The sequence below is a fragment of the Brotaphodocola sp. genome (genome assembly GCF_050873065.1).
Taxonomy (GTDB): Bacteria; Bacillota; Clostridia; order Lachnospirales; family Lachnospiraceae; genus Brotaphodocola.
Genome location: NZ_JBNMIC010000011.1, coordinates 1 through 56,716, shown reverse-complemented (window position 1 = coordinate 56,716; position 56,716 = coordinate 1). Strand labels below are relative to the sequence as shown.

Below are 56,716 nucleotides of genomic sequence, written 5' to 3'. Positions count from 1 at the left end.
GCCCTCCACGCTTGCCACTGCCGGTTTGCTACTCTTCCACGTTACGGTCTTATCTGTCGCATTGCTCGGTGTGATCACCGGCACAAGAGTCAGGCTTTTGCCGATCTCCAAACTTCCGGATGTCTGCGCGAAGCTCACAGACTGCACTGCCACGGTCGCTTCTGCAATCGTGATCTTGCAGGTTGCGCTTTTCTCTCCGGCTGTCGCCGTAATCTCCGCCGATCCCACAGAGACTGCCTTAACTGTGCCGTCAGAGACTGTTGCTACCGAACTACTGCTTGTCCACTTCACAGTCTTGTCGGTTGCATCTGCCGGCAGTACGGTTGCCTTTAACGTAAGGCTTCCACCAACTATGAGGGAAGCTGTCTGCTTATCCAGAGTAACACTCTGCACAGCCACGTTCTGTGACTTCTTCATCGCCGTTGCAGTGATCACAATATTCCCAGTAACCGCGCTGATCCGGATCGCTCCACTGGATGCCGTGTACGCAGTGGACGTGATATCCTCATCGCCCATCGTAATCTTGACAGATCCCATCGTATAGCCTTCCACCGGTGTCAGAACTGCGCCGTAAACACTTCCCTCTCTCACCGAAGTCGCTGAACTAGAGTTGATCACATTGCTCAGAGCATTCGTCACTGTGTAATACACCTTTTCTGCCGGCTTCGCGTTCCAGATGTCCTTCAATGCATTGTAAGCGCCTTCCATCTCATCTGAAGTGTATGCCGCGCTCTTCAGGAGAGTCAGAAGCAGATCCTTCTCTTCTTTGGAAAGTCCGGACGTCTCCTCGTCATCATCCGATGGGTTTACAGTGCCTTTCTTGTAGACTGCTTCCGGAGCACGGAGATAGAAAATCTGCGATCGAATGTCTCCATCCTGTGAGTAGATGCACAACTGCGCCGCCTGCTTTCCGGCACAGGCGCAGGCTTCCGGCAGGAGTGTTACGAGTACGGAGTTACCGCCCTCCTTCTCCACTGTTCCATCGCAGACAACTGTTTTCTTGTCTGTCCTGCTTACACACAGCTGTACAGATGCACCCGGCGGAATTGCGAACTCCGCATCGCCAAAGGTTTTGAGGTAGAAGCGCACTGTTCTGGAACTTGTGTCTCCCTGCTGTACCTCTACATAGCGCCCCTCAGATGGGGCACCGTACATATTAAGCGTTATTTCCTGTGTAGTTCCCTGAAATGACATAGGTCTTCCTCCTATTACTCGTGCTTGCACTCCTTGTGTCCCGGACCGCCTGCGACATGATCCGGATGCAGTCCGTTGGTCGTGCCCGGAGTGGAATCACCGGTGTATTCATGCTCCTTGCCCTTGCTCAGGACCTCATTCTTCGGCTCCGGAGTCTGAACACCAGTCGCCGGTCCGTATGCTACGTTTACTCCGCTGTATTTTTTGCTTCTCTTCATAATCATTTTCTTCCTTTCCTGTTTTTTATTTCATCTTCCTCTTTGGGAAGTGATTAACTCAGCCATACTCGATCAATAAGCATCTGTGCATCACCATTACTATTTCCTGAAATACATCCAAAAGAAATGTAGCAATTCGCATTTATACTTGAAATATCAAGCGATGCGGTAACTGCCTGATTATTTGCTCCGCTTGTTGCTACGGATGCAGCAACGTTATTTGACGCTCCGTACAGACAACCCGGTTTATTATAGGTTGCCTGCATACGGAAATTATTTGTTCCCTTGTTCCATCTGAAGGTCACATTCAACTTACTATATGCGGATAAATTAACAGCCTGATTGGAAGTCAGGCAGACCGTGCATCCATCCACTCGCATTTGCGCAGCATCATAGGAAAGCGCACCTGCCCCCTTCATATAGCCTGCTGCACCAGACTCCGAATCGCCGTAATATGGAATGGCTGTAAATCCACCGCCCAGCCCCAGCGCACCCTTGTTGTAGAGATCTCCATTTCCGGCTACATATCCCTCCCATGTGCCGGTAATTCCGCAGATGGTAGTACCTTTCTTGATCTTGTTTGCGGTAATCCCAAGCGCACTCGCCACATCTGCTTGCTTCGTCCATACTTCTGCGTATGTTGCTGTGCCTCCAGATGTAGGCTGCCACGCACTGTACCATCCGGCCAGAAGCCAGTTAACGAGATAGGTAACTCCATCTGTGTGCTTGTATGTATAGCACTTCGCAGATTTCTGGCTCTGCCCGCGCTGGTTCGGGATCGCTCCCACAACAACTTTTTCCAGCACACCACCAGAATCTGGATACGCTGTCTGCTGCGCCGTTGATGGCGTAACTGTCTTCGTTGTCGCCGGTGCTGCCACATAAGTATCTCCATTCCAGTATCCCTTGTCTGGCCGCACCGCGAACAACCTTTCCGATCCCCCTGTCGGCGTGCAGAACTGCCCATAAGTACCTTTGTGAATTGGCACGTTCGGATAAGTGGAATTAATCCCGCCCAGCGAATCCTTCGCACTGTGATCCGGCATTGTTCCGGCCAGTTCGACACCACCGCTGTTTGTGAAGGTCTTGCCCTTCAGGACGTCTGCTGCCGTTGCATTTCCGGAGCCGAGAACGATCTGCCCGATCTTCTCCGCCAGCGTCGCAAAACTGTCCGATGCCGTAGCCGCAACTTTCTTTGCCGTGATGGCTGCGGCTACAAGCGTCTTTCCATCACTCACAGATTTTCCCAGCGTTGTCATCTTGTCGAGCAAATCATTCACAGCCTTATTCGTGGCATTGATATCCTTTGCTCCAAAACTGTCTCCGGAAACTGTATAGCTCGTCACATCCTCGATCGTGCTTTTTCCGCTTCCCGCATCCGTGATCTTGTACAGCCTATCGCCAGACCACGCAGCATCTTTATAATCTGTCTTTAATGCCAATTAGAATTCACTCCTTCCTGTTCCCAACCGAAATGCCAATTTATAGCGTCCCGTGAGATATTGATTCATCATGCAATTCCACAAATCCAAACAGCATTTCTCAATTCTGTTAAGTTCAGTAAAATCAATAGTTGCCGTATTTTCGTAGTAACTTTTTTTCTTGCCTGCTAAACTTGGAATTGTATTTTTGCAGAGTGTATCAAGATTATTTTCCAGAAGATTTATCTCATCCGCATAGATGTAGTCGCCAACATTCTTATCTTCCCCCATATCTTGTATTGAAAATTCGGGATACATCTGTACTGCAAGATTTCTAATCACCACAATATAATTTTTTATCCAGTTGTAATCCTCTGCATTAAAATAATCCCCTATATAATTTCCGGCTGAATCATAACCTCCTGCCCAGTCCGTTTTTGCTTGCGTCCGTGCCATCTATCGCCCTCCTTGCTTTCACATCTCCAGATAACTTTCCAGAAGAAAAAGATAGGTTATTCTCCTCCAAAAACACCTGCATTCGATCTGTCTTGTGCCCCTGAAGGAAGATAATATCTCCGGCATCCGGACGGAAATCTCCCCGATATGGCACCTCATATTCGATATTGTTATTCAGGTAATTCCCGATCCATTCTGCCACCGTCCCTGCATGCTCCTGATCGCTGATCAGCGCATTGCTCCACGTCTTCGTCTCTCCGGTTGTGTTGAGCGGAAGATCGTAGGTGCTTTCGTTTTGCAGATATTCCTTTCCTGTTACGATAAGCTCCACGCTTCCGGAAATCCCAGATAAGTCCACTCGCACTGCATATGCAGAAGATCTCGTGATCTTTCCATAATTTACAGAGAATCCATATGATGCCGTATTGAGATAACAGTCCACTACCTGTCCACCTACCGCAGTATCCTTATAGAGTTCCTTTTCCGCTTCCGATGATTCTGAGTATTTGGTCATTGTCACTTTCAGATTCTTGTAGAGCGTCGTTCTGGCTCCGGTTGGGGTATCCGTCATTGTCTTGTATGTAATCGAAAAGTCTGTGACATCTCCGAATCCCACATGCCGGACGATCACGCCATTCCCCGCCTTGCCCTCCGGAAAGAGAAATTCAATTTGATCGAACAGAGGAAAATCGTGCTGCACATTCGTGATCTTCTGGATCGCTGTGTGCGTATACGTCTCCTGCACTTCTCCATCCAGATACGTCCGGATCTGCATCTTCGTCGGCGGATTTCCGCCAAACTCGATCGATAGTCCGTAATATTTAAACGATGCTTCCAGATCTACGGTAAAGCTCGGCGGAGTTGCGAATTTTCCAGAAGAATCTGCAATGTCTGCACTTACATATCCCTCATTTAGGTAGTTACTTCCCCGTGGCAAGAAATACATTCCACCGTCTACACGAAAATAATCCGTCCAGAGTATGCCATAAGCATACTTCGGATCTGCCAGTACAACGCTTTGCGGATTCGACCACCTTGCAACATTCTTTCCGGTCACTACCATCTTTTCCGGAGAAATTACGGTCGTAAATCCGGCTTTCAAATGGATCGTGCCGGTACGATCCACGACAAGAATCGCTCGCCCAGCATTGGCAATGATCTGAAGACACTCTGCATGCGTCGCCACAGGAAGCGGATTGCACACTTCCACATTCCGCAAATAACTGTCTATGCTGTACTCGCGCTCATCCAGTCCCGCATCCTCAAACACCGCCACAGCAAGGTCATACAAATTCGTAGTCCCATATGTTCCCCAGTAATAGGTATCATTCAGAGAAGCGACCACATCCTTTGCCACAAAGCTCACTTCGTCATCGCTCGCCTTCCATGAATCCAGTAGCAACGTTGTTCCGGAGAAATGCTCGATCTCTCCATTTGGCAGTGTGGCGCCATAGCTTACTTCTACCTTTTGCCCGATCTCCAAGAAATTCAGCGTAGAATCTTCGTTTTCTACATCAAAACGGCGATCTTCATTTTTTACAGTAAGATTCAGATCGGTCGTTGGAAGCTCCGCCGATACCCATGACAGGAACTCTTTTTTTGTGCTGGTCTTGATCTGTCGGTTCGTAAAGTTTATTCCAACTCCCATGCTCATTTTCAAGATCCGGAGTCGTCCCTGCCCGTTGACCATTTTTGTCGGGCGGATCGTGATGTAAGTTGCTTTCTCGAAAACTTTATCCGTCACAAAATGCCCGCTTGTATTCCCTGATACAGACACGCTCTGGTTGTCCGACATAATCAGAAAGTTTTCCGGATACGCTTCTCCAAACTCGATGGTCAATCCTTTTATGTCATATGGCCCTTCCTTAAATAAGATTGAAATGCTGCCCTGATTTTTCTCTGTCACGATACCCTGATTGAAATACGGTCCATTTCGCGGAAGAAACAGCATTTTTCCATCCAACCGGAAGAAGTTTTCTTCCAGAGTGGCGTAGGTGTATTCTCGATCGTAGTTCTGGAATGGCTTTTCCAGATTCGACATTGCGGAATATCTTCCCCGCGGTGATGCATAAGCCTTATTCTGCGCAATCTGATTGATAACACCGATGGTCACATACATATAAAATTGATCTCGACACTGCTGTGTCATGGCTTGCTTGTATGCTTCACTCGCCTCCTGCATTATCCAATCACCCCACAATCAATAATATTGACCTTGCATAACTTATATAGAATGGGCCTCTGATCTGCGTCATTGATTCCTCCGGAAGCGCTTCGATCTCCCGGATAAATCTGAATGCTCATCCAGTCATTGTGAACCTGATCCCAAATTGTGGCTGTTACCACAAAAGCCGAAAACGCCTGACACATCTGCGCCCACGTCTCTGCTGGAAGCCATGACCACTGCAAGTTATTTACCTTGTACTGATCTCGTCCAACCCTGTCTCCGATGAACTCGCCCTGCGCATTTCGTCCGGAAGTTACATTGGTGTATGTAATCAGCTCCCATTCATTATCAGGGGCAGGGAATTCCTGCCCGTTGATCGTTATAAATGCCATCTCCCCGCCTCCTTTTTTAGTCAAACTGTATTCCTGAACGTTTCTCCAAATCTTTCAACTTCTTCCGAAGCTCTCTGGTGTCGATATTGACAACCAAATCGAAATTTTCCAGTAGCTCGATTATCTTCCTCAACAGTTCGATCACAATCGCAAGCTGATCACCACTCGCAGAACCTGAAGCCATAAGAACGCGATCCAGCATGCCCTGCAATCTGTAGTCTTCCTGCCGATATGCCGACGCAGGCGATCCCATCGTTGCCAGTTGCGGAGTTGCATTCTGCGCTATGGTGGACATTGTTGCCACCAGCGGAGCCATGCAAGAGCGCATGCCAGTCTGTACCGCCTGCGTGATTCCCTGCGTGATCTGCTGATTATTCGCAACCGCCGCGCGACCGCCCCAGCGACCAATCATCTCCGGAGTGCCATTTTCTCGTGCAACGAACATCTCTCCGGATGCCGGAAAGCCACCCGATGCACGACCCGTTACACCCGGACCACCGGATGACGAACCACGTCCAGACGTTATCGTTCCTGTGGACTGTACGCCCTCATCATCATCGGCTTCCGCTTCCTCCTTCGATCTCTTGAATGTACTCTTCGCCTTGTCGATCACGGAATTAAATGTATTACTTATCTTATCTGCAATGCCATCCAGCCATCCGGTAATACTCTCCCAGATTTCCTTCATGCCACTCCAGAGCTTATTCATAATATTTTTTCCGATCTCCAGCATCTCGTCGGGCTTAAACACATCTTTGATCTTCTGCCAGATTTCATCGAACCATGATTTGATCGCATTCCACTTTTCTTCGATTGTGGATTTTACAGTGTCCCAGATCTCGGATAATTTGTCGCGGATTGCCTCGAACTTCTCAGAAGCTAAATTTCTTATTGTTTCCCAAAGCGTAGAAATAAATTCTTTAATTGCATTCCACTTCTGTATCCAATCTTGTGAAATTGAAATTAAAATTGAAAAAATACGTTCCTTGATTGCATCAAAAATAGTACTTACAATGGCTTTCATTATATCCCAAATGCCACGCAATATCTCTTTAATACCATTCCAAGCAGTACTCCAATCTCCTGTAAAAACTCCAACCACAAAATCTATTAATCCGCTTAATACCTCTAATGCACCGCTTATTACATCAGTGACCCCGTTCAAGAAAATAAAGAAATAATCAATAGCCTTTTGAAGCCCTTGTGCAATACCTGGAAAAATATTCTGAATAAACCATGCAATAAAGGGTTGTAAAACACCTTCCCATAATTTTTTTATGGCATCTATCGCTTTGCTGGAAAATTCCAAAAACTTATCAATGCATGGCTGTAAATGTTGCTGCGCAAAAATCGCAAATTTTTCTCCAGCATCTTCAAGTACTGGCAAAATATAAGTTTCAAAACATTCCAACCATATTTTTCGTAATTCAGAAATTCCATCTGTAAATGATTGCATCAACGGATGAACATGCTCATCATAAAGTTTTAAAATACCATCAATTGCATGCTCAAAAGTTTGAGAAAATGTGTTTAAAACATTTTCAAAAATCTCCAAAAGTCCGTTGAGGACATTTTTAATTTGTTCAGAATTATTTACTATCGGCGCTGTAAATAATTCCAGAATATCTCGTCCAAACTTCGCTCCGAGTTCTGTTATTCCCATCGTGGCATCAGTAAATATTTTTATAATATCTGCCGTTGCCTGCTTTGCTGAATCGCTCCGGAACACAGAGAAGATCTCTGCAACCGCAACAGAAAACTTTCCGATGATCGTAGATATGTCGCTTCCAATATCGAACATATCCGTGATGTATTTCTTGATCCGCCCTGTATTCTGCTGTAAATACAGATCCATTCCGCCAAGAAGATTGTCTGCGATCGTGAGTCCAATCGACGCTACCGATCCCGCAACTTCTCCAAGGCTGCGCATGAATGTATTTCCAAAACGATCTGCTGCCTGAAGGACCTCGGAGTCTGTAAAAATCTCTCCTAAACTCTTCTGGATTCCGGCGATGTGGTTCTGGATGTCATCGAAAACAGAAGTATCTCCCAAACCTTCCCAGAATCCCTGCGCAAATGACTCTTTCAGTTCTGCAATTTTATCGGCAATCGCCTGAAGCCGACTATCGATTTCAGATACGCCATCATCGAGCGATCCCATATCAAAGTCATCGGCTTCATATCCTCCACCGCCACCATCTCCGCCACTTCCCGAGCCACCACTTCCAGAAGAAGACTGATCGATGATGTGTAACTCGTCCAGACTGCTCGTGACACTCTTCATGTCCTTCGCAGCTTTCTTCGCGCTGTTGCCTGCACCACTCGCTGATGAACCGGCTTTGTCTGCTGACTTCGCAACAGATTCCAGTCCGGCAGAAGCGGACGACGATGCTCCTTTGCCCTTTGAGAGCAGAGAAGCAAGTGCCTTGATTGCATTTGCCAGACTCAGAATCTTTCCAATAACTGCATTGATAACATGGATCACCGGCGAAAGTGCTGCGATGAGTCCTTGTCCGATCGTTGCCTTCAGGCTATCAAATTGTAACTGAAGAATACGAACCTGATTCGCCCAACCGTCCGAAGTTCGAGAGAAATCGCCTGCTGCCGTTGTGAGCTGACTCTGAACGAACTGGTATCGCAGGGCGACCTTTTCCATTTCGGACATTTTCGCCGTGGTCTTGCCAAATCCGTTCGCCAAAGCATAACTATCAAGCGCAGTCTGCGTCATGACAATACCGAGATCTTTCAAGCTCTCCGTCTCACCGGTGAACACAGATTTCAACTTTGTGTATGCTTCGTCCTGGCTGATGTTGTAGAAAGATGCCACATCACCTGCCAGACCGGTCAGGGTCGTAGACATCTCGTAAGCAGATTTTTCGTTGAAGCCGAATGCCTTCGCCATTGCACCGAAGGTTCCGGCAAACTGCTTCGCCATCGTCTCCGACAATCCGAATTGCGTCGCGGCATTCTGGGCGAACTGATCCACCTGCTTGCTCATGTGCGTGAACGTAACGTCCACCACATTCTGCACTTCCGCAAGATCAGAACCTAACTCAATACAGCTTGCACCAAAATCTAAAATCTTTTTTGTCGTAAATGCTGCTGCAAGTGCTGCGCCCGCCTTTTTGGCTATCCCTTGGATATTTGCCATCTGGCTGTCAAAACTATTCCGATTTACAACCAGATCCAACCCGATCTGACCAACACTATCTGCCATATAAATGTCACCTGCCTTTTTAAGACAGGCACATCGGCACAGCGTCTTAAATCTTTAACTCAAACACACGTTTGCACTCTCTGTTTTTGCACTTAAAAAAGATGCCCTGACACTTGGCATCTTCTGATTGATAGGCATTTACCGGATGCCCGCAATATGGGCATCTAACCTTTTCCTGTTTTACTTTTCCAATCTCAACCACCTCCAAAACAGTCCGCCATGAACTGTTCCAGATTTTTCATCGCTGTCTCATACTGTTTTTCTGGCATGTTCTTGGCTTTCCTATTCCGCCAGGTATCATAGATTCGCTTCTGATCCGGAGTAAAATGCTCGATCACCTTCGGATCGGATTCTGACCGGATTGCAACTACCCGCCCCAGCGCGGTATCCGGAGAGAGTCCGGCCAGAAGAGACCGGAACTCATCCCACGTTACTGTCTCGAATTCTTTTGTTCGGATGCGTAGCCCGTACTGCGACAAAAAACTGGAAATGATAAGATCCCAGTCCTCAAAAAGATCATAGTACGGGTCTACGCTTCCCCCTGCGTCTCTGAGGCCGGCCCGGTAATCAGCTCCATTGCTGCCTGCACGACGATCATCCAGTCGTTGATGCTCAGCTTCATTTCCTCGATCGCTTTCTGCGACTTCTCCGGAAATACCAGATTATAGGCCTCTACTACCTGCTCATTTCCAACACCACCGTCCTGCATGAAGCTCATTACCTTCAGCATGGTCGGCGCATCGGCATTCACCTCCAGCACCTTGTCACGAATTTTCAGAGACGGATTGCCGTCAAATGTAAGTCTGTCTGTAATATCAAGTACTCTTGCCATGTCTTATCCTCCTACTCTCCTCAGCTAAGCGCCGGTGTAAAAGTCGGCTTTCCATACAGTGTAAGGGTGAACTCCAATGCATCCAGCGCGGTTGTATCTCCACCGCCCGGAGTCGTGACGTTGATTGTTGCCAGACCCTCAAGTTTCGCACCGGAAACCATCTCCCATGAGAATTTGGTCATCACATCATTTCCCATCTTCATCGCAAGCCCTGCGATGTAATCATTTCCCGGATCACCAACCGAACGTTTGCCTTTAAAGTCGATCGAGAACTTCTTGCCGGTAACCATGTTCTTCGCCCAACCCTCGGCATCCATCGCAAACCACTCTACGGTCTGCCCATCAATCGCCGGTGAGAAATTCTCCAGATCTGCCGGCATAACCATCTGATCGGTTGTGCTTTCCGTGCCATTTGTTCCAATTTTAAACTTATTGGTATGTACCGGATATGCTACTCCTGCCATTTCTTTTCCTCACTTTCTTTTCTTAAACAAATCAGATCCAGCCAGATCACGTATTCATAGACACCAGAATCATCCGTACCAACATCCTGCGGTTCTGGAACCATCAAACGAAGGTATGGCACCGGTGTATTTCCTATGGTAAGGCTGGATGTACTTCTAAGTTTCTCCCACAGATAAAAGGCAACCTCCTCGCTCTCGCTCTTTCCCTTGCTCCAATGGATTAGGATGGAAAGCCGGCGAGTTTCGTAGCTGGTGCAGTCCAAACCGCCCAGAGCAATCTCCGGAGAGCCGGATGCAGAGCGAGAATAAATGCCAATAGATTTCTGTTTCTTGTTGTCCAGTTTCCCGATGTAAACATGTGAATCTTCTGCAATACCAAGATCCACAATCCACTTTCGGATCTCTTTCATTTTCAGCATCACACACCACTCGCTCTCTTATAGAATCTCTTAAATGCCCTCTGCGCGAAATCCTGATTCAGTCCGCCCGGTAACCACGGCTCATACCACGCTCCACCAGCGAACGGATTCTCATCCGTCTGGAAGTGATATTCCGGATGGTAATAGAGCCGACGTGCATACGGTGTACTGGACACCAGTGCCACCTGCCCTTGCGCTGACTTGCTGTAATCCACAAAGGTATTTTCGTTTTGCAGACATCCTGTCTCGAACGGCATCACCTGTGCCTGCACCACTTCGGTATGCAGTGCCTCCGCCGTCTGCTCCAGCGCAGTAACTGCTGCCTGCGTAAGCTGGTGGATTCGCCCCCAGTTCAGCTTCACACTCGAAGTCACCTGCATTAGACCACCTCCAGACTACAATAATTCACAGATCCGTCCGGATTCCGGTTCTTACATCCCTGCTCGATCCGGCGCTCCTGCCCGAAGATTGTCACCGTGCCACCGCTCAGAGACGGCAGATCCGGCGCAATATCGCCCGGAAACAGCGCGGTTCCCGTGATCTGCACCAGCTTCTTTTCTGCCGTCAGGATGGTTTTTGCCCGATCCTGAAAATTGCATTTCAGATCAAGATCCACCACAAATTCCGGATCTCCCTCGCAGGTCGTCCCCTCTGCTTCCAGATGGACATGTATCGGTGTTTTGCAGAGCCTTTTCGACACCAAACACGGATATTTCATGCAATCACCTCGCCAACCTGCAGCACAATCCCGTCTGGCACAGCAAAGCGTATATATCTTTCTTCATCGCCACACCCTTGTCCGTAAAAACATTCCAAGAACTGCCAAACTGTGCCGATACACCGTTTATGCTGTAACTGGAAAGAATTGTGTTAATCTCGTCTTCATTCTCGCACTCGAAGTCCGCCTGCAAGCAGACCACTTCGCGAATTACTTCCTGCTGGAACTTGCTTAAACCAGAAAATCCCTGACCCACAATGCGATTGTAAGTCAGGGAATCCACATGCCGAGATGCCTTCCTCAGAGCTGTTGCAAGTTTCTCCTCTGGCACCGTGCCACCACCATATTCTTCTGTGTAATACTCTGGAGTTACATACGGCTCATATGCCATATCACTGCCCTGCTTTCTTCCGTGCGGTCTTTGCAACCTCTTCCTCGGGTTCTTTTTCCTCTTCAGAGGAAATCTGCTTTTTCAGCTCCTCATTCTCTTTCAGGAGCTTGACATAATCGCTGTACGGAACTGCCTTGTTTGCTCCATACTCGATCAGATTTCCTTCATCATCACGAATATCGAAACCTGCAGTCTGATATGTCGCCATCTGGCTCTGATCGATCGTATAGACCTTATTATCTTTCTCTGCTGTCATATTCTCACCTCAGCCTTCTTAACCTTCTGATTCTGCATTGATCGCGATACCGCAGGACTTTCTTTCGATCAAGAAAGTGTCTGTATAATATCTGTTCTGGTACACATACTTGTCGGCTGTACGGGAATCTGTGCCCGGAGTGAACAGCTTCATGTATGCATACTTGTCACGAGAGATTACACAGGACGGATGCACAAGCATTATGTTGATCTGTTTTGCACTCGATGCCGGCACACAGCCATCTGTAAATTCATACTTAGTCTTAAATCTCGCAGACGGTACTGTCTGGATCTTTACATCATCCAAACCATGAACGCGACGATCAATCACCCCCGCAGCACCGGCACTGATCATTCTGCTCACCCCATCGGCACTCTTCAGCAGTTTGTTCATTGCAGAGGTCACATAAAGAATACGTCCCTCCTGCGGTACGGACTGATCGTCCATGATTGCCATCTGCTCATCGAACCAGTCAAGAATATTGGCAGTGGTAAGAGCAGTATTGTCAATCACCGCGCCTTTGCTCTTGTTGGTCTTTGCTTCTGCATAAAGCTTGGAGAAGCGATAACTGTCTTTCTCCGGGATCGCCTGCTCCTCCTCGAACGTGTTCTGAATATTCGCAATCTCCACGACAAGATTAGTCTCATCGATATCCATCGGATCGATTGCAAACTCGATATCGCGATCGTGAGTCAGTTTCTTCGGCTCCCAGTCGTTCTGGATTGTTCCAGAGTTGAATCCCATATTACCACGGTTGTGATCCTTGTAACCGCTCACGGTCAGTCTCGGAATCTTGATTGTCTGCGCATTCAGGAACTTAATTCCCGGATTTGAGAGTGTAAGGTCGTTGGAGACCATCTCTCTCGAATACTTCTGTGCCAGCTCGCGCATAAAAGTTTCTGCATAATCGTATACTGCCATAATTTACTTCACCCTTTCTATTATTTCTTGTTTCCAAAGATCGAGGAAAGCTGATCCGCCTGATTGGTCTGCTGTCCTAATCCACCGTTACTTGATGCCCCCACCTGCACGAACCCGGTTGTTCCGGATGCCTGCGGTTTCAGTGCCGGCACATCTTCAAGTACTTTGTTCAGCGCCGATTTCAGAGTTTCCTCGTTGATCTTGCCATCCTGTCCGACTGCGTTGCTGAGATCCGCCATCTTGAGCACATACGGAATCGACTTTGCGCTGATTCCAAGCGTAACCGCTATCATCGTTGCTGCGCTCTGAACCTGCGCCTCCTGTGCCACTGTCTGCGCCTGAGTAACCTGCGCCTGCATGGCACCAACATCCGGAGTATTTTTCGCTTTCTGCTGTTTGAAGGTTGCAATCGCCTGCTCTGCCTCCTGCTGAGATAATCCCTGCTGTTTAAAATAGGCTTTCAGAGCTGTGTCCTCCCGCGCTGCCAGTGCTCCATCGAGCATCTGCTGGATCTTGTCGTAATCGACCGCCGGAGCTGACTGCTGTCCGTTCGGATTCTGCTGTGTCTGCGCCTGTGCGCCGTCTCCTGCGGTACCAGCGCCCTGCTGTGTCTGGTTCTCTGCCATTTCTGTATCTCCTTTCGCTTTAAGAGTATCGCGCAGAGTTTTACGTCTTCTCGCGTTTGGACATAAAAATAACACGCATCTCTGCGTGCCTATGACTTATTCTATAACTATTCCATTGCTATTCTATGACTATCTCGCTCCGGCTATCGCGGTGCGATCTTCCCGCACTTCGTACAGCGTTTCACATATCCGCCGTATGGACCAGAACCCCTGCTCCAATGCTTCTGGCTGTTGTGGTGACAGAAATGTCTATGAAGCCATGTCAATACGTCCATCTGCTTACTCCTCCACATGGCAAGTATTTTTCACCTTACGATAAATATCTTCATACAACTCCTGCTTGTCACCGTTGTAGGTATACTCTGCATAGATTCCGTCACCCGAAACTGTGGTAGAAACAAGGCACTTGTAATTCTGTAAAGTCTTGCAACTCCACACAACAAAGACGTTGCTCAGATCAATTTTCTCATTCTGACTCTGGGAATTGTACCACTCAACAAGTTTCTTTTTGCACACGCTCTGGAAGTGCGCCATTCCTGTAATAATCATGTTCTTATTCCTTTCTTTCTGAAAAATGGGTACAAAAATACCACCAGCCTATTGACTGATGGTATTAGCTATTTTTCTTTACATATTCAACCAAAAAATCAAGTTCTTCCATCGTTAAAACATCCAATGGATTTGTGTAATTATCATCTTCTGTATGAAATTGTAATTTATTATATTTGTCTGAATTAATCGGATCAAATCCAAGTTTCTTACATACAGCATCATACGTTATCAATTACAACACCTCCATTTCAACGCCTGCATCTCCTACCTCAATGCAGAATTCTTTTAAACTCCTCTCAGTATATCCCGTTTTATCCAATTTTGCAACGGCAGCATCATAAAATATTCTATTAATTTTTCCTATAATTTTATACTTAAAAATCGTTCCATCATGTGCAGCTATTAAACCATATTTGTACCTTCTCATTGATGCCACCTCTATGTCTGACCAACTTGGTACAGAACTTCCGGGATGGTTGTGTATTCCTATGATCGAATACTCTTTTGCGGATTTTAGCATTTTCTTCATTTTATTTGTTGGAGCAACAGCTTTACGTAAATTCATTTCTAAAGAACGCTTTACTTCTTTTGTTTCGGTATTGATGAATACCAAACTTTCATATTCTGTTCCGCTTCGCTGTTTGATAATATTTATCATTTCAGACGCTATTGTTCTGCACATTGACTTATCTTCTGGAAGAGTATAGACCTTCCTTCTGTATCGATTAGATGTAATTTCTTTACGATTCATTACAGTTGACTTGTTACGCCCTCTATGTCCACACTCTCTTACAATTTGACTCCACTCCTTTTCCCTTTCCGTATACTTCAATTTATTTTTTGCATCTAAAGAGTACTCAGATAGCCGTTTATATTTTTCTTCCTGCCTCTCGGCATATTGTTGCTGTGCTTCCTGCTGGTTCTGCAATCCAATGTCTTCCAGCTCCGTCTGCGTCCACGTATCGTCTGCTGAGGAAATTCCCGGAAAGTATGTAGTGTGACTATCTTTACATCGGGGATGATACAGACCCTTACTGATCGCATAGCTCATCAGCGGATACTTCTTCCCTGTCTCTGGATCGATTCCCTTGTTTCCACTACCACTTCCATTACTCCAGACATCATCGATCAGGACTTTTCCCACAAATGGCAAGCACTTCGGGCACGGATTTCCACGCTTCGCCATAATAACTGTGTGGATATCCCACTCCTGCCGTTTCTCGCCTTCCCCTTGCAGGTACGCTCTCTTGTTGGCTGTTCGGATTGCCATATCTGCATAGTCCGGAAGCGTGTGCCTCGCTCCATTGGAGTACTCCACGCAATTAAGTCCCCGAGAGAGCATGTCCTTCGTAGCCATGTCCACTGCTTTCTTGTATGTGCCGGCGCCAGAATTGGCATACACCTGCGCGTCAAAGATCGCTTTCCGGTAATCGTCGTTTGCTTTTCGGAGTATCGCAGTCTCGGCTTTCTCCATATCTTTCACCGTGGCTTCGATCAGCGCCTCCAACTTCCTGTTATTCAGACGGAAGAACTCTCCCGTCATCTTCTGTCGCGGTGGTGCTTCCCAACCCTTTTTTATTGCTTCAAGGATCTGTATCTCCTGATCCATCCCGCCCTTGCGCCTCGCTTCTCGGATAAGATCTTCGATCTGGGTATTTAGATTCCGAAACTGCTTCTGGTACTTCTTCTGGTTGTCTCTCTTGTACTTTTCCAGCGCCTTGAGCTGTTCGGTCTGCCACATAGACCACTCGTATCCCTCTGCTGTCTCCTCTGCCCGGTGTCGATCCATGTTGCGGATCATCGACGCGATCAATTCGTCCTCGATTCGCTGGAAGGCAGTGGTGATGTCATACTCATTTCTCGCCATTTGTCCTTACCTTAAAGCCCTGACTCTTAAAACCACGGATCAAAGCCTTCAGCTGTGTTTTACTCTCGCACCGGTCACACCGAAGCTCTGCATAGCTATTCTTTTCGATCGCGTACACCCCGAGCGGAACCTGTTCGCTCGCCACTTCCAGAAGCCCCTGATACTCCTTTTGGTTCATCCGGTACATTCGATTCATCACCTTCACCTGCATCCTGCTCACCTCCCAGATTTACAGAAAAAGAACCGGCAGTCATATTGACTCCCGGCTCCTCTACCTCTGCAATGCCCTGCTCTGCCTTCAGGCGGGCGATTTCTTCCTGTTTCCATTCGTCGTCTCGCGAATCTCCGTACAACTCTTCTACCTGCGCCTCCACGCTCATAAGTGCCACTCCCGGACGCGCCTTTGCCATTGTCTCAACTTGGCTCTCGAAAGATGGATTTGCATACTCCCCGAATGGAATATCTACCTTAACCTCCTCGATCGGCTTGTGTAACAGAATGTTATACGCATTAATGGTAGCCGATACAAGTTCCGGAAGCGTCTCCTGCAAGGCTTCCACGATCGCATTTCGCGTGTACAGCGTCGTTTTCTCTTTCTCGCGCTGTGCCTCTGCATTGTCCAGCTTCTTCGTGTCGATGCCGAGGGTGCTCGGGCTGATGATTCCCTGCAAGCAGAGATCCAGTGCCGTCACATAGGATGCCAGATAACTATCGTGCGGAATTGTCGGCTGATCCGTCTGCACCTTGTTCTCTGCCTTCTCGCCCATGTCATTATCCGAAGCGAAATACCGGCAGTCGAACGGATTCGGTCGGAGTGTCATACCGGTCTCTGGATCTTTCGGCACCAGACAATCCGGAATATAGGTTTTCGCCCTACCTGCCCGAAGTGCGTCCATCCACTGAGACCACACCTCATCAAACGCATCGAAGCTGTCCAGCTTGCCGTCAAAAATCGATCCACCGCGTCCCTCGTATTTTGCCGACTCGTACACGCGAATCGGTACTGCAAGAATCGTACTCTTATCAAAGGCATAATCTCGCAGATTCTTGGTTTCTTCCAAGACGCTCAGATCCACCAGCTTTTCATTCAGATACAACTCGTTTAGGATGTACCCGTGTCCATATCGCTCATTCAAGACGTACTGTTTTCCCTGCGCTACGATCGGAGTCTTAAAAATCACCTCGCTGACACGGTCCCTCCGGCGGATGATCTCAATCCGCTCTCCTGGATACCATTCCAAGATCGGATATTCACTTACCTCAGTATCGATCGTGACCTTGAACGCGCCGTCTCCGATGTATAAAATCTCTTTCAGAGCCTTTTCCATTTTCTTCCGGAACTTATTCTGCTTTTCGATCTCCGCCCATGTCTGTTCCTGCTGGTCCTGATCGAACTTAAAATCTCCCATGTCTGCTAAGGTGATCGAAGACAGGATACGAACGATTAAACCTGGCAGTCCGGTATGGATCTTGCGCATCTCCATGCCTGGAGTACAACTGGAAGCCCAGAACTTATGCTTGTCTGCATACTCTGTAAGATTGCCGTACAGCTGTTCCAGCTCATTGCTGTCTCCCCGGTACCAGATTCGATTGCGGATCGCATTAGTCTCAAAATCCGCCATCTCTCTGATCTGAATATTGTAGGGATTCGCCGGCTGAATCTGCAACCAGCTCCGTACTCCCCGGCGAATGTTCTCGTTCATCTTTTCCCACCACCTCATTCTTTCTTATCCTCCTCGAATCCGATCAGATTTCTGTATGGAATCCATGCGTACTGATTTGCATTGATCGTATGGTCGTTCCGGTCTTCCGGCTCGTCCTTATCTTCCTTCCAACTGTACTTTTCAAGCTCTGCCAGATGCTCCGAGCACTCATTCACGACCAAATAACAGCCCTGCTGAATCCAGCCAAGTTGTAATTTAATTCGATCCAGAATCTCCAATTTCTTGTAGGCATCCCAGAAGTTATACAAACAGCCATGCAGTCTCTTATACTTCCGAAGCTCCGTGATCGTCGCCTGATCCGCACTATCTATATAAACATCCTTGGCATAGCCCCACTCTTTCCGACATCGCTCCAAGAACTCTACAAATCTCACTGCTGTGTCGCTGGGTGCGATCGGTGTTTCAAGATCTGCATTGTTGTAGACTTTTTCTGCCAGTGTGATTAAGCGCCGATCTTCCGTAATGCCCTGAAAGATCATCGAAATCGTGTCGGGCGACTTGGTAGAGTACGCGGTATCCAGTCCGCAGGTGAATTTCTTCCACCGGATTCGTCCAGCTTTCTCCTCTGCATGCACCCACTCGGCAGTTACTACATGCTTCTTACGCTCGAAGTTCGGAAAGACCAGTCCCGTCGCCTTTCCACGAAGTCCCAGAATCTTATTCTTCCAGATCTTTGTACCCTTCGGTGTGTTCGCCAGAATCTTCTCCAGCTTTTCTTTCGGAAGTCCCAAATTATGCGCAAAAGAAAAGAACCAATGCACCCAGCCGGGTTTTGGTTCTTCTTTCAGTTCGTCTTTAATTTCCTGTGGGGTTTCCGCTTCCCATTCTGGTAGCGGGCGCGCACAATTAATATATTCTCGGTACACATCCAGCGAAGGATCATCTGGATTCAGCGTCGCCATAAGGTAATCGCATCGCATGGCAGCCTCTCGCACAAAATCAATGTCTGCCGTGTTAATCTCGTCGATATACAGGCACCCGTACTGACCGCCCAGCGCTTTCTGCCACTTCTGCCGGTCTCCATATCCCATCACATAGACAACTTTGTCCCCGCCGGTCGTATGAAATAGGATATGTGGGATCTTATCATCCTTGGTTCCGTTGCCCTTATACTCTGCCAACTCACCGAAGTCATCGATGACCCCCAAATCCTTGTTGATAATATTTTTCTCTGCCGTTCCGGTGTCTTTCGCGGCGATGATATGCAACTTCTTCGGACTCTCTGCCACCTTGAGCATGAACTTGAACAGTCCTACTGTCGTTTTTCCTGCCGCCGTAGTCCCTTCCAGAAACTCCACCGGCGCATCACAACGCAGAAAAGCCTTATACTTCTCCGATAACAGCAAGCGCTCATTACTCACTATCCGTCACCGCCCCGCATCTGCTGGATCAGATCATCCAGCTTCGTCTTCTCTGCCTCCAAAGAACCGGATACCTGCACATCCTGCTTATCTCTCCACTTATCCGGTCGACGATTCTTGAGCCAGAAGATCTGCGCCGTGGTATCCGGAATAACTTCCTTCTCCACTACTTTCGTTACCTGCATCCCGCCTTCGATCAATTCGTGCGTAGTTTCCTTATAAGAATATCCAAGCGCACGCTTGAGAAGAGCGTTCTCAACCTGAATGTCCACTACTTCCTTGCCCCTTTTTAGGGTGTCGGAAATGTCGGAATACTTCTTTTTCCATTCAATCAAAGTATCTCTATGGATTCCCATATTCTCGGCGATCTGTTCATCTGTCAGCCCATCTCTTGCCCACCCTTCCAGCTTCAGTAAGCCTTCTGGTGTCAGCCAATATTCATATTTACCTTTTGCCATCAAGCTCACCTCGCTTTTTTCTCCCCATACAAAAAAGCCCCTGCCCGAAGGCAAGGACTCTCAAAGGAGGTCAATCACGCAATGTTTTATCTAACTGAATCGGAACGGAAGGATTTGCACCTCCGACACGCTGGATATAAGCCAGTTGCTCTGCTCGCTGAGCTACGTTCCATAATGGGGTGCGACCAGTGCATGCACGAAACTGGTCGCCGTTTACAAAGGAGTAATAATTGATTATTTCCGCCCATCCGTCTGCCCTTCTGAGCTATTATTATTATAAACCGAAATTACCGAAAAAACCGAAAAATCTCATTTGATGCCACAGTTTTTCAGATACGTATCTCGAATACAGATTCTCGGATAATCCTCTGCGTGATCCCCTGCGATCTTCATTTTCTGTGCAATCTTGATCCATGACATTCCTTCTTGATAAAACATTCGGAAGACATAACGCGTCTGCCCGTCCTCAATACCCGCGATCCACTCCTCAACCGCCTTGCAAGTTGCTTCCTTCTCCGTCAGAACCTTCTTCCGATGCGCATAGAGTTCGTCGTTGAATCCTACAAGTCCGCACGGCTGTGCATATCCCTTCCGGTAGTCCAGAATCACGCTGCTGCCAAATCCATTGTCTCCCTGAAACATCTCCGAAAGTTCCAGCTCCAACACCGGAATCTCTCGCTTTGTCTTCCGGTAATTATCCAACATCTTTCTTGTTATCCTCATCACACGTTCCTCCCTTGCCACTTCTCCACATTTTTGTTATAATAATACACACGCATTTTGGACCGTCTGATGAGGATGGTCTTTTTTAATTCAGTAACTCGATTTTAATTCGACTATACATTTTCTTAATTCAATGATTCCGTTTTAATTGAATTAAACGAGTTAAATGCTGTCTGCAAGATCAACAGTAAGCCTATATCCTGGCATATCGCGTTCATAACGCTGAACTTTGCGTGAAAGTATATCTTGGCTTAATGTCTTTTTCGCGCAATCTACCGTGCCAACAAACACAAACATTCGTTCATTGTTCTCATAGATTTCCGCATCAATCTCACAAGGCATTCTGTTCAGCAAATCCCATAAAGTCATTCCCAATCCTCCCAATAATCCTTATTCATCGGGCACTCCGGACACCGGCATACCAGCTCACCCTCATCATTTTCATAGTAGTCGTCACCGTAGCCAGAGCACTCATCACAATAATCAACGTTCATCATCGTCCTCCCGATATACCTCCGGCAGCGGCATCCACGCAATCACTTCTGTCATGGGATAGCCCAAACGCTCCACACTGCAGTCATCTGTAAGACTCGTCCACACGCTTTCATCACCCGCTTCGAGAACCGCATATTCCCATGTTGTCCGACTCAAGCATCTGCCGAGTGTGCAGTAGATGCGTTCCGGATGGTCGATTTTTTCTTCGTCCGGCAATTCTTCGTTGTCAAATTCACTGATCCACCGATGCTGCTTCACAGTCACCTGCACCCAACGATCGTACTTCGGTAACCTCTCAGATGCCAGAATCCATCTATGTTTCTCCTGCTCTTCATGCAATTTCTCCATCAGGCGCATCGCCTGACTCTCGCTGAAGTTGTTCACCCGCTCAACGTCTTCTGGACTTAGCCCCGTATTCTCGTAATCTCTCAGCTTACACAGCGCACCATGGAGCGTCTGTCTCAGTTCCCCCGTGATTACCTTTCCAGCGCACAGCTCTTCATGCTGAACTCCTTTCAGCGTCCACTCACCATTTTTCTTTACATCGATCAATCTCATTCGTCCCACTCTTTCTGTAACCATCTTGTCTTGCACTCCGTGCAGCGCGTTCCATCCTGACCGTCATAATCACAGTCTTTCTCACTCGGTCAATCGATATAGTCTGCCACACAAGCCAGACCGTCGTATCTCCCTTTAGATGCCAGCAACGCCGTCGCAAGGAACTCATAGTTCTTCATCACTTCTTTTTCTCCTCTCTGTCTGCCACCGCCAGCAGCGTCACAAGCGCCACCAGAATTCCAACTCCTACGCCAACCACAACACCGCAACCAAATAAGATCATGCTTTCTCCTCCACTTCTCTCTGTACTCTCCTCTGCGTCACCAGATCCGTCCACAGGATGCACTCTTTTGCGTGGTTCGACAGTTCCACGATGCAGAATCTCCGGTTGCTGGTGCTCACCACTGTTCCTGTCGTCTTGCGTCCATTTACTGGCTCCGCACCATTTTTCGCCCTTGCAATCTTGAGGCTCTGGAGTGGGATTCTGTCTCCCACTCGAGTCTCCCTGCGGATCCGCGCAATCGCACGCGCCGTGTCTACCGCCCCTTGCAACATTTCAGTCTCTTCCTTCGCCGGAGTGGGCTTCCATCCCTCTGGCAACTTGTCCTCATCCTCATCCGGATGTTCCTCGCGGTAGATTGCACGGTATTTCCGCACGGTATATTTGCTCACGGCACACAAATCCACAATCTGCTCAGTCGTCTTTCCTTTCTCAATTAGATCCAGAATCATCTTTCCAAGCTCCGTCATGCCACCCACCTCACATTGCCATACGCATCTGAGCGTTCATGTTTGCAATATCGTTCGCCAAGACGTAAGGGGGGGCATATTTTGCAACGATCTGAAGCGCAACGTCCACCTTTCCGCGCTTGATCTGCTTGTAAGACGCTACCCCGAACTCACGTCTGATCTGATGATAGATGTCCGAGTACACCTTCCCGCGCAGGCTACTATCGTGATAGGCATCCGACTCCTTTCCGCCGAGCACTTCCACGCCCTTGCGCTTCACCGCTGAGGTGATCTGGTCCATCTCTGCCCCCAGCAACGGAAGATCATCGCGGAAAGAACGGAACTCGTCTTTGACCTCTCCCACACTGTTCTCGACTGCATCCATTCTGTTGCTCAGATCAGAGTTGCACTCTACCAGCAGTCTCAGCTTGTCAGCGGTGGTCATCGGCACAGCATACGCGCCCGTCTTGCGGATCGCTGGAATAACATCATCGAATACCCAGCTTTCAAAACGCTCTGCCGATTCTAATTTGCTATGCGTAATCAAACGATACATATCTCCCTCTGGAATCAACGAAACAGTCTGACCGCCATCCTTAAAGGTGTCGTGTTTCACGACACCTTTGCAATGTCTTGAAATCGCGTCTCTCGGATTAGCATATCCCAACGCCACTGCCACATCCCTTCCCACGAAATACAGTTTTCCATCGATCTCAATTGTTCTCACCTGTCCGAATTCCGGACTTTTGAAAATTCTCAACTCATTCATCCTGCATCCTCCTCATTTTTCAACCATGCCAGCGTCTGCCCCATGACCATTGAATCATAATCCGTATTCCGCTCCTCGAAGTTGTGGAAGCGGTTCGGCGCGCTATTCTTCTGCACCTCCAGCTTTTTCTGCTCTGGGCGATCCTTATACTTGCCCTCAAGCACCTTTGCCATGTTCTGATCGTTTATCAACCAGTCAAAATTCGCTGACCAGTTCCGATCATTTTTGCCACGAAGGAACTTGGATTTCTCCGCCAGCTCAAACACCTTCACGAAGTCTTCAACCGTGTAACCGGTATTCAATCGTGCTCTGATCGCCTGTTTTCTCTTCTCCGTAATCTTTACCAGGCGAGGATACGACTCACAAATGCGATTGTATTCTTCGCAAATCGTGGCAATGGCGCTAGAGAAAAGCTCCGGCTTTTCTGATAACTCGTTAGAGTTATTCTTTTTATGTTTAAGTTTATGTTTATTTATGTGTCCCGTTTGTGGTTCCGTTTCTGGTTCCATTTGTAGTTTCATTTCTGGTTCCATTTTCGGTTCAAAATTTGAACCTTTTTTTTCTTCCGGAAAGAATGGAATGATCCGATACTGATTCGGAGAACCTTTCTTTCCCTTCCGGACCTCCACTCTCCCAGCTTCTACCAGAGCGTCACGGGCACGAAGAAATGTATTCTTGCTGTCAATACGCACGTCGCTCATCAAGCGCAGGTTATCTACTTGGACCCACTCAGTCCACCCCAGCCTATTGCACCGGTACATCAGCTTGTACCAGAGCAACTGTGACGATGCAGACAAGTAGCCTCGTTCGAGCCATTCCTCGAAGGCGATAATTTCTTTTAAGTAGTTCATATTCAGTTTTCCTTTTGCTCCCCCTCCACTTCGTCAGCGGAAGGGGGCAATCCCTCCGGCATTCATTGTCGTGACACAATATTTCGCCGAACAAACAAGTTACCTATGCCCCGCGGTCATCTTCCCGCCTATTGTTCGCTGCTCTGGCACATCCTCACAGGTATATGGTCCGCGGTATCGGGCGCTTTCGGCATCTCCCGGCATACATTTCTCTACGCCACTGTCTTATCTGGCGTCTTTCTGAATCCTTCCATTGCAACTTTATACTGTTCTACGGTCAATTCTGCCAGCGTTGTTCCTCCGATCGCTTCCAAGATCGATGATTTCGTCTTCCCGATCCTCGCACACTCTGAAATAAACTTCCGTCTCATCTCATCCGTTGCATATTCGATCTTCTCGCTCTCCTCATGCGTATCTGCGTCAGGGTCTTTCATTTCCTCGGTCGGAATGCAGAAAACTTGAAAACACGCATACTTGAATGCTGCCGCCAGCGCCTTATTGCTGGACTTATCTCCAGAATCCATACCTTCACCCGGTACAATCGCCTCCACGCAGCTTCCATCTTCTGCGTAAAACGTATATTTCACACGAAGAACGGTATAGATCATGTTGGCACCTTTTGCTGTCTTGCGCTCCTCACGGGTACGCTCCAACACCTGAGGAACAATGAATACCTTATTCTTTACGAGCGCCGGATTCAAAGCGTTCATGACCGCATCAATTCCGCGGTACTTAAAGCGTTGCTGTTCGTTGGTAGAATCCTTTTCTACTGCACCGATATCTTCCATCACTTTTGCAATAGACTCAAAGATGTTTTTCTTCTCTGTCTTCTTCTCTTCCATGGCTTGCCCCCCTACTTGATCTGAATATTGTTGTGCGTCACAAGTTTCGCGCCCGGGATTTCTGCTCCTGCCTTCAGGAGCTTCTTCAGCTCCGTCTTATTCACTTCTGGCAGCGCGTAACGGATGCACTCTTCCGGAAGATCTTCGATCGAGCCAGTGAACTCCGCTACCTGACTCTTGCGCCAAGTGATCTTTACTCTCGCCGTTTCAAATTTCTCACCCTCTAAGAGAGTCGCAACATATCTTTCTGCACTTTCTGCTTCTCTCTCTGCTGCTGCCTGACGCTCGGCAAAAGCCTGCTTCTCTGCTTTTAATGCCGCTGCTTCAGCCCGTTTGTTCTTTGCGTGAAGAGACACTTCTTCAACAACCATCTCTTTCTGCTTTCTCAGCAGTTCTTCAAAAGCCTCATGCGCTTCTTCATTCACGATCTCGCCGGTTTCAGGATCAACAGCCTCCCATCCCTCACGGATCACATCATCAATCTTGTACAGCATACTCTTCTCCCTCTCTATATCCAGATTTCTTTCTTCTCTCCGCTTCTTTATGGCATCTGGAGCAATCCTCCGCGCCACAGTTATCGCATCTGCTATTCACCACGCACCTCCGCCCAGTTTCCAGAAAAGAACCGCTCTACAAACTCCTCTTTCTCTTTTTCGGTCGCCATCGCGCAACGCTCAAGCGCGTATGCATAAGCCTCTTCCGCCGGAATGAATGTGCCATTCTCCGGTCCGACTCCAATAAAACCTTTCAATTCCATCTTGTACTTTTCCTCGTCTTCCCTTATAATAAAAGGGAGTTCAATATTAAAATCCTTTCTGCCCCGCGTAGCGCCAACTACGTCGGGGCTTTTTCTTTACATCAACGAAATCGCCAGCCATGCCCCGATCGCCATCAGCGCCGCGCTGCCAGCCATGCCGATCAGCAGGTTCTGGAACAGCGCCAGCAGATCGACACGCTCTCTCGGTGCGCTCTGGACTGCCACATAGGACAGTCCCTCCTCTTTGTTGCTCTCGATGTTCTTCATCTGTGTTCTCATTTCGTCTTTTCCTCCTTAATTCTTATTCCAAATGCTTCCGCCAACCGGCGGTGGATCTTGTCGGATGCTTCTTTTTGTTTCTCCGGAGACATTTCATCCCAGAGATATTCTTTTCCCTCTTCTACATCGTAGAAATAGTTCACGATTTTCCACTCCATCTCACCGCCCCCTTCCGTAATTTATGCGGTCTTACCTGTCTGATGTTCCGGATTACTACCGGCACTATTTCTTCTCTGATTCAGAAACAACCCGCTCTGTTGCAACCAACATTTTTACCAACAGCTCCGCCGTACCACCATTATCGGCGGAGTATTTCAAACAATAATCTGTTACACCCGGGATTTCTTCGCCATCCAAGAATAACCGCCCAGCTGAATCGATGATCACTCTTTTCAGTGCCATTCTTCCTCGCCTCCCTTCGTTGCTCAACAAGGAAATTTAGCTTTTCCATAATTCAATCAACTCATGAGCCAGTGCCGGAAGTACCTCGACTTCCTTTTCGGACACTGGCTCTTTTGCTGTCCTTTCGATAAAAGTCAGCAATGCACTCTCTAAACGTTTCTTTTCTTCCGCTTTCTCACCTCCTTTTTTTGCAATTTCGATTTTCAAAACAAAATTCTTGCTTTTCCAATTAACTCTCGGTAAAATATAAAGGTAACTTTTAACCATTACCGAGGAGATCTTATGTGCAAAAGAAATGATTTACAGTTCGCTCTTGAGCAATTCAATAAACAACTCAGCCAGCTTGAAACTCTTCTCATAAGTCCTATTTATGATGCACTTGATTCATATTCAGAAGCACAAGCAATTGCTATCAACGAGACACTTCAGCTTGTCAATGATCGAATAGAAAAAATTTTTTTATCTCTTGTGGATTCGCTGAAAAACCAAAATAATCTCCTTTGTTCTCAGTTGCTGGAAACACTTGATCCTTTGTTGCTGTCGATTGGTTCCATCCGAATAACTCCTGAACATGTCGAAATCCCTGCAACTTTGATCCCTGATAATTTTGATCGTGATGAAGAGTTAAATTCAGCACCACATCAAGATTCTGTCGTTAAATTGCCATCTGAAAAAGCCTTATCGTTGATCGGTATGCTGATATCGATTCTTATCTATATCGCTTCGTATATTCAAAGCCAATCTCCTACGACATGGCAAGAGCAATACCATCAAGAAGAGATTGATCTTCAGCGCAAGCAATACGATGCTATTACAGAAGAAGTCGAATATCTAAAAGCTATTTACGATCAGCTGAGTGCTCGTTCAGAAGACTATACAGAATATCCCACTTCAGATGATCGCCCAAACTCTCAGCCAACCGAGTCATATCCCGCTCCTGCTGAATCACCGCATTCCACAAACTCTGATTTGCCTGGCGAATCTGAACCGCAGTCAGAACCTGACTAATTGTGATCGAAACGAGAATCCACATTTTCCACTTTGGGAAAGGTGGATTCTTTTTCTTGTTTCCCTCATCCATTACATCACCTCCTCATCTGGTAATCTGGGCTTTAAGAAGAAATCGGTATTTACTTTGAGTGCACCGCAGATCAATGCATATTCTTCTAATGTGAGTTTGCGATTTTCGTTTAAAGCAAGATTCAGTTTTGCCAAATTAAGTCCCGCTCTCTTTCCGACATATGCTTGCGAAATACCATTTTCATCCAAATACGCTTTAATTCTTAATCCCACTCCCATTTTGTTTCTCCACCTCCTTCCTACTCCTCTGAGAAGCCTCTGCTTATTCGATCACTTTTCGTGTTCTTTTTCGTTAAAAAAAATGTAGGCGATACTTTTGCCATAATATTTAGAAATTCTTGCCTTGAGCGGATCTCTCGGCACTCTTTTCCCTAATTCATACATAGAAAGCGCCGATTTGCTGATATTCAGCTCTTCAGCGACCTTTTCCTGTGTCTTTTTACCTCTGAGCTTAACCAGCTTTTCCGCCATAGCCATTACATCTATATCCACGGTAGTTCCTCCTTTCGATCACGTTTTGTGTTCTCTTGTATAATACACGAATCGTGATCGCTTGTCAACCACATTTTGTGGATTTTTCAATTGATTTATGTTCACGAATTGTGTATAATATTTTTATAGGAGGTATCACAGAATGGCTTCTTTTAATGAAATATTGAAACAACTACGCAACAGAGATAACTTATCACAAGCAGAACTTGCTCAAAAACTCGGAGTTGCGAAATCTACTATTGGTATGTATGAATCAGGAAAACGCGAACCAGATTTTGAAACACTTGAATCCATCGCCGATTTCTTTAATGTTGATATGAATTTTCTTTTGGGAAGAGACGGTTCAGAAAATGACCATTATTATTTAAACGATGAAACTCGCCAAATTGCGCAGGAAGCATTTGAAAATCCAGAACTTCGTACCCTTTTCCATGTAGCAAGAGACATTCCTCCAGAACGTCTAAAAGCCCATATCGAATTTATGAAGAGTCTGAAACGACAAGAAAAGGGAGAATACGACGATGGCTGCTAATAATCCGTTATTAACCGAAGCGATTGGAGTATATTTTATTGACATGGACACCGCCGTAGAAGAGGAAGTTCATTCCAACGAAGACGGTAGCTTTACCATTTTCATAAACGCTCGAATCAGTCACTCTCGGCAAATGTTGGCATACCAACACGCATTAGAACACATTATGCGTAACGATTTTAGTAAAACAGATACAGATGTAGATGAAATTGAAAAAGCAATGTAAAGCGTAACTGATCGTTATTGAGAAAATTTAAAAATTTTGTTATGAACAGGTATACTCAGCGTATATATGAGCGTGTCTTTGAGTTTTTGCAACAGATTGATTTCAAAGTTGATACCAGCGAGGCGAAAAAGGCATAGCAAAAATATCTGCAAAGGAGAAAAACATGGGAAACTCACAAAAATATTGCAAGCACTGCGGTCAACTCATTGATGCTGATTGCATAGTTTGCCCTAAATGTGGCAAACAGGTGGAGCAATTACAAAACCAAGCATCACCTATTGTTATCAATAATTCAGCATCATCAAGTGCTAATGCCACTGCTTTCAATTCATCTGCTGTTATTACTGGAAAAGCCAAAAACAAATGGATCGCATTCTTCTTATGCCTGTTTACAATATGTGGACATAAGTTTTACGAAGGCAAGCCATTGCGGGGAGTATTATATCTTTTTACAGGTGGATTATTTGGTATTGGTTGGATAATTGACTTGATTTCATTACTGATGAAACCAAATCCTTACTATGTATAATCATAACATTCAAAAGAAAAGAGGGAAGCATATATGAATTCTTCTCAAGAATCTCTAACTTGCACCGTCAAAAATCCATGGTATTTTAACACCGTTTTAATTGCCATCCTATTCGCAACATGGTTTTTGTATGGAATCCCGTTGATAATTGGGATCGTGTTGATAATTTTTAAATCCAAACATGATAAAAAAGTATCTGCTCAGGTTCAGGAATTATCCCAGCGCTATGCAAATGCTCAAGCATTATTAACCCCTGAAATGCAAGATGCGCATAAACTTCAAACATTGGTTAATTCTCTTCACGAGGAAGAAACTACTGCCAACAAAAAACTTTCCGATATTAAAACAGAATCGGAAAAAATTGTTGCTAAAAAGCAAGAAGATCTGAACAAAATAGAAAAGCAAATCGAGGAAAAAAAGAAACAACTCATTTGCATGGATGAGGAAGTGCTTGTTCAAGAGTTTGGTCTTTATACACCTAAATATGATTTTGCTTCGGCTCTTGATTACAAAGAAGAATTGGCAAAGATTCGTCAAGTTCAAAAGGATCTTATCAAGGAGAAAAAGGCAGTTCTCGGCAATACAGAATGGACCGTGAACAATAGTAAAGCCAAGGGTAAAAAGATGGTATCTGATACTCAGAAACTCCTCTTGCGCGCGTTTAACACCGAATGCGATGATTTAATCAACCGCGTAAAATACAATAATTTTGATGCTACATTAGACAGAATCTATAAATCTTCAGAAACCATTTCCAAATTAGGCTCTATAATGAATATTTCTATTGCCCAGAAATATCTCGATGCTAAAGTAAAAGAGCTTCGCCTTGCTTTTGAATATCGTGAGAAAAAACAGGAAGAAAAAGAAGAACAAAAAATGGCGCGAGCCGAACAACGTGAACAGGCAAAACTTCAAAAAGAGATTGAAGAGCAACGAAAGAGAGTTGAGAAAGAACAGACTCATTATCAAACTGCTTATGAAAAGCTAAAATTACAGCTTGAACAACATCCTGAAAACACTGATCTTCTTGAAAAGAAAGAACAACTCGAAAATCATCTTGCCGATGTTGACAAAGCTCTTTCAGATATCGATTACCGTCAGGCTAATATGCGTGCAGGATATGTATATGTAATTTCCAACATAGGCGCCTTTGGAAAAGATATTTATAAAATTGGTATGACTCGCAGACTTGATCCTCAGGATCGTATCGATGAGCTTGGAAGTGCATCTGTTCCATTCAATTTTGATGTTCATGCAATGATCTTTTCTGATGATGCTCCAGCATTGGAGGCAGCCTTGCATCGAGCTTTTGAAGATCGAAAACTGAACCTTGTCAATCAGCGACGTGAATTTTTCCATGTGACCTTGGATGAAATCAAAGAGGTTATCAAGAAAAACTTCGATAAAACAGTTGAGTTTGTGGATGTTCCAGATGCCGAACAATATCGCATTAGTAAAAAGATGCGTTCTGAAATGCAATGATCCACCATTTTGTTGACGTCAACAAAATGTTCCCATACACACCGAATCAACCTGTAAGTATTGTTTACTTGTTCAATCTCGCAAGGTATTTCGTAAGATAAACCGTATGGATTTCCAGACGATTTGTAAATAATAACATTGAATTTTTAGAAAGGACGTGTTGATATGCCATTGTTAAAAGACCATTTCACATCCGAAGACTACTGGAACCTTCCGGAAGGCGAACGTGCTGAACTGATTGATGGACGATTCTACAATATGGCACCGCCGAGCCGAATTCATCAGAAGATTTCCGGACAGATCTATAAGATTGTATCAAATTACATCGATGCACATCACGGTTCCTGTGAGGTCTATGCTGCGCCATTTGCCGTAAATTTGGATGCTGATGATAAAAACTGGGTGGAACCAGACATCTCTGTGATCTGTGATCCAAACAAACTGACCGATCGAGGATGCACAGGCGCTCCGGATCTGATTTTTGAGATCGTATCGCCTGCCAGTCGGAAAATGGATTACAGCTTAAAGAATACTATCTATTCAGAAGCTGGTGTTCGGGAATATTGGATTGTTGATCCAGCCAAGGAACGTGTGACGGTATATCATTACGAGGAGGACGTTGCGCCAGTCATCTATTCTTTCTCACAGGAAATTTCAGTTGGAATTTATCGGGGATTGACGATCAGGATTGATGATCTGATTGATTAGTTTTTTTAGAAGGGATGTGTTTTTATGATGTACCCATACATGACATTAAATGATGATACTGAAATTACGCACTCTGAGATGCATCCGGATGGTCGAGTGAAAGTTTATATTGAAACGCCGGACGAAAAGGATGGTTTTCATGACGCAACTTGCTATCTTCCGGACTATACATGGGAAAGTATTCATGGATATTCCGAGCAAGAGATGGAGCATTTTAAGCGTCTGATTCAAGATAATGCGCATCTTATCATGGAGTTTGCACAAGAAGGAGGCGTATTGAATGCCTCAAATTTTTAGGATTGGATCTTATATTGTTTATTTCTGGTCAAATGAGGGAGATCCATTGGAGCCAGTTCATGTGCATATCGCAGAAGGAAGACCCTATCAAAATGCCACTAAAATCTGGATCACAAAAACTGGTCATGCTCTGCTTTGCAATAACAATTCAAAAATTCCGCCTAAAATTCTTCGTGGAATTTTGAGAATGATCGAAGCCAATAGTTCTGAAATTATCGATCGGTGGGTAGAGCAATTCAATGATCGAACATTTTATTGCTAATTTTTTTAGAAAGGAGGATTCCCATGTCGCAGTCTCTTGAAATCGGTGCCGCCTACATTCGTGTAAGCACAGATGATCAGACAGAGCTTTCTCCCAATGCACAGCTCCGCACGATCATGGATGCTGCAAAGCAGGATGGATTCATTATTCCGCAGGAATTCGTCTTCGAGGAAGAGCGCGGAATTTCCGGAAGAAAGGCAGAAAACCGACCGCAGTTCCAGCGGATGATTGCAACTGCAAAGTCCCAGTCTCCCGCTCCTTTCTCCCGCCTGTACGTCTGGAAGTTTTCCAGATTTGCACGCAACCAAGAAGAAAGCACATTCTACAAGGGAATCCTCCGTAAAAAATGTGGTGTAGAAGTTAAGAGCGTATCAGAGCCAATCGCAGAGGGGATGTTTGGGCGCCTGATCGAAACCATCATTGAGTGGTTTGACGAATATTATTCTTATAACCTTTCCGGCGAAGTAATCCGCGGAATGACAGAAAAAGCACTGCGAAACGGATACCAGTCCGTTCCGTCCCTCGGTTATCGCGCTGTCGGACAGGGTAAGCCCTTCGTGATCGATCCAGAGAAAATGCCGATAGTCGAATACATCTTCCGGGCCTACCACGATGGTATGGACATGACCAAAATTGCCCGCAACTGTAATGCGAGCGGCTGGAAGACCCGGCGCGGCCGCCCATTTGAACGCCGAACCATTCTCCGTATTCTGCAAAATAAATTCTACATCGGTACTGTGGAATGGAATGGATATAGTTTTCAGGGTACTCATGAAATCAGCCCGTTGATCCGCGAAGTATACGAAGATGTGCAAGCTCGAATGCAGCGTGAGTATAAGCCCTTACGGCGCAGGGAAGTATCTTCCTGCAAGCACTGGCTTTCCGGAACTCTCCGATGCGGCTATTGCGGCGCCAGCTTGGCCTACAACCGGAACTGTTCGCAGAAGGGTGGCAGCTTCTTCAAGTGCTGGAAGCAACTCAAGGGTTATCACTCCGAACCTTGCGGAATTTCGGAGTGTAAGATCGTGAAAGCTGTCTTGCAATCCATGGAAAATATCATCCGAACTGGACGGGTAGAATATGAATGTATTCCGAAGAACAACGAAAAAGCTCCGGAGGAAAAAGTTCTAAAAGATGCCCTTGCTCGTGTAGATATCAAAGAGCAGCGTATCAGAGATGCATATGAGGCCGGCGCAGACACGCTTGAAGAATACAAGAATAATAAGACACGCATTCAGAAAGAGCGTGAAGATCTCAGAGCCGAGCTGGATCGTCTGGCTGCAATTACTGCCCCAGAAAAGCCATCGACAGAAGAAATGGTGGCGCGGATCAAACACGTCTATGAGCTTGTTTCTGATCCGGATGTCGAAAATGACGTGAAGGGCATTGCAATCCGAAGTGTATTAAAAGAAGTGATCGTTGATAAAGCGCACGGCGAATTGCGTTTCGTATATTACGTTTAATTTGGGATTAATATTGTAGGTTTTTACAGTGTCGCCCACCATATTGACTGATAATAAAGCTTGCCATCTTGGGATTCGTCTGTGAGATTTTTACCGGATATTGCAATCGTTTCTCATATCTCCACATCAGTTTGCTCCTCCTTCCCACGGCCACGGGTTCTGAATCCAATTCCACGTTTCTCCTGTCACCTGAGTAACACTCAGCGGTCCGTAGGACTGTTCATACATCTGAATGGCATTTTGATAGAGGTTGAGAAGTCTCTGGTAATAGGTCATCGCCTGAGTATCTTCCGGATGGGTATCCAGATAGAGAAGAATGTCATCGATAGCAAATCCCGTCTCATAAACCTGTTGCGCAAGCTGATTTTTTGAGAGAGTTTGATTCATCTGGGAATTGCATCCACATGCCATCAGCGACACCTCCCCATCTCAAATGGATAATCCAGATCGGGGAAAATGGTTCCCCGCGAAATTGCCTGATTGAGGGGATATGTTCTTCCCCATTCCTGCCAGGGCACATACGTCATTCCCGGCATCATTCCACATTTTCCAAATGAATCCCTTTCTCTATAGGATCCTCTTTCTTCCGGGCAGGATTCCCTATTTCCCATCCACCATTCTCCAAAAATTCCGGAAGGCTGTACACTTGTCATTCTATTTCTGTCACATTGATAATTCCTCGTTTGACCGTCTGCCTCAAAATATCCGCAGCTTCCACCTGGATTCTGCAGTCTCATCGGTCGATTGGTACAGGCGCATTTTTGATGGTTATTGTCCATGCCCTGCGCTACCTCCATGTTTTTTCTTTTTTGTACCTTATCATATGGATCGCTTTTGCCTCTGGTTACGAAAAATAAAATTTCCTTGTATTTTAACGAAATTCCTTTCCTATAAAAAAATTCCATTCTTACAAAATAAAACAAGAACGGCTCCCGCAAACGTGCTTACACCTCAAGCAGGCTTGCAGAAACTGTTCTCATTTTTCTGTCTGATTTTATCTTTTTTTCATTTGACCACTTTTCTTTCTACTCCAGGTATCCCATCGGATCGACGGCATTTCCATCTTGTGTGAGTTCAAAAAAAACATTGCTTCCTTCAATGCTGTAATATTTCGTCGGCTCTGCCACATACCCAAGAATCTGTCCCTGTTCAAGGTACTCTCCCTGAACCGCTGCCACCTCATTCAGCTGCCCACAGACTGCCTCGTATCCGTTTCCGAAATCCAAGGTCACATACGTTCCGATCTCCTCATTTGTCCCTGTCTCCAGAACTCTCGCGTTTGCCGGCGTATAGACAGGCTCGCCGACCGAACCCTGAATCACAATCCCGGGGCTGCAGCGATACTGCTCCAGAGTTGGAAAATAAATGGTTGTATCCATACTGTAATCCAAAAGTACATTTCCGCGAACCGGCCATGTAATCCGGCTTGAATCATTAAAATTCAACATCAGCGATTTTGCCGCACTGCCTCCGGCTCCGACTTCTCTTGCAGCATTTTCATCCGTCTCTTTTTCATCCGTCTCCTCGGCCTGTGCCATCTGCTGAATTTTCCCGGACGGTTGGGCTTTTGATTCCCCCTGCCGTTCTGCTTCTTCCACAACGGTATCCGGATTTTTCTGATTGTCTGTCATTTTCTCTTCTGCATTTTCTGCATCTTTTGCATTTTTTACATCTTTTGCATCATTTGCATTCTTCTGCCTGTCATCCTCGGTATCCTGAGTCAGCGAGCGGGCATTTGATTCCCCTGCAAGAAAATCCTCCTGCCCCTGCAAATCCACATATGGTTTCTGCTCGTCTCCTCTTCCTCTCTTTACGGTAGCCATGCCTGCCGCAGTTACCATCGTCAGCAGACCCATCACCAGCATTACCAGAAATACTTTATCCCGGAACGGCTGGTTTCCCTTTCCTTTCTCTTTCACCGTTTATCACCTCGGTACTATTTTTACCAAAGGTCAAAAACTTATTCAGTTATCTCAATATTTTCGCAGCCCCGTATTCTCTCCATTGTGAACCACTCGGTACTTCTAGTTACTCGCGTGTCAGCTGAACTCCGGTATAATAATAATTTAAAATTTCTTCGCATCCCCATCCTTCTCTCGCCATATGTTCTGCTCCCGCCTGACTGAGTCCATACCCATGACCGCTCCCATTCACGGTTGCCCGGATCTTTTTCTGAACCGCCACACCCCCAGTTTCAGAAGATTCCATCTCTCCATCATCCGCTGCCTTCCCGATCGAAAAACAGGCGGATGGCAAATTCAGTGCCGCGCGGACCGTCTCCCCCTCATACGTTCTGTTTCCAATCTGGATCCACTCGACATATCCGCTCTGATCACGCTTTACAATCTGAATTTTTTCCGCAAGTACTTCCGGCACCAGAACCTTGTTTTCTCCCCCCTCTTCCTTTTCCATCTGTTCGATCTGACAGATCTTTGCCGAAAATTCCTCCGGACTCCACGAATATGTTGTCTGCCACTCCGGACTCTCCTTGTCCCACCTGCTCTCAACCGGGCGCAGATAGGGATACTCATCGCCCCCATCCCTTGTCCTTCCGGCGCTGGAACAATGAAACATCGGAAGAATATACTGGTTTTCATAAGTGATCACAAGTCCTTCCGTCTCCCTGACAGCCTGCCTGCATCTTGCCATGCCCTCCGCAATCCGCTCCCTCTGCGCCTGCGTAACAGCCTCATATCCCACTTCTTTCTGATCGCCGACCCGACTCTCCATTTTCTCCATCCGGCTCTCCATCTCCATATGGCGAACCGCCAGCTGACTCTCCTCGATCTCGGACTTTTCTCCTATCAATCGACATAGGTAGGTTCTCGCAATCACTGCCTGACACTTTAACGCCTCCGCTTCAACAAACGGATCAATCTCACAGATCACCACGCCCGGAAGATAGGCCTCTAATGAGAGATAGGTTCGAACGCCATTCCGCTCAAGCAGAATCCGGCGCTCTTTCGCCATTTTCCCCCTTTCTTCCACATTTCCCTGATTTTCTTCCGTTTCTATTTCTATATCTTCTTCTATATCTTCTATTTTTATATCTAAATCCGTCTGCACATTCTGATCTGTGTCTATATTTACAAAAGCTGTCTCTTCCGTCAACTCGTTTTCCTGTTCCCCTATCTTCATAAAGATCAGACTCATCAGCCATGGAAGAAAAAACAGAAACACCGCCAATACAATCCGAATTTTCATGCGAAGTGCCCGCCCCGGCGCTCTCCAGAATGTCCTCATAAAAAAAGATTCCTCCACATCCCAATCCTCTCGGATCAGTCTATGAAGGAACCTTCTTTTTATTCATATTTTCAAGCCGACGCTCGCGAAGACTTGAATTTTTCAGACATCTCTTAGATCTCTACTTTTACCTTCTCGAGATGCCAGATATCTCTTACATACTCCTCGATGGTACGGTCAGAGCTGAACTTTCCACTGCTTGCAGTATTGAGCATAGCAGCTCTTGCCCACCACTTCTGATCCTTATAAGCCTCATTGATACGACGCTGTGCATCTGCATACATCTTGAAGTCTTTCAGGATGAAGTAAGTATCTGCGCGGTCACTGCTCTGTGTATTAAGCAGAGAGTTGTAGATATCACGGAACAGCTCCGGATCCTGCGGAGAATAGTAACCGTTGATCAGCTGCATCAGCACGCGGCGGATATCCTGATCATTGTTGAAGATCTCCATCGGATTGTAGCTGTGATCATGCTCCATACGGATAATCTCATCGGAGGAAGTTCCGAAGATAAATGCATTCTCTTTTCCTACCTCTTCGACGATCTCAACGTTTGCACCATCCATTGTTCCGAGAGTCAGCGCACCGTTCAGCATGAACTTCATGTTACCGGTACCGGATGCCTCCTTGCTGGCGGTAGAAATCTGCTCGCTGACATCTGCTGCTGCGAAGATGATCTCTGCGTTGGATACGCGGTAATCCTCGATAAATACAACCTTGATCTTGCCATTGATTGTCGGATCGTTGTTGATGACATCTGCTACAGAGTTGATCAGCTTGATCGTCAGTTTTGCACGCTTGTAACCTGCTGCTGCCTTTGCACCAAAGATAAAGGTGCGCGGAACCATATCCATCTCCGGGTTATCCTTGAGCTGGTTGTACAGATACATTACATGAAGAATGTTCATCAGCTGACGCTTGTACTCATGCAGACGCTTTACCTGTACATCAAAGATGGAACGCGGATCTACATCGATTCCGTTGTGCTCCTTGATGTATTTTGCCAGACGGATCTTGTTCTGATACTTGATGTTCATGAACTCGTGCTGGCACTTCTCATCGTCCACATACAGCTTTAACTTGCTGATTGCAGAAAGATCTGTGATCCACTCGTCGCCGATCTTGGAAGTTACCCAGTCTGCTAACAGCGGGTTCGCGTGAAGAAGGAATCTTCTCTGGGTGATACCGTTCGTCTTGTTGTTAAACTTCTCCGGCATCATCTCATAGAAATCCTTCAGCTCCTGCTTCTTTAAGATCTCCGTGTGCAGCTGTGCAACACCGTTTACAGAGAAGCTTCCTGCGATTGCCATATGAGCCATCTTAACCTGTCCGTCGTAGATGATTGCCATCTTTGCAATCTTCTGCTGGTTGCCCGGATACATCTGCTGAATCTGCATGATGAAGCGGCGGTTGATCTCCTCAACGATCTGGTAAATACGCGGAAGCAGACGGGAGAACAGCTCGATCGGCCATTTCTCAAGTGCCTCTGCCATGATCGTGTGGTTGGTGTAAGCGCAGGTCTTGGTCGTAACATCCCATGCCTCATCCCAGGTCAGACCGTAGTCATCAAGAAGGATTCTCATCAGCTCTGCAACGGCAACTGTCGGATGGGTATCGTTTAACTGGAATACGTTCTTCTCATAGAACTTGCGCACATCGTCATGGTTCTCCATGTATTTGAGCACTGCACGCTGTACACTTGCAGAGATGAAGAAGTACTGCTGTCTCAGACGCAGCTCCTTTCCTGCATAGTGGTTATCATTCGGGTAAAGAACCTCACAGATGTTCTTTGCCAGGTTCTCCTGCTCAACTGCCTTCTGATAATCTCCGCGGTCAAATGCATCCAGGCTGAAGGTATCGATCGGCTGTGCATCCCAGATTCTTAAGGTGTTGACTACGTTGTTGCCATAGCCGACAACCGGAAGATCATACGGAACTGCCATAACAGACTGATAACCCTCCTGAACGAACTTCTCACGGCCGTTCTCCCATACGGTGCGAACGTAACCACCGAATTTTACTTCGGTAGCGTACTCAGAGCGGCGAACCTCAAACGGGTTGCCGTTCTTGAGCCACTCATCCGGAACTTCTACCTGATAACCATCTACAATCTTCTGCTTGAACATGCCATACCGATAACGGATTCCACATCCATATGCCGGATAGCCCAGCGTAGCCAGGGAATCAAGGAAGCAGGCAGCAAGACGGCCCAGACCTCCGTTTCCAAGAGCCGCATCCGGCTCCTGGTCCTCAATCAGGTTGAGATCAAATCCCATCTCGTCAAGAGCCTCTTTGATCTCATCTCTTGCCATGATATTGATGATGTTGTTTCCCAGAGCACGTCCCATCAGGAACTCCATGGACAGATAATACAGAGTCTTGGAATCCTGCTTCTCGTACTCCTTATGAGTTGCGATCCACTCGTCGATGATGACATCCTTCACTGCATAGCAGACAGCCTGATAAACCTGCTCAGGTGTTGCTTCCTCAAGAGTCTTACGGAACTGGCTCTTTACGTTGTAGATCACACTTTTCTTGAACACTTCCTTGTCAAATCCAGTTTTCATGTTGGCTTTTTCCTCCTCACCTGCTGTGCTCTCAGTCACAGACAGTATTCGTTTTTTCCACTCCCAGATTTACGGTCTCTCCGTTGATGTTCCATTCTTTGGTGTAAGTTCCGCCAATCTTGTCTGTCAGAACTTCGTCTGCAAACACATCATGGCAGATTGTGTCGGTATATTTATTTAAAAGTCCGGCGATCTTTTCATTGCCATTCTCATAAATACGAATATGATCGGTTACCTCGAAGCCGGCTTCCTTACGCATCGTCTGAACCTTGCTGACGATCTCGCGGACGAAACCTTCCTCGATCAGTTCCGGTGTCAGGTTGGTATCAAGTGCAACTGTCACTCCACCGTCTGCCTCGGATACATATCCCTCAGTCTGTGCCATATCGATCAGCAGATCCTCTTCTGTCAGAACGACCTGTTCTCCGTCAAAGTCGAACTTCAGGGATCCATCTGCCTTTAACTCATCCATTGCGGCATTTCCGTCCACCTCAGACAGGGCTGCGCGGATCTTTCCGAGCAGTTTTCCGTACTTCGGTCCAACGGTCTTTAACTGCGGTTTGAAGCTGTAAGTCGTGAAGCTGCGGACATCATCCACAAACTCTGCGGACTTCACATTCAGCTCATCCTCGATGATCTCGACATAGTACTCTGCAAGTACATGATCTGCCTTGACATACATCTTGCCGATCGGCTGACGGTTCTTGATGTTTGCCGTATTTCTCGCTGCACGTCCGAGAACAACGATCTTCATAACCTCATCCATGTCTGCCTCAAGCTGTGCGTCGATCTGCTCCTCATTGACAGCCGGGAAGTCGCACAGATGAATGCTCTCCGGAGCGGTCTTGTCGACACTGCGGACAAGATTCTGGTAAATATCCTCCGTCATGAACGGGATCATCGGAGCAGCTGCCTTGGAAACCGTCACAAGTGCTGTGTAAAGAGTCATGTAAGCATTGATCTTATCCTGCTCCATTCCCTTTGCCCAGAAACGGTCACGGCTGCGGCGAACGTACCAGTTACTCATATCATCGACGAACTCCTGAAGTGCTCTTGCAGCCTCCGGAATCCGGTAGTTGCCAAGGTTGTCATCGACAGCCTTCACCATGGAATTCATCTTAGACAGAAGCCACTTGTCCATAACCGGCAGTTTCTCGTAGTCCAGCTTGTAATCCATCGGATTGAAATTGTCAATGTTCGCATACAGAACGTAGAATGCGTAGGTGTTCCACAGCGTTCCCATGAACTTGCGCTGTCCTTCCTGAACAGCTTTTCCGTGGAAACGGTTCGGCAGCCACGGTGCACTGTTGATGTAGAAGTACCAGCGGATCGCATCTGCGCCGTAAGTTGCCAGAGCATCGAACGGATCTACCGCATTGCCCTTTGACTTACTCATCTTCTGTCCATTCTCATCCTGAACATGACCCAGAACGATAACGTTCTTGTACGGAGCCTTGTTGAAGATCAGAGTGGAAATTGCAAGCAGGGAGTAGAACCATCCACGGGTCTGATCCACTGCCTCGGAAATGAAGTCTGCCGGGAACTGCTTCTCAAACAGGTCTTTATTCTCAAACGGATAGTGATGCTGTGCAAACGGCATGGAACCGGAATCGAACCAGCAGTCGATTACCTCCGGAACACGGTGCATCTGCTTGCCACACTTCGGGCAGGTGATCGTCACATCATCGATGAATGGGCGGTGAAGCTCAACTTCGCCATTCTTCTCCTTGTCCATCTCCTTCGCGTACTTCTTCACAACGTCTGCGTAGTTCGGGCTCATGGACTTCAACTCTTCCTGACTTCCGATCGAATGCTGGCATCCGCACTCACACTCCCAGATGTTCAGAGGAGTTCCCCAGTAACGGTTACGGCTTACGCCCCAATCCTGGACGTTCTCCAGCCAGTCGCCGAAACGTCCCTTACCGATGCTCTCCGGGATCCAGTTGATCGTGTTGTTGTTGCGGATCAGATCGTCCTTCACTGCAGTCATCTTGATGAACCAGGACTCGCGTGCATAGTAGATCAGAGGAGTGTCACATCTCCAGCAGTGCGGATAGCTGTGCTCAAATACCGGTGCAGCAAACAGCAGTCCTCTCTCGTCGAGATCCTTGAGTACCATCGGGTCTGCCTTCTTTACAAATACGCCCGGCCACAGGGTATCCTCAGTCATCTCACCCTTTGCATTTACAAGCTGTACAAACGGAAGCTCATACTTTCTTCCGACACGGGAGTCATCCTCACCGAATGCCGGTGCGATGTGTACCACGCCGGTACCATCGGTCAGAGTAACGTAAGTATCGCAGACAACGTAATGTGCCTTCTTGTGCTGTTTTGCAGCCAGATCAGAAGCTGCCTGGTATAACGGCTCGTACTCCTTGCCCTCAAGATCCGTTCCCTTGTAAGACTCAAGCACCTCGTAAGCCGGCTTTCCTTCTTTCTCATCGCCGAGCTTTCCAAGAACCGTGTCAAGCAGAGCCTCTGCCATATAGTAAGTGTAGCCGTCAGCTGCCTTTACCTTCACATAAGTCTCTTCCGGGTTCACGCAGAGTGCAACGTTAGACGGAAGGGTCCACGGAGTTGTCGTCCATGCCAGAATGTAAGCATCCTCGCCCTTCACCTTAAAGCGAACGATTGCGGAGCGCTCCTTGACATCCTTATATCCCTGTGCAACCTCGTGGCTGGACAGCGGGGTTCCGCAGCGCGGGCAGTAAGGAACGATCTTGAATCCCTTGTAGAGGAGTCCCTTCTCCCAGATCTGCTTGAGTGCCCACCACTCAGACTCAATGAAGTTGTTGTCGTAAGTGACATACGGATGCTCCATATCAGCCCAGAAACCAACGGTGCCGGAGAAATTCTCCCACATTCCCTTGTACTTCCATACGCTCTCTTTGCAGTGCTCGATAAACGGCTCAAGACCATACTGCTCGATCTGTTCCTTGCCGTCAAGTCCAAGCATTTTCTCAACTTCCAGCTCTACCGGAAGTCCATGGGTATCCCATCCTGCCTTTCTCGGAACCATGTATCCCTTCATCGTGCGGTAACGCGGAATCATATCCTTGATAACACGAGTCAGAACATGGCCGATGTGCGGCTTTCCGTTTGCGGTAGGCGGTCCATCATAAAAGGTATAGGACGGGCCTTCTTTTCTTGAGTCCATACTCTTCTGGAAGATTTTCTCATCATCCCAGAACTTCTCTACTTTCTTCTCACGGTCCACAAAATTCATATCTGTGGAAACTTTCTCGTAAATCACTTTTGCCTCCTTCTGTTCGGATGGTTTCACAAATTAAAAAACCCTCTTCCGCGAAAGGAAGAGGGTATAAATCACCTTCTGAAACCACCTGTCACTACATACAGTCATATGAGTTCCTGCTAACGGGGGGAATACCGGCACAGCTTACTATCGCTCTATCATCATCTGTTCAGCCTGCAACTCAGGAGTGATCTTCGGCGCCTGCGGTACTGATACCAGGCTCCCACCTTCTCCTGGTTCGCTGAAATGGTCCCGACAGTCCTACTGTCTCCGTCAAAGTCTTTCTCTATGCATCTCATTCTTTATTATATGGATTCGTGGAAAAAATGTCAAGGTCTGAGGCCTTTTGTTTGTTATCGTTATTTTTTTGTCAATGAGATTGTATTTTCCCAAAAACAATGATATACTAAAACCCAATGTTTTACTGGATTTTACAAGGGTTTTACATTTGCTATTCTCATTTAATACCATAATACCAGACAAGGAGATTTCTTATGAGTGAACGCAACCTGACCCTGCTGACAGATCTTTATGAGCTGACAATGATGCAGGGCTATTTTAAAGAAAAAGATGCCAACGAGACTGTTATCTTCGACGCATTCTACCGCAATAACCCGGTAAACAGCGGTTATTCGATCTGTGCCGGACTTGAACAGGTAATTGACTATATAAAGAACCTTCATTTTGATGAGAGCGACATCGACTATCTGCGCTCTGTCGGACTGTTTGAGGAGGATTTTCTGGAATATCTGCGCGGTTTCCATTTTTCCGGTGACATCTACGCAGTTCCGGAGGGCACAGTCATTTTCCCTCGTGAGCCTCTCGTCAAGGTTATCGCACCGATCATGGAGGCACAGCTCGTTGAGACTGCGCTCTTAAATATTGTCAACCATCAGTCTCTGATCGCAACAAAGGCTGCCCGCGTTGTCTATGCCGCCCAGGGAGACGGCGTGATGGAGTTTGGTCTGCGCCGTGCCCAGGGACCGGATGCCGGCATCTATGGCGCCCGCGCAGCTATGATCGCAGGCTGTATCGGAACTTCCAATGTCCTCTGTGGAAAAATGTTTGATGTTCCGGTCAAGGGCACACATGCTCACAGCTGGATCATGAGCTTCCCGGATGAGCTGACGGCTTTCCGCACTTATGCAAAGCTCTATCCGGATGCATGCATTCTGCTCGTCGACACTTACGACACCTTAAATTCCGGAGTTCCGAATGCAATCAAGGTATTCAAGGAGATGCGCGAAGCCGGCATTCCGCTGACATTCTATGGAATCCGCCTCGACAGCGGAGACCTCGCTTATCTCTCCAAGAAGGCAAAGAAGATGCTCGATGAGGCTGGTTTCCCGGATGCTGTGATCTCTGCTTCCAACGACCTCGATGAGACGCTGATCTCCTCCCTGAAAATGCAGGGTGCCGCAATCAACTCCTGGGGTGTCGGCACAAACCTGATCACATCCAAGGACTGCCCATCTTTCGGCGGTGTCTATAAGTTAGCTGCTGTCCTTGACAAGAATTCCGGTGAGTTTATCCCGAAGATCAAGCTCTCCGAGAATGCCGAGAAGATCACGAACCCGGGCAATAAGACGATCCAAAGAATCTATGACAAGAAGACCGGAAAAATTATTGCTGATCTGATCTGTTTTGTGGATGAGACCTTCGATACGAATGAACCGCTTCTGCTCTTTGATCCGATCTCCACATGGAAGAAGACCCTGCTCCAGCCGGGAACTTACACGATGCGTGAACTGATGATTCCGGTATTCAAAGACGGTGTCTGCGTATACGATTCCCCGAAGGTTATGGATATCCAGAAATACTGCAAGCAGGAAATGAATACGCTGTGGGAAGAGTCCCTGCGTCTCGAGTACCCGCACCGCGTTCATGTCGATCTCTCTGACAAGCTGTGGAAAGTGAAGAATGAACTGCTCGACAGCTATCATCACAATATGGATGGAAGCAAGCAGAAGTAAATCTCTCTAAGCCTAGCGACTATCAATATAAGAGCAATAGATACAGTTATTTTGAGATATGGCTCCGATGGCGAGTAAAGTCCTGCAAACACGCTTGCGCTCCGGCTTCCAACGCAACGGTGCATAAGGTCGCAAAATACGCGACCTAAGCACCGGCGTTTCCAACGGGTTTGCAGTGACTTTCTCGCCCCGTCGCCATGATACAAAATCTCCACCAAAATTGCAAAGTGCCACGTCTGATGTCGTAGAAATGGTAATCGCATTAGGTATAAATTCTAAGCCCAAATTATTACATAATCTGCTTTTCCAAATCAAAAATAGGCATCACCGATATTCATTACAAATTTAGTCTCATAAAACGAATTCAGTAACACCTGTTTTTATATCCCATTATTCAATTTTTCCTATACTCTGGTTTAGTTTTCTATTGTCTTGTATTCCATTCCAAGAGAATTTTTTCTCTCCTCACGAATCTGACGCATATGTTCACGAACTTTTTCGCGATTTCCATAAATATCTGCCTGATCGGAACATACATCCATATTATAGCGTCCACGATGAATGATTTCTCTGTTCTCCATATTCTCTTCCTCTTAATTTTACATGTTAAATAGCATATCTACTTTTTCACTGCTAATCGGTAAAAACTTATTTTTTTAGCAACGATAAACACTTTGTATTTTACTGTTTTTACTATATGTCTGCGATAACGGCGACGAGACGAGAAAGTCACTGCAAACCCGTTTTACACGTCGGTGCTTAGACCGTGTTTTTTACGGTCTTACGCACCGCTACGTGGAAATCCGGAGCGAGAGCGTGTTTGCAGGACTTTACTTCGTCATCGGAGCCGTACACATTTCTTTCTACGTTTTCCCATCATTCAACATAACAGAATTCTGTGTTTCAGATAAAAGCCACGTAAAACAGCCCTTTAGATCAGCGCAATCGCCTCTCTCACATTGCTGACCCCATAAAGCGTAATCTCCGAATACTTTTTGAGCTTGTCGAGATTTACTTTCGGGAGGATGCAACTCTCAAACCCGAGCTTGATCGCTTCATTGACTCTCTGCTCTGCCATTGAAACTGCGCGCACCTCCCCGGAAAGTCCCACTTCACCGAAAATAATCGTCTTCGGATTGACCGCCCGGTCTTTCATGCTTGACACAAGTGCAAGCACGATCGCGAGATCAAGTGCCGGCTCATTCATCTTGACTCCGCCCGCAATATTGATATACGCATCATAGCGCGACATTTCATAACGGCACCGTTTTTCGAGCACCGCCATCAACAGGTTCACGCGGTTGTAATCCGTGCCCGCTGCCGTCCGCCTCGGCATTCCGAAATTCGTCTGTGTCACAAGCGCCTGCACCTCAAGAAGAATCGGACGCGTTCCCTCGATCGAGCAGGCAACAACCGCCCCCGACGCCTCCTCAGGACGTCCACTGAGCAGATATTCTGACGGATTCGGGACTTCCACAAGTCCATGTTCTGCCATCTCAAACACACCGATCTCATTTGTGGAACCAAAACGGTTTTTGACTCCCCTGAGAATTCGATAGGACGCATTCCGCTCGCCCTCAAAGTAGAGCACTGTATCGACCATGTGCTCGAGCATACGCGGTCCTGCGACCACGCCCTCTTTTGTCACATGTCCCACAATGAAAATCGCAATCCCCAGTCCCTTTGCAATCTGCATCAGCACATTCGTCGATTCCCGCACCTGGCTCATGCTTCCCGGGGCAGAATTCCCACTCTCACAGAACATTGTCTGGATCGAATCAATGATCACGATCTCCGGCTTGTTCTCGCGGATACACTCCCCGATCGTGTCAAGATTCGTCTCGCACAGAAAATAAAGTTCTCCACTGATCTCTCCGATTCGCGATGCCCTCATCTTGATCTGCTTGAGCGATTCCTCTCCCGAAATGTAGAGCACGCGATGGCCATCCCTCGCAAGATTCCGGCAGACCTGCAAAAGCAGAGTCGATTTTCCGATTCCCGGATCACCTCCGACAAGCACAAGCGAACCTGCAACAATTCCACTTCCAAGCACGCGGTCAAGCTCTTTATAGCCCGTTGAAATCCGGTCCTGATCGTTGAGCGAGACTTCCTCAAGCTTTACCGGCCGCGTCATTCTTAAATTCCCGGAAACTCCGGAAATACCGGAAAGAGCCGCCCGTCCGGACGACTCTTTCTTTACAAGCGGTGCCTCAACCATCGTGTTCCACTCCTTACAAGCCGGACACTGGCCGAGCCACTTGCTTGATTCATACCCGCATTCCTTGCAGAAGAATGCAGTACTTTTTGATTTTGCCATAACTGGTTTTCTTTCCCTGTCACCCAGCGAACCTCTAAAAAGTTGTCCGCAAGGCTCATTGATTTCCTTTTTTGCTAAGCAGACGAAACCGGCTACACCAACGAAGACCGATTTCCGACAAACCGTTAATTAAGACCTTACTGTCTTACAATCTTTACCTGGCTCACTGCGCCATCATTCAGAGAAACGCTGAATGCCAGCTTTCCACTCATATTGGTCTTGATATGACCGATAGAAGTGCCCTCTACAAATACCTCATACTCGGTATCTGCCTCCATCTGAACGGTAATCTGAGAATCACGATATCCGCCCACAGTAAAGGTAACCTCATCGCTGCCCTCTGCAAAATGCTGAACAGCCGTTCCCGGAACAGACTCATAAACGAAAGAACCGTTGCGCTCCAGTTTTGTAATCTCATAGAAGGTCTTAATCTTATATAAATCTCCTGCATGCTCAAAATCCTGCAGTTTGGACTTTGTATTTAAGCTGTAATCTCCAAAGCTGATGGTTCCGTCTGCTTCAGAACGGATTAATGATTCAATTCCTGGCATCTGTTTGCCCTCCTGGTATTTTGTTGAATATCTTTTGCACACAGAATCTAAAATGACCCTGTCTGTCCGAACAGCCGTCTCCTCTCGAAAGTTTTTCGAACGCATCCCGTTCACTTTCTGTGAAAACCGCTATAAATATTATACACTACCCTCGTAAAATTGACCAGTATGTCTTTTCTTATTTTTTACATACAACTTCCTTTTCTGTCTTCTCGCCAGCCGTACTGAAACTCAGGCGTTCTCCCTCGCGTCCGACAAAGACCTGATCTCCGGCCTTCACCTTTCCGTCAAGGACTGCCTCCGCAAGTCCATCCTCAAGATAATTCTGGATTGCACGGCGCAGCGGACGGGCTCCGTACTTTTCATCATAGCCTTTCTCCACAAGGAAGGCTTTCGCCTCCGCGCTGATCTCAAGCGTCAGATTCATCTGGCGTTTCGTGCGCTTTGCAATGCTTCCGAGCATGATCTCGACGATCTTTCCCATATCATCGCGGGTCAGCGGATGGAAGACGAGAATCTCATCGATTCGGTTTAAGAACTCCGGTTTGAACAGGCGCTTCACCTCGTCCATCACACGCCCCTTCATGAACTTGTACCGCTCTGACGCATCGTCATTTGCCGCAAATCCCAGATGCTTCGGAGAGATGATATTCTCTGCACCCGCATTGGAAGTCATGATGAGGATCGTGTTTTTAAAATCAATCTTTCTGCCCTGTGCATCCGTGATATGGCCGTCGTCAAGCACCTGAAGCAGGATATTGAAGACATCCGGATGTGCTTTCTCAATCTCATCAAAAAGAATTACGGAATATGGATTCCGGCGGACTTTCTCGCTGAGCTGACCGCCCTCCTCATATCCGACATATCCTGGCGGCGAACCGATCATCTTGGAGACGCTGTGTTTCTCCATGTACTCCGACATATCAACACGGATCAGCGCATTCTCTGTGCCAAACATTGCCTCCGCAAGTGCCTTGCAAAGTTCCGTCTTTCCGACACCGGTCGGTCCGAGGAAGAGGAAAGAACCGATCGGACGCTTCGGATCCTTGAGTCCGACACGTCCCCGGCGGATCGCACGGGAGACTGCACTCACTGCCTCCTCCTGACCAACAACGCGCTCGTGGAGAATGCCCTCGAGTTTTTTGAGACGCTCAGACTCTTCCTCCTCGAGCTTTCTGACAGGAATCTTTGTCCAGCCGGAAACGACATCGGCAATCTCACCCTCCGAGACGACAAGTTTTCTCGATGCCTTCTCCTTCTGCCACTTTGCGCGGATCTTCTCAATCTTCTCGCGCTTCTTTTCCTGACGCTTCTTGATGTCTCCGGCCTTCTCATAAGCCTCGGACTTGATTGCATTTTCCTTCTGCTGTTCGAGTGTCTCGATCTCTTTCTCGATCTCCTTGATCTCCGCCGGCTCCACATACGTCGTCAGACGCACCTTCGAGGACGCCTCATCAATCAGATCAATCGCCTTGTCCGGAAGAAAACGGTCATTGATATAGCGCGCTGACAGGCGTACCGCTGCCACAAGTGCCTCATCCGTGATCGTCACATGGTGATGCTCCTCATATTTCGGGCGCAGGCCTTTCAGGATCTGAATCGACTGCTCCTCTCCCGGCTCCTCAACCATCACCGGCTGAAAACGACGCTCAAGTGCCGCATCCTTCTCAATATATTTCCGATATTCCTCAACGGTCGTCGCACCGATGAGCTGGATCTCCCCGCGCGCAAGCGACGGTTTCAAAATATTGGACGCATCGATTGCACCCTCTGCTCCGCCGGCTCCAATGATCGTGTGAATCTCATCGATGAAAAGCAGAACCTCTCCATCCTCCCGGACTTCGGAAATCACTTTTTTGATACGCTCCTCAAATTCACCGCGGTATTTCGATCCTGCAACCATTCCCGAAAGATCAAGCGTCATCACACGCTTTCCGGCAATGACCTCCGGAACCTCTCCCGAGGCAATCATCTGCGCTAAGCCCTCGACAACTGCCGTTTTTCCGACGCCCGGCTCTCCGATCAGACACGGGTTGTTCTTCGTTCTCCGGCTCAAAATCTGGACCACTCTTTGAATCTCATGTTCTCTTCCGATGACCGGATCGAGTCTTCCCTCTCTCGCAAGTTCCGTCAGATCCCTGCTGTAACTGTTGAGCGTCGGCGTCGAATCCTTGCTCTTTCCAGATTTTGCAGAGAACTCCTCCTTATCGGCAGGGGCATCCGATCCCATCGCCGCCCTGAGTTCCATGTAAAGTTTCTGGAGGTTGACGCCCATCGTGTTCAAAAGTTTGGATGCCACGCAGTCCCCATCCCTGATCAGCGCAATCAGGATGTGCTCTGTTCCGATTAACGGTGCCTTGAAACGAACCGCCTCACGGTAGCTATTTTCAAGGACACGGGACGCACTCGGCGTATAAGTTCCTCTCTCAAGCATTCCCACATTCTGGGTCGGGGAAATCAGCTGACTCACCAGCTCTGTCACCTTATCTGCCTGTACTCCGCAGGCTTCGAGCACACGGGCAGCAACGCCCGTGCCCTCCTCAAGAAGGCCGATCAGAAGATGCTCGGTTCCCACATAGTTGTGGCCAAGCTCCTCCGCCGCACCGATGGCGAGTCCAATCGCGTTTCTCGCCTGTTCTGTCAGTTTATCTGTCATATAAAAAATTTCCTCCTGATTCTAGCAAAAAATCAATTCCAGTCAATGCCTGCAAGGCCTGAACACCAGAAAGGAAGAGGATCCCTTCTTAAGTTTCTCAGACAAGCTCTGGAAGCTGAGAACGCAGGTATGCCGCTCTCGCGACCTCCATCTCTTCTTTCTCAAGCGGTCTTCTCACAAGCTGTTGAATGGTTGCCGGCTGAATGCCGAGCATCAAGCGATAAACCGGACACGGTTCCTGCATTTTCAGCGTTCCATCCCTCATCCCCGTCATCAGTTCAGATAACAGATTTCTCGCATCCTTTATCGAGAGACGTCTCGCATATTTCAGAACTCCGTAGGCACGGTAGGCCTCATCCTCCCACTCTAACCGGTGTTTCTCAATCGCCATGTGACGCACCTGAATCTCCTGGCTCTCAAGCTGAAGTGCAACCCGGCGCACCATGTTCAGAATATCCCGTTCAGAGAGTCCCAGCGTCTTCTGGTTGTAAACCTCATAGAGCGCTCCATCATTCTCCTCGCCCTCACCGTAGACACCCTTTACGGCGACGCCGAATCTTCCCATCTCCGCGACAAGCCCGCTAAAGCGTTTTCCGCGGCAGAGTGTCGGAAGGTGAAGAATCACCGATGCGCGCATTCCGGTCCCGACATTCGTCGGGTATGCCGTCAGATATCCGTATTTCTCATCAAATGCATAGTCAAACCGCTCACCGATATAATCGTCAATCGCGTCCGCATGCTTCCAGAGTTCCTCAAGATGAAATCCTCCGGAAAGCACCTGAATGCGAATGTGATCCGTGCCGTTGAGCAGAATCCCCGTATCTTCCTCCTCCGAGAGAAGAATTCCGGTCGGCGTTCTCTTTGCCGCAATCGCAGAGTTGAAAAGTCTGTGCTCACGCATCGCCTTCCGGTCGATCTCGCCGATCTCCCCGAGATTCTCATAGTGGTACGTCTTTCCGTCCAGACTTCCAAGATCCCGAAGACCACTCTCTAAGCGCCGGATCATCTCCGAGCCCTCTTTCTGGGAGAGTTTTGACGGAAACACATACTGATTCCAGTTGCGGGCCAGACGCACGCGGCTGCTTACAATCCCCGGATGCGCCTCGTCCATCTCTTCATACCATTTTAACATTTCCCGATTTCCTCTTTCAGTTTTCTGATCTGGTCACGGCACCAGGCCGCGCTCTCATAGTCTTCTTCCTTCAATGCCTCTTTCAGACGTCGCTCTAACTGGCTGATCTTTGCCTGAATTCTCACATTCTGCGCGTCCTGTCTCATGTTCGCTTCTTCCTCTGCCGTCCGAAGATCCTTCTGCTTCTGTGCATCCGGAACTCTCCCCGGAGAGATTCCCTGCATCTGGCTTCCCGCATAAACATCCCGCTCACCGGCATCCTCCCGGATCCGGCTTCCGTCCGGCATCGGCATGCCCTCATCCGTCTCCGGCTTCGATTTCGGTTCCTGTCTTTGCATCCCCGGAATCTCTCCAAACGGAAAGGCTCCGCGGGCGTTTGCCTGAATCTTCTTCGGGCGCTTGCCCTTATGCGCATCATTTCCCTGAAGCTGACGGATCTTTTCCCCGATCAGCAGATCAAACACACCGTAACAGTCCGGACATCCGAACTGACTGTTCTTCACAAACTCCCCATAACTCGTCTTGCAGGTCGGACAGACCACATGGGCTGCCATCTCCTCTTCCTGCGACTGACCGACTCCCAAAAGTCCCGACAGCAACTTTCCAAGCGGAAACTCGCTGTCAAAAATTGCGGAATAAGGTCCAAAATCCAGTTCCTTGGCACACTGTGCGCAGAAATGATGTTCCGTCTTCACTCCGCCCACAATCTCTGTATACTGAATATTGGCTTCCCGCACTTTACAGCGTTCACACAACATAGATGATCTATCCTCCATATTTTCCGAAGCGTTTTTCGTGATTCCGGTTACCGCTCATGTTTCACCGTTTCCTCTTTGTCGTCTCTTCTCTGCAGCTCATCGCCCGCAGTTCACAGCTCACAGCTTATAACTCATTTTTCTTCGTACAGGTGTCATAAATCTCATCCACAAGTGCATGTACCTCATCCCTGCTCACATTTTTACAGATTCCGCGAGCCAAAATCAGGGAGAGTTCTCTTCTGAGATTTGTGACTGCCTCAATCTTATCCACATCGAGAGAAATCACGGCACCGCGCCGACGATCGAGCTTGATAAACCCTTCCTGTTTCAACACCGTATATGCCTTATTTACTGTATGCATGTTAATTCCGATGTTGTCTGCCAGCTGCCGCACAGAGGGAAGAGAATCCCCCTCCCGGATCGCATCCGTCGCAATTCCCATAATAATCTGATTTCTCAGCTGAATATAGATCGCTTCCTCGCTCTCAAAATCAATCTTCAGCATCATATCTCATCCACCGTCTTTCGTTTTTCCGATCATATAACCTCCTTAAGTCACGTCGATTCTGTTTTGCTCCTGTTATATAATCTATGTAACAATCATATCTCATTTTTTCGTGCTTGTCAAGAAAGTGTATGACAATGTGCATACCTGGTTACGAATCGAAAATGCCATCCGGAAAGCGTTCTGCTTCTGCCGGATGGCATTTTCTCTGCATCAAATTATGGATGTTATGGTTGAATTAATTACTTCTTGTCTTCGTCAAGATCGAACACTTCGAAATCATCTTCGTCTTCATCTCTGCGAGCGTTCTCTGCTGACTCAGACTTTCTGGAAGATTCTCTCGTCGCTGCTGCCGCCTCGCGCGCAAGCTGTGCCTTCAAAGAACGCTCCACGTCCTCAACCGGCTGGCTCTTCACGCTCAGATCCTCCTCTGGAAGATAATCGTTGTTGTCATCCGGGTCCTGATCGTCCTGATCAATCGGATCCGGGAGAGTCTCCTCATAATCTCTGCGATCGTCAATCACGTAGTTGATCGTCTTATTCTCTCTTCTCTCCGGTGCCCGGTCTGCACGCTTTTGTGCCTGTCCGCCCTGACTGCGGCCGCCGTTTGAACTGCCCGGATTCTGTTTCTTCTTTCCGCTCTTCTTGGAGGAACGGTATCTGGAAATCGTTGCATATGCACTGAAGAGCATGATCAGAAGAACCACACAGGCTGCTCCCGTTCCAACTGCAAAGTATCTCGCAAAGTTGAAGTTGCGCTTCATCTCATTTAACTTCTCCACAATACCCTGATAACGCGGATCTTTCTCGATTGCCGAGCTGTCATTACCCTCAAAGTAACGCTGAATCGTCTTCTCTGTCAGATCGTAGCGGTAGAAGCCCTGCTCATTCGTGTCACTGTTCAGTGCATAGAATACACAGTACTCCGGACTTCCGTCTGTCTGCGGAATCCATCCCTTAACCTTTGTATCTCCGATTGTGATGTTGCTCTCCTTGAGTCCTGCCGGAGCCGTCATACCTTCCGGAAGATCCGTGATGCCGATCTTGATTGCATTTCTGGAAGACTCAAGCTCTGCGAGAATATCAAGCTGATCTGCCGGAACTGTCGTGGTGTTCGGCTCACTCTGACCGCCCTCCTCACGGGTTACGGTGATCGTATAGCTGCGAACGGTCGTTCCATCCTCTGCCGTTACCTTACATACGACGGTATTCTCACCATCTTTCAGCTCGTCTCCACCCTCTACGCTCACAGATGCATTGTCATTTGCCGGCTGTGCGCTGACAGTGAGCTTGTCAATGTCAAGTCCAACGGAAGCGGTGTAATTCTCTACATCCGGGCTGAATGCCGGGTCTAAGGTTCCAGGAGAAATCTGGAGAGATTTCAGAGAAGCATCATCCGACTGTGCTGCTGTGGACTTTGCTGCCTCGATCGTAACCTTTGAAGTTCCGATCTTATCCATCGTCAGCATCTGTCCATCACTGTCATATGCCTCGGAATTGTCGGTCACAACCTTGATCGTCGCAACACCCTCTTTGAGCGCCTTAAACTTTAACGGGGTTGTAACCTCTGTCGAGCCGTCCATCGTGCTGCTGACGACGAGCGTTCCGTCTCCGCCGCTTGCCTGTGCGGAGGAACCCTGAACATATTCCATCATGGAACTGTCATAGGTCAGGTATACTCTCGTATCTCCGAGAACATCTCCACTTGTGGAGGTGAATTTCATGGTAACCGTAAATTCGCTGCCCACTTCTGTGGACGGATCGGTAAATGCAATCTTTGCATTCGCCGCAAAACTCTGAAACGGAATTGCGACAGCCAACATCATCACTGCCAGAATCCGAAGCACTGTGTGCTTTACTTTCCTGCTCATATAGGATCTCCTGTCTTTCTTTTATCGGGCGAAGCGTCGAAACGCTCCGCCTAAAAGCATACCACTTTTATTGTCCCGGTGCAACACCGATTACCGGTGTTACCTGCGTAGAACTTCCAGAATTGCTTCCACCCGGCGTGATGCTCACAACCGGACTGCTGCTTGTTCCATTTCCCGTACTGCTTCCACCCGGAGTCTGGCTCGGCGTCTGGCTTGTGTTCTGTCCGCCGTTTGTATTTCCTCCGTATGTCGGTCCGTTCGACTGTCTCACGACATGGATCGTGTACGTTCTCTGTGTGCCGTTCTGTGCCGTCACAATCACCTTGATGTCGGTCGATGTGCCGGACAGGGTAACATTTCCGGCTCCTGCCGCAGATGCATTCGAGTCAATCGTTGCCGCATTCACCTTGATACTCGTCACAGACTGGTCAACAATCAGATCATACGACATTGTGTCGCGGTTGAATGTCGGTGTCAGCGAGAATCCATCCACACCGAGACTTCTCAGCTTGTTGTTCGGGCTTCCGGTTCCGGTCGGTTTTGCACACGGAGATGCCGGCATATTGTTGTAAACCGGAATCTTGAATGTCAGCGCCATATTTTTGAGCGTGTTTCCATATCCTTTTCCGAAAAGCGCGCCCTCGGAGGCAGCTGCCTCCACGTTCGTCATGTACTGATGCTTGTAAATGTTGCTTCCCTGAACGTTGAACTTCTTCAGGTAAAGCGTATCCTGTCCTGCTTTTACATAGTTCGTCGCATAGTACTCTGCTCCGCCGGCAATTGCCTTTTCCGGTGTATTCCACGGTCTTCCGTAAGCGCCGGACTGGGAGGCATACCAGAGTCCGCGTCTAACGGCATCCATTCCGTCTGAAGCATACGCTCCGATATTGAAGTAATTGTAATACCCCGCATATCCGGAATACGTTCCGGAAATGGACTTTCCGCGTCCGTCACTTCCCTGCTCCTGAAGAATTGTGGAGGCAATGATGTACGGATTCAGTCCCGTAGACGCCGCCACATTCATGATCAGATCCGCATACGTTGTGCTGGCTGTGGTGCTTCCTGTTGTCGTTCCGGTGGAAGTTCCCGTTCCGGAAGTTGAACTTCCCGGTCCTGCGCTTCCCGGCGCAGTGAACGTCGCTGCCCCTGCCGAAGTGCCCGGTCCTGCTGTCAGTACATCCGGTGCTGCCACACGGTCTGTCTCATGACGGCTGATCGAGGCAGACGGTCCCTGAAAACGGACATTTCCGTTCGCCCCGCTCGTCGGTGCCTGACTGTTTGAGCCGCCCGTGGAAGTCGTTCCGGAAGTGCCGGATCCTGCCGGTCCCCCGCTTGTGCCGGTGCCGGAAGCCGGTGTCGAAGAAGAACCGGCCGGCGCCGAGCTTGTACTTTCTGAGGAACTCGACGGGTTCTGTCTGCGCTTATCCGGTGCCGTGATCACGGCGCTCTGTCCGCCAGGAGCAGAAGAACTGCCGCCAGATACTCCCGGACCGTAGGAAGTACCGCCGGAATTTCCGGAATCTGAACTTCCGCCAGAGGCATTTCCGGAGCTTGTATCAACCCCGGTCGAGCCGGAAGCACTTCCGCTTGAGACAATCGCCCCCTGCATGAACGTTCCGTTCAGCATGCTCTGAAGTCCCTCTCTCGTCTGGGCAGAGGCGTCATACTCCTGCGCCAGAAACTGGAAAATATAAGTTCCATCGAGGAAATTTCTCGGGTCCATATAATATCGAATGACATCATCCGAAGCTGCAACCCAGCTGCTTCCATCAAATCCGTTCCACGTGCTTGTATCCCAGTTGTAAGCACCGTCCGCCGTCGATTTAAAAGAAGAAATGCTGTCCGTATGTACCAGATTTCGTCCGAGAAGACTCTCGTTCTCAATCACGGTATTCCAGTCAAGTCCCGTCTTCTGTGCCTCAAAATTCCAGTTCGGATACTGCGCGTGAAGCTGTCTGAGCGCCGCCTTGTAAGACTCCGGAAATTCACTCAGCTGTGACTCAAAGCTCCGATTTGTCCGGTAAGACGTCGACGTCGATCCCGGTGTTGAGGTTGATGACGACGTTGAAGCTGACGTTGAGAGTCTTAAGTAGGATCCGAGCACATATCCGGTCACTGTCGATCCGCCACTTCCCGCAAACCGGATCTGGTACCACAATTTTCCGTCCGATCCTGTCTTCTCTCCCGTCACCGTAACCGACGCACCTCTCGCGAGCTTTCCAATAGAACTGTAAGCAGTTCCCGCATCGCTGCGCACATTCAGCGTCGTCGCATTCACGGACGCTGCGCGCTCAGTGTACGCATAAACCGAATACCGGCCCTGCAGCGCCGTCACCGGCGCATATATGCCAAGGGTCAGACCGAGAATCACGGCTGCGCCCCTCTTCCATCTCCGTTTTTTCATTTTATCTCCTCATATGATCGTGCTCTGCCACTCGCCCTGCGCTCCCGACTTTCCCTATCACCAAACCAGAAAACTGCGCAGTTTCTAAGAGCTAAATGGCATAGCTTCTCCATTTTCTGCATTTGTTTATTATAATGACAAAAAATGGGATCGTCAACCGAATCCCCCCAAACTTCACAGAAATGCCAGAAATTGTAAGAAAACGTTAAAAGAATTGGTTCTATACTGAATGTTGGGGTGTGTTGAAAAACATACTTCCAACATTCTTTTTATTGTAATAAAATACATCTATAAGAAGCCTCCCAAAACATTTTACCGACCAAAGTTTAATGCATACGGAGGTGACCCCTTATAGA

The 56,716-nt window shown here is 47.6% G+C and carries 63 protein-coding genes, 1 tRNA gene and 1 pseudogene (1 of these 65 cut by a window edge); 10 read left to right on the top strand and 55 right to left on the bottom strand.

Features of this window, described 5'->3' with window-relative positions; all coding sequences use genetic code 11:
- From ACR0QE_RS04985 to ACR0QE_RS04805, 37 genes are all read right to left on the bottom strand, one after another.
- Positions 1-1,194, bottom strand: partial view of an Ig-like domain-containing protein gene (locus ACR0QE_RS04985; RefSeq protein WP_432627262.1) — the 5' portion only. It extends 648 nt beyond the left edge of the window; the window shows 1,194 of its 1,842 coding nt (coding positions 1-1,194); its start codon is at positions 1,192-1,194; the stop codon falls past the left edge of the window.
- Positions 1,195-1,208: 14 nt separating this feature from the next.
- Positions 1,209-1,412 (bottom strand): hypothetical protein, encoded by a 204-nt coding sequence (locus ACR0QE_RS04980; RefSeq protein WP_432627261.1) that lies wholly within the window; start codon positions 1,410-1,412, stop codon positions 1,209-1,211.
- 53 nt (positions 1,413-1,465) lie between these two features.
- Positions 1,466-2,854: a hypothetical protein gene (locus ACR0QE_RS04975; RefSeq protein ID WP_432627260.1), complete on the bottom strand. Its 1,389-nt coding sequence runs from the start codon at positions 2,852-2,854 to the stop codon at positions 1,466-1,468.
- Positions 2,855-3,289, bottom strand: coding sequence for a hypothetical protein (locus ACR0QE_RS04970; RefSeq protein WP_432627259.1), 435 nt, complete (start codon positions 3,287-3,289; stop codon positions 2,855-2,857).
- On the bottom strand, positions 3,246-5,471 hold the full coding sequence (locus ACR0QE_RS04965) for a hypothetical protein (RefSeq protein ID WP_432627258.1): 2,226 nt from the start codon (positions 5,469-5,471) through the stop codon (positions 3,246-3,248). The genes ACR0QE_RS04970 and ACR0QE_RS04965 overlap by 44 nt, the downstream gene beginning before the upstream one ends.
- Entirely contained in the window at positions 5,471-5,848 is a 378-nt protein-coding gene (locus ACR0QE_RS04960) for a hypothetical protein (protein ID WP_432627257.1), read from the bottom strand. The genes ACR0QE_RS04965 and ACR0QE_RS04960 overlap by 1 nt, the downstream gene beginning before the upstream one ends.
- Before the next feature lie 16 nt (positions 5,849-5,864).
- The gene (locus ACR0QE_RS04955; protein WP_432627256.1) at positions 5,865-9,065 is read right to left on the bottom strand and encodes a phage tail protein; all 3,201 of its coding nucleotides are present in this window, start codon (positions 9,063-9,065) and stop codon (positions 5,865-5,867) included.
- A 194-nt stretch (positions 9,066-9,259) separates the two neighbouring features.
- Complete coding sequence (locus ACR0QE_RS04950) at positions 9,260-9,556, bottom strand: Gp15 family bacteriophage protein (RefSeq protein ID WP_432627269.1); 297 nt, start codon at positions 9,554-9,556, stop codon at positions 9,260-9,262.
- A 38-nt stretch (positions 9,557-9,594) separates the two neighbouring features.
- Positions 9,595-9,897, bottom strand: a complete 303-nt coding sequence (locus ACR0QE_RS04945; protein WP_432627255.1) for a hypothetical protein — start codon at positions 9,895-9,897, stop codon at positions 9,595-9,597.
- Between the two features lie 20 nt (positions 9,898-9,917).
- Positions 9,918-10,361: a phage tail tube protein gene (locus ACR0QE_RS04940; protein ID WP_432627254.1), complete on the bottom strand. Its 444-nt coding sequence runs from the start codon at positions 10,359-10,361 to the stop codon at positions 9,918-9,920.
- A complete protein-coding gene (locus ACR0QE_RS04935) occupies positions 10,349-10,780 on the bottom strand; it encodes a phage tail terminator protein (RefSeq protein WP_432627253.1) in 432 nt (143 codons plus the stop codon). The genes ACR0QE_RS04940 and ACR0QE_RS04935 overlap by 13 nt, the downstream gene beginning before the upstream one ends.
- A complete protein-coding gene (locus ACR0QE_RS04930; RefSeq protein WP_432627252.1) occupies positions 10,780-11,160 on the bottom strand; it encodes a hypothetical protein in 381 nt (126 codons plus the stop codon). Before ACR0QE_RS04930 ends, ACR0QE_RS04935 begins: the two co-directional genes overlap by 1 nt.
- Complete coding sequence (locus ACR0QE_RS04925; protein ID WP_432627251.1) at positions 11,160-11,498, bottom strand: hypothetical protein; 339 nt, start codon at positions 11,496-11,498, stop codon at positions 11,160-11,162. Before ACR0QE_RS04925 ends, ACR0QE_RS04930 begins: the two co-directional genes overlap by 1 nt.
- Positions 11,499-11,502: 4 nt before the next feature.
- Entirely contained in the window at positions 11,503-11,889 is a 387-nt protein-coding gene (locus ACR0QE_RS04920) for a hypothetical protein (protein WP_432627250.1), read from the bottom strand.
- Position 11,890: 1 nt separating this feature from the next.
- Positions 11,891-12,145: a hypothetical protein gene (locus ACR0QE_RS04915; protein WP_432627249.1), complete on the bottom strand. Its 255-nt coding sequence runs from the start codon at positions 12,143-12,145 to the stop codon at positions 11,891-11,893.
- An 18-nt stretch (positions 12,146-12,163) separates the two neighbouring features.
- A complete protein-coding gene (locus ACR0QE_RS04910; protein WP_432627248.1) occupies positions 12,164-13,066 on the bottom strand; it encodes a capsid protein in 903 nt (300 codons plus the stop codon).
- Positions 13,067-13,086: 20 nt separating this feature from the next.
- A complete protein-coding gene (locus ACR0QE_RS04905; RefSeq protein WP_432627247.1) occupies positions 13,087-13,692 on the bottom strand; it encodes a hypothetical protein in 606 nt (201 codons plus the stop codon).
- A 279-nt stretch (positions 13,693-13,971) separates the two neighbouring features.
- Positions 13,972-14,241: a DUF6275 family protein gene (locus tag ACR0QE_RS04900; protein ID WP_432627246.1), complete on the bottom strand. Its 270-nt coding sequence runs from the start codon at positions 14,239-14,241 to the stop codon at positions 13,972-13,974.
- 235 nt (positions 14,242-14,476) lie between these two features.
- Positions 14,477-16,111, bottom strand: coding sequence for a phage minor capsid protein (locus tag ACR0QE_RS04895; protein WP_432627245.1), 1,635 nt, complete (start codon positions 16,109-16,111; stop codon positions 14,477-14,479).
- Positions 16,112-16,206: 95 nt separating this feature from the next.
- Positions 16,207-17,832: a capsid protein gene (locus tag ACR0QE_RS04890; protein ID WP_432627244.1), complete on the bottom strand. Its 1,626-nt coding sequence runs from the start codon at positions 17,830-17,832 to the stop codon at positions 16,207-16,209.
- On the bottom strand, positions 17,829-19,196 hold the full coding sequence (locus ACR0QE_RS04885; protein WP_432627243.1) for a terminase: 1,368 nt from the start codon (positions 19,194-19,196) through the stop codon (positions 17,829-17,831). The genes ACR0QE_RS04890 and ACR0QE_RS04885 overlap by 4 nt, the downstream gene beginning before the upstream one ends.
- Positions 19,196-19,654, bottom strand: coding sequence for a transposase (locus tag ACR0QE_RS04880; RefSeq protein ID WP_432627242.1), 459 nt, complete (start codon positions 19,652-19,654; stop codon positions 19,196-19,198). Before ACR0QE_RS04880 ends, ACR0QE_RS04885 begins: the two co-directional genes overlap by 1 nt.
- 99 nt (positions 19,655-19,753) lie before the next feature.
- Positions 19,754-19,826: transfer RNA gene (locus tag ACR0QE_RS04875), tRNA-Ile, on the bottom strand.
- A gap of 137 nt (positions 19,827-19,963) precedes the next feature.
- A complete protein-coding gene (locus ACR0QE_RS04870; protein ID WP_432627241.1) occupies positions 19,964-20,377 on the bottom strand; it encodes a hypothetical protein in 414 nt (137 codons plus the stop codon).
- A 162-nt stretch (positions 20,378-20,539) separates the two neighbouring features.
- Positions 20,540-20,746, bottom strand: a complete 207-nt coding sequence (locus ACR0QE_RS04865) for a hypothetical protein (RefSeq protein ID WP_432627240.1) — start codon at positions 20,744-20,746, stop codon at positions 20,540-20,542.
- Positions 20,743-20,871: a hypothetical protein gene (locus tag ACR0QE_RS04860; protein ID WP_432627239.1), complete on the bottom strand. Its 129-nt coding sequence runs from the start codon at positions 20,869-20,871 to the stop codon at positions 20,743-20,745. Before ACR0QE_RS04860 ends, ACR0QE_RS04865 begins: the two co-directional genes overlap by 4 nt.
- Entirely contained in the window at positions 20,861-21,454 is a 594-nt protein-coding gene (locus tag ACR0QE_RS04855; RefSeq protein ID WP_432627238.1) for a hypothetical protein, read from the bottom strand. Before ACR0QE_RS04855 ends, ACR0QE_RS04860 begins: the two co-directional genes overlap by 11 nt.
- Before the next feature lie 255 nt (positions 21,455-21,709).
- Positions 21,710-22,180, bottom strand: coding sequence for a hypothetical protein (locus ACR0QE_RS04850; RefSeq protein WP_432627237.1), 471 nt, complete (start codon positions 22,178-22,180; stop codon positions 21,710-21,712).
- A 10-nt stretch (positions 22,181-22,190) separates the two neighbouring features.
- Positions 22,191-22,928 carry an ORF6C domain-containing protein gene (locus tag ACR0QE_RS04845; protein WP_432627236.1) on the bottom strand — a complete coding sequence of 246 codons (738 nt, stop codon included), beginning with the start codon at positions 22,926-22,928 and terminating at the stop codon, positions 22,191-22,193.
- Positions 22,925-23,779, bottom strand: a complete 855-nt coding sequence (locus ACR0QE_RS04840; protein ID WP_432627235.1) for a hypothetical protein — start codon at positions 23,777-23,779, stop codon at positions 22,925-22,927. Before ACR0QE_RS04840 ends, ACR0QE_RS04845 begins: the two co-directional genes overlap by 4 nt.
- A 212-nt stretch (positions 23,780-23,991) precedes the next feature.
- Positions 23,992-24,621, bottom strand: a complete 630-nt coding sequence (locus ACR0QE_RS04835) for an ERF family protein (protein ID WP_432627234.1) — start codon at positions 24,619-24,621, stop codon at positions 23,992-23,994.
- Between the two features lie 11 nt (positions 24,622-24,632).
- Positions 24,633-25,115 (bottom strand): siphovirus Gp157 family protein, encoded by a 483-nt coding sequence (locus tag ACR0QE_RS04830; RefSeq protein WP_432627233.1) that lies wholly within the window; start codon positions 25,113-25,115, stop codon positions 24,633-24,635.
- A 92-nt stretch (positions 25,116-25,207) separates the two neighbouring features.
- Positions 25,208-25,378: a hypothetical protein gene (locus tag ACR0QE_RS04825; RefSeq protein WP_432627232.1), complete on the bottom strand. Its 171-nt coding sequence runs from the start codon at positions 25,376-25,378 to the stop codon at positions 25,208-25,210.
- 96 nt (positions 25,379-25,474) lie between these two features.
- Positions 25,475-25,657 carry a hypothetical protein gene (locus tag ACR0QE_RS04820; protein WP_432627231.1) on the bottom strand — a complete coding sequence of 61 codons (183 nt, stop codon included), beginning with the start codon at positions 25,655-25,657 and terminating at the stop codon, positions 25,475-25,477.
- Entirely contained in the window at positions 25,654-25,815 is a 162-nt protein-coding gene (locus ACR0QE_RS04815) for a hypothetical protein (protein ID WP_432627230.1), read from the bottom strand. Before ACR0QE_RS04815 ends, ACR0QE_RS04820 begins: the two co-directional genes overlap by 4 nt.
- Before the next feature lie 64 nt (positions 25,816-25,879).
- Positions 25,880-26,059 carry a hypothetical protein gene (locus tag ACR0QE_RS04810; protein WP_432627229.1) on the bottom strand — a complete coding sequence of 60 codons (180 nt, stop codon included), beginning with the start codon at positions 26,057-26,059 and terminating at the stop codon, positions 25,880-25,882.
- 36 nt (positions 26,060-26,095) lie between these two features.
- On the bottom strand, positions 26,096-26,266 hold the full coding sequence (locus ACR0QE_RS04805) for a hypothetical protein (RefSeq protein ID WP_432627228.1): 171 nt from the start codon (positions 26,264-26,266) through the stop codon (positions 26,096-26,098).
- Between the two features lie 75 nt (positions 26,267-26,341).
- Between ACR0QE_RS04805 and ACR0QE_RS04800 the strand changes: the two genes are divergently transcribed.
- Positions 26,342-27,067 carry a hypothetical protein gene (locus ACR0QE_RS04800; protein ID WP_432627227.1) on the top strand — a complete coding sequence of 242 codons (726 nt, stop codon included), beginning with the start codon at positions 26,342-26,344 and terminating at the stop codon, positions 27,065-27,067.
- A 72-nt stretch (positions 27,068-27,139) separates the two neighbouring features.
- Here the strand turns inward: ACR0QE_RS04800 and ACR0QE_RS04795 are convergent, their stop codons facing one another.
- Together ACR0QE_RS04795 and ACR0QE_RS04790 are read right to left on the bottom strand one after the other, a co-directional pair.
- A complete protein-coding gene (locus ACR0QE_RS04795) occupies positions 27,140-27,358 on the bottom strand; it encodes a helix-turn-helix domain-containing protein (protein WP_432627226.1) in 219 nt (72 codons plus the stop codon).
- Between the two features lie 51 nt (positions 27,359-27,409).
- Complete coding sequence (locus tag ACR0QE_RS04790; protein ID WP_432627225.1) at positions 27,410-27,631, bottom strand: helix-turn-helix domain-containing protein; 222 nt, start codon at positions 27,629-27,631, stop codon at positions 27,410-27,412.
- 142 nt (positions 27,632-27,773) lie between these two features.
- Here ACR0QE_RS04790 and ACR0QE_RS04785 point away from each other — a divergent pair, with 142 nt between their 5' ends.
- The 8 genes from ACR0QE_RS04785 to ACR0QE_RS04750 all read left to right on the top strand — a co-directional run bounded on the left by ACR0QE_RS04785 (position 27,774) and on the right by ACR0QE_RS04750 (position 33,130).
- A complete protein-coding gene (locus ACR0QE_RS04785; protein WP_432627224.1) occupies positions 27,774-28,163 on the top strand; it encodes a helix-turn-helix domain-containing protein in 390 nt (129 codons plus the stop codon).
- Entirely contained in the window at positions 28,153-28,389 is a 237-nt protein-coding gene (locus ACR0QE_RS04780; RefSeq protein WP_432627223.1) for a hypothetical protein, read from the top strand. The genes ACR0QE_RS04785 and ACR0QE_RS04780 overlap by 11 nt, the downstream gene beginning before the upstream one ends.
- A 163-nt stretch (positions 28,390-28,552) precedes the next feature.
- Entirely contained in the window at positions 28,553-28,918 is a 366-nt protein-coding gene (locus tag ACR0QE_RS04775; protein ID WP_432627222.1) for an NINE protein, read from the top strand.
- 33 nt (positions 28,919-28,951) lie between these two features.
- Complete coding sequence (locus ACR0QE_RS04770; RefSeq protein ID WP_432627221.1) at positions 28,952-30,400, top strand: DUF4041 domain-containing protein; 1,449 nt, start codon at positions 28,952-28,954, stop codon at positions 30,398-30,400.
- 165 nt (positions 30,401-30,565) lie between these two features.
- Positions 30,566-31,108: a Uma2 family endonuclease gene (locus ACR0QE_RS04765; RefSeq protein ID WP_432627220.1), complete on the top strand. Its 543-nt coding sequence runs from the start codon at positions 30,566-30,568 to the stop codon at positions 31,106-31,108.
- Positions 31,109-31,132: 24 nt separating this feature from the next.
- Positions 31,133-31,405, top strand: coding sequence for a hypothetical protein (locus ACR0QE_RS04760; RefSeq protein ID WP_177977715.1), 273 nt, complete (start codon positions 31,133-31,135; stop codon positions 31,403-31,405).
- Positions 31,389-31,667 carry a DUF4160 domain-containing protein gene (locus ACR0QE_RS04755; protein WP_432627219.1) on the top strand — a complete coding sequence of 93 codons (279 nt, stop codon included), beginning with the start codon at positions 31,389-31,391 and terminating at the stop codon, positions 31,665-31,667. The genes ACR0QE_RS04760 and ACR0QE_RS04755 overlap by 17 nt, the downstream gene beginning before the upstream one ends.
- Positions 31,668-31,690: 23 nt before the next feature.
- A complete protein-coding gene (locus tag ACR0QE_RS04750) occupies positions 31,691-33,130 on the top strand; it encodes a recombinase family protein (protein WP_432627218.1) in 1,440 nt (479 codons plus the stop codon).
- A gap of 34 nt (positions 33,131-33,164) precedes the next feature.
- Here ACR0QE_RS04750 and ACR0QE_RS04745 read toward each other — a convergent pair.
- The 7 genes and pseudogenes from ACR0QE_RS04745 to ileS form a co-directional block, all read right to left on the bottom strand.
- A pseudogene (locus ACR0QE_RS04745) lies at positions 33,165-33,257 on the bottom strand (manganese catalase family protein); the annotation flags it as partial.
- Positions 33,257-33,541: a spore coat protein CotJB gene (locus ACR0QE_RS04740; RefSeq protein WP_432627217.1), complete on the bottom strand. Its 285-nt coding sequence runs from the start codon at positions 33,539-33,541 to the stop codon at positions 33,257-33,259. The gene ACR0QE_RS04740 and the pseudogene ACR0QE_RS04745, both read right to left, overlap by 1 nt.
- Positions 33,541-34,053, bottom strand: a complete 513-nt coding sequence (locus ACR0QE_RS04735) for a spore coat associated protein CotJA (protein ID WP_432627216.1) — start codon at positions 34,051-34,053, stop codon at positions 33,541-33,543. The genes ACR0QE_RS04740 and ACR0QE_RS04735 overlap by 1 nt, the downstream gene beginning before the upstream one ends.
- A gap of 102 nt (positions 34,054-34,155) precedes the next feature.
- On the bottom strand, positions 34,156-34,995 hold the full coding sequence (locus tag ACR0QE_RS04730) for a peptidoglycan DD-metalloendopeptidase family protein (protein ID WP_432627268.1): 840 nt from the start codon (positions 34,993-34,995) through the stop codon (positions 34,156-34,158).
- A 163-nt stretch (positions 34,996-35,158) separates the two neighbouring features.
- The gene (locus ACR0QE_RS04725; protein ID WP_432627215.1) at positions 35,159-36,373 is read right to left on the bottom strand and encodes a SpoIID/LytB domain-containing protein; all 1,215 of its coding nucleotides are present in this window, start codon (positions 36,371-36,373) and stop codon (positions 35,159-35,161) included.
- Positions 36,374-36,486: 113 nt separating this feature from the next.
- Positions 36,487-38,940, bottom strand: a complete 2,454-nt coding sequence (locus ACR0QE_RS04720) for a glycogen/starch/alpha-glucan phosphorylase (protein ID WP_432627214.1) — start codon at positions 38,938-38,940, stop codon at positions 36,487-36,489.
- A gap of 31 nt (positions 38,941-38,971) precedes the next feature.
- Positions 38,972-42,190: an isoleucine--tRNA ligase gene (ileS, locus tag ACR0QE_RS04715; RefSeq protein ID WP_432627267.1), complete on the bottom strand. Its 3,219-nt coding sequence runs from the start codon at positions 42,188-42,190 to the stop codon at positions 38,972-38,974.
- Positions 42,191-42,687: 497 nt separating this feature from the next.
- On the opposite strand from ileS, the gene ACR0QE_RS04710 reads away from it, so the two are divergent.
- Positions 42,688-44,166: a nicotinate phosphoribosyltransferase gene (locus ACR0QE_RS04710; protein ID WP_432627213.1), complete on the top strand. Its 1,479-nt coding sequence runs from the start codon at positions 42,688-42,690 to the stop codon at positions 44,164-44,166.
- A gap of 416 nt (positions 44,167-44,582) precedes the next feature.
- On the opposite strand, the gene ACR0QE_RS04705 is transcribed toward ACR0QE_RS04710, so the two are convergent.
- From ACR0QE_RS04705 to ACR0QE_RS04665, 9 genes are all read right to left on the bottom strand, one after another.
- Positions 44,583-44,747: a hypothetical protein gene (locus ACR0QE_RS04705; RefSeq protein WP_432627212.1), complete on the bottom strand. Its 165-nt coding sequence runs from the start codon at positions 44,745-44,747 to the stop codon at positions 44,583-44,585.
- A gap of 350 nt (positions 44,748-45,097) precedes the next feature.
- A complete protein-coding gene (gene radA / locus ACR0QE_RS04700) occupies positions 45,098-46,483 on the bottom strand; it encodes a DNA repair protein RadA (RefSeq protein ID WP_432627211.1) in 1,386 nt (461 codons plus the stop codon).
- Between the two features lie 137 nt (positions 46,484-46,620).
- Entirely contained in the window at positions 46,621-47,034 is a 414-nt protein-coding gene (locus tag ACR0QE_RS04695; protein ID WP_432627210.1) for an endosialidase, read from the bottom strand.
- Between the two features lie 178 nt (positions 47,035-47,212).
- On the bottom strand, positions 47,213-49,690 hold the full coding sequence (locus tag ACR0QE_RS04690) for an ATP-dependent Clp protease ATP-binding subunit (protein WP_432627209.1): 2,478 nt from the start codon (positions 49,688-49,690) through the stop codon (positions 47,213-47,215).
- A 97-nt stretch (positions 49,691-49,787) separates the two neighbouring features.
- Complete coding sequence (locus ACR0QE_RS04685; RefSeq protein ID WP_432627208.1) at positions 49,788-50,822, bottom strand: ATP--guanido phosphotransferase; 1,035 nt, start codon at positions 50,820-50,822, stop codon at positions 49,788-49,790.
- On the bottom strand, positions 50,816-51,580 hold the full coding sequence (locus tag ACR0QE_RS04680; protein ID WP_432627207.1) for a UvrB/UvrC motif-containing protein: 765 nt from the start codon (positions 51,578-51,580) through the stop codon (positions 50,816-50,818). Before ACR0QE_RS04680 ends, ACR0QE_RS04685 begins: the two co-directional genes overlap by 7 nt.
- 124 nt (positions 51,581-51,704) lie before the next feature.
- Complete coding sequence (locus tag ACR0QE_RS04675; RefSeq protein WP_432627206.1) at positions 51,705-52,088, bottom strand: GntR family transcriptional regulator; 384 nt, start codon at positions 52,086-52,088, stop codon at positions 51,705-51,707.
- A 239-nt stretch (positions 52,089-52,327) separates the two neighbouring features.
- The gene (locus ACR0QE_RS04670) at positions 52,328-53,956 is read right to left on the bottom strand and encodes a cadherin-like beta sandwich domain-containing protein (RefSeq protein WP_432627205.1); all 1,629 of its coding nucleotides are present in this window, start codon (positions 53,954-53,956) and stop codon (positions 52,328-52,330) included.
- A gap of 67 nt (positions 53,957-54,023) precedes the next feature.
- Positions 54,024-56,360: an SH3 domain-containing protein gene (locus ACR0QE_RS04665; RefSeq protein ID WP_432627204.1), complete on the bottom strand. Its 2,337-nt coding sequence runs from the start codon at positions 56,358-56,360 to the stop codon at positions 54,024-54,026.
- Positions 56,361-56,716: the final 356 nt, after the last annotated feature.

Coding starts and splice junctions, on each gene's coding strand:
- ACR0QE_RS04980 (WP_432627261.1), bottom strand. CDS start 1,412: ATGAAGAGAAGCAAAAAATACAGCGGAGTAAACGTAGCATACGGACCG.
- ACR0QE_RS04970 (WP_432627259.1), bottom strand. CDS start 3,289: ATGGCACGGACGCAAGCAAAAACGGACTGGGCAGGAGGTTATGATTCA.
- ACR0QE_RS04965 (WP_432627258.1), bottom strand. CDS start 5,471: ATGCAGGAGGCGAGTGAAGCATACAAGCAAGCCATGACACAGCAGTGT.
- ACR0QE_RS04960 (WP_432627257.1), bottom strand. CDS start 5,848: ATGGCATTTATAACGATCAACGGGCAGGAATTCCCTGCCCCTGATAAT.
- ACR0QE_RS04955 (WP_432627256.1), bottom strand. CDS start 9,065: ATGGCAGATAGTGTTGGTCAGATCGGGTTGGATCTGGTTGTAAATCGG.
- ACR0QE_RS04945 (WP_432627255.1), bottom strand. CDS start 9,897: ATGGCAAGAGTACTTGATATTACAGACAGACTTACATTTGACGGCAAT.
- ACR0QE_RS04940 (WP_432627254.1), bottom strand. CDS start 10,361: ATGGCAGGAGTAGCATATCCGGTACATACCAATAAGTTTAAAATTGGA.
- ACR0QE_RS04935 (WP_432627253.1), bottom strand. CDS start 10,780: ATGCTGAAAATGAAAGAGATCCGAAAGTGGATTGTGGATCTTGGTATT.
- ACR0QE_RS04930 (WP_432627252.1), bottom strand. CDS start 11,160: ATGCAGGTGACTTCGAGTGTGAAGCTGAACTGGGGGCGAATCCACCAG.
- ACR0QE_RS04925 (WP_432627251.1), bottom strand. CDS start 11,498: ATGAAATATCCGTGTTTGGTGTCGAAAAGGCTCTGCAAAACACCGATA.
- ACR0QE_RS04920 (WP_432627250.1), bottom strand. CDS start 11,889: ATGGCATATGAGCCGTATGTAACTCCAGAGTATTACACAGAAGAATAT.
- ACR0QE_RS04915 (WP_432627249.1), bottom strand. CDS start 12,145: ATGACAGCAGAGAAAGATAATAAGGTCTATACGATCGATCAGAGCCAG.
- ACR0QE_RS04910 (WP_432627248.1), bottom strand. CDS start 13,066: ATGGCAGTATACGATTATGCAGAAACTTTTATGCGCGAGCTGGCACAG.
- ACR0QE_RS04905 (WP_432627247.1), bottom strand. CDS start 13,692: ATGGCAGAGAACCAGACACAGCAGGGCGCTGGTACCGCAGGAGACGGC.
- ACR0QE_RS04900 (WP_432627246.1), bottom strand. CDS start 14,241: ATGATTATTACAGGAATGGCGCACTTCCAGAGCGTGTGCAAAAAGAAA.
- ACR0QE_RS04895 (WP_432627245.1), bottom strand. CDS start 16,111: ATGGCGAGAAATGAGTATGACATCACCACTGCCTTCCAGCGAATCGAG.
- ACR0QE_RS04890 (WP_432627244.1), bottom strand. CDS start 17,832: ATGAGGTGGTGGGAAAAGATGAACGAGAACATTCGCCGGGGAGTACGG.
- ACR0QE_RS04880 (WP_432627242.1), bottom strand. CDS start 19,654: ATGGCAAAAGGTAAATATGAATATTGGCTGACACCAGAAGGCTTACTG.
- ACR0QE_RS04870 (WP_432627241.1), bottom strand. CDS start 20,377: ATGAGGATAACAAGAAAGATGTTGGATAATTACCGGAAGACAAAGCGA.
- ACR0QE_RS04865 (WP_432627240.1), bottom strand. CDS start 20,746: ATGACTTTATGGGATTTGCTGAACAGAATGCCTTGTGAGATTGATGCG.
- ACR0QE_RS04860 (WP_432627239.1), bottom strand. CDS start 20,871: ATGAACGTTGATTATTGTGATGAGTGCTCTGGCTACGGTGACGACTAC.
- ACR0QE_RS04855 (WP_432627238.1), bottom strand. CDS start 21,454: ATGGTTACAGAAAGAGTGGGACGAATGAGATTGATCGATGTAAAGAAA.
- ACR0QE_RS04850 (WP_432627237.1), bottom strand. CDS start 22,180: ATGACGGAGCTTGGAAAGATGATTCTGGATCTAATTGAGAAAGGAAAG.
- ACR0QE_RS04845 (WP_432627236.1), bottom strand. CDS start 22,928: ATGAATGAGTTGAGAATTTTCAAAAGTCCGGAATTCGGACAGGTGAGA.
- ACR0QE_RS04840 (WP_432627235.1), bottom strand. CDS start 23,779: ATGAACTACTTAAAAGAAATTATCGCCTTCGAGGAATGGCTCGAACGA.
- ACR0QE_RS04835 (WP_432627234.1), bottom strand. CDS start 24,621: ATGGAAGAGAAGAAGACAGAGAAGAAAAACATCTTTGAGTCTATTGCA.
- ACR0QE_RS04830 (WP_432627233.1), bottom strand. CDS start 25,115: ATGCTGTACAAGATTGATGATGTGATCCGTGAGGGATGGGAGGCTGTT.
- ACR0QE_RS04825 (WP_432627232.1), bottom strand. CDS start 25,378: ATGGAATTGAAAGGTTTTATTGGAGTCGGACCGGAGAATGGCACATTC.
- ACR0QE_RS04820 (WP_432627231.1), bottom strand. CDS start 25,657: ATGAGAACACAGATGAAGAACATCGAGAGCAACAAAGAGGAGGGACTG.
- ACR0QE_RS04815 (WP_432627230.1), bottom strand. CDS start 25,815: ATGGAGTGGAAAATCGTGAACTATTTCTACGATGTAGAAGAGGGAAAA.
- ACR0QE_RS04810 (WP_432627229.1), bottom strand. CDS start 26,059: ATGGCACTGAAAAGAGTGATCATCGATTCAGCTGGGCGGTTATTCTTG.
- ACR0QE_RS04800 (WP_432627227.1), top strand. CDS start 26,342: ATGTGCAAAAGAAATGATTTACAGTTCGCTCTTGAGCAATTCAATAAA.
- ACR0QE_RS04795 (WP_432627226.1), bottom strand. CDS start 27,358: ATGGGAGTGGGATTAAGAATTAAAGCGTATTTGGATGAAAATGGTATT.
- ACR0QE_RS04785 (WP_432627224.1), top strand. CDS start 27,774: ATGGCTTCTTTTAATGAAATATTGAAACAACTACGCAACAGAGATAAC.
- ACR0QE_RS04780 (WP_432627223.1), top strand. CDS start 28,153: ATGGCTGCTAATAATCCGTTATTAACCGAAGCGATTGGAGTATATTTT.
- ACR0QE_RS04775 (WP_432627222.1), top strand. CDS start 28,553: ATGGGAAACTCACAAAAATATTGCAAGCACTGCGGTCAACTCATTGAT.
- ACR0QE_RS04770 (WP_432627221.1), top strand. CDS start 28,952: ATGAATTCTTCTCAAGAATCTCTAACTTGCACCGTCAAAAATCCATGG.
- ACR0QE_RS04765 (WP_432627220.1), top strand. CDS start 30,566: ATGCCATTGTTAAAAGACCATTTCACATCCGAAGACTACTGGAACCTT.
- ACR0QE_RS04760 (WP_177977715.1), top strand. CDS start 31,133: ATGATGTACCCATACATGACATTAAATGATGATACTGAAATTACGCAC.
- ACR0QE_RS04755 (WP_432627219.1), top strand. CDS start 31,389: ATGCCTCAAATTTTTAGGATTGGATCTTATATTGTTTATTTCTGGTCA.
- ACR0QE_RS04750 (WP_432627218.1), top strand. CDS start 31,691: ATGTCGCAGTCTCTTGAAATCGGTGCCGCCTACATTCGTGTAAGCACA.
- ACR0QE_RS04740 (WP_432627217.1), bottom strand. CDS start 33,541: ATGGCATGTGGATGCAATTCCCAGATGAATCAAACTCTCTCAAAAAAT.
- ACR0QE_RS04730 (WP_432627268.1), bottom strand. CDS start 34,995: ATGCTGGTGATGGGTCTGCTGACGATGGTAACTGCGGCAGGCATGGCT.
- ACR0QE_RS04725 (WP_432627215.1), bottom strand. CDS start 36,373: ATGAGGACATTCTGGAGAGCGCCGGGGCGGGCACTTCGCATGAAAATT.
- ACR0QE_RS04720 (WP_432627214.1), bottom strand. CDS start 38,940: ATGAAAACTGGATTTGACAAGGAAGTGTTCAAGAAAAGTGTGATCTAC.
- ACR0QE_RS04710 (WP_432627213.1), top strand. CDS start 42,688: ATGAGTGAACGCAACCTGACCCTGCTGACAGATCTTTATGAGCTGACA.
- ACR0QE_RS04705 (WP_432627212.1), bottom strand. CDS start 44,747: ATGGAGAACAGAGAAATCATTCATCGTGGACGCTATAATATGGATGTA.
- radA (WP_432627211.1), bottom strand. CDS start 46,483: ATGGCAAAATCAAAAAGTACTGCATTCTTCTGCAAGGAATGCGGGTAT.
- ACR0QE_RS04695 (WP_432627210.1), bottom strand. CDS start 47,034: ATGCCAGGAATTGAATCATTAATCCGTTCTGAAGCAGACGGAACCATC.
- ACR0QE_RS04690 (WP_432627209.1), bottom strand. CDS start 49,690: ATGACAGATAAACTGACAGAACAGGCGAGAAACGCGATTGGACTCGCC.
- ACR0QE_RS04685 (WP_432627208.1), bottom strand. CDS start 50,822: ATGTTAAAATGGTATGAAGAGATGGACGAGGCGCATCCGGGGATTGTA.
- ACR0QE_RS04680 (WP_432627207.1), bottom strand. CDS start 51,580: ATGTTGTGTGAACGCTGTAAAGTGCGGGAAGCCAATATTCAGTATACA.
- ACR0QE_RS04675 (WP_432627206.1), bottom strand. CDS start 52,088: ATGATGCTGAAGATTGATTTTGAGAGCGAGGAAGCGATCTATATTCAG.
- ACR0QE_RS04670 (WP_432627205.1), bottom strand. CDS start 53,956: ATGAGCAGGAAAGTAAAGCACACAGTGCTTCGGATTCTGGCAGTGATG.
- ACR0QE_RS04665 (WP_432627204.1), bottom strand. CDS start 56,360: ATGAAAAAACGGAGATGGAAGAGGGGCGCAGCCGTGATTCTCGGTCTG.